Source organism: Bradyrhizobium sp. UFLA05-109 (genome assembly GCF_054185165.1).
Window position 1 is genome coordinate 1 of sequence record NZ_JBBIAR010000080.1, and the last position, 42,251, is coordinate 42,251.

The following is a 42,251-nucleotide window of genomic DNA, read 5'->3' on the forward strand; positions in this document are numbered from 1 at the left end:
TTTCCTGCAAAATCGAATACTAATCAGGACCAATTCTGCTTATTTCTCAGACCGATCCGTATTCTTCACGGATGACTCTGGATAGAAGCCCCGAAGCTGGGCCTATTCTTTGCAGTCCACTCTGCCTGCAATTGAGAAACGAAATTCTGTAACAGTGAGGCTTTCAGCAAATTCTGCTGCGCTTTTACAATTCCCTCGCGCACCGGGGATCTAGTTTTGATGCTTCCGCCGTGCAGTCACATAGCCGTTTTCGTAGTGTTCGATCTCACGCACCTTGCGGGCATATGTCAGGTATTTGTTGATTAGATCATTGTCGTTGGGATTAAATCGGATTTGCTTTTCCATTGCGGCGAGATCTTCGCGCAGAGCGGCAGCGTCCAGCATAGTAGTCCCTCCTTCGCAGCGTACCAACGACGCCAATGGGAGCGGAGTTCCGCGCAGTCCCTCTGTTGAGCCAGCACCGATGCATGGAACCCTCCTGGCTGGTAGCCCGATAGGAGGTACTTCATTGCGATTGACAAGCTCAGTCCTATGTCACCGCACATTTAAGGAAGCCCGCCATTCGCGACGGGCTTAAGGCTAGGGAGGAAACGCGCCCATGAAGACGCGGAAAAAGCCTACGATGAATCGGGCCACTATTGTGTATCGCGATTGACACTGTGGACAACAAAGCGCTGCTGTCATTTACCGACATACGGCGCAGAGACACGCGGCCGTGCACGCGGCCCGCTCAGAGCAGTACGACGAACAGCACGAAGAACAATGGCCAATCCGAGCCTTGAACTGTTTGCATTTAAGAAGGGGTGTCCGGTAGTCCGGGCGGACGCAAGCCGATCCCCAGAGGGGAAGGCCGGTCGCGAAATGTCGCTTCGGAGGACGCGGGTCAAAGGCTCGAAGGCCCCACTCCGTTTGCTGCGATGCGGGCCGCTGATCTGTGTTAGGAAATCCATCCCCGATCGGGGTATTGTCCGCCTGTCGGCTAAGGGCGCATAATTCACACAGTTTGGGGTAGTCCGCGCGCGTTTCAGGCAGGCTACGCGCTCCTCTCAGAGGGAGACCGCAATGCCCCCGTTGGAATTGCCGCACTGGCTCATGATCGCCGGCACCGTACTGGTGATGGCCGGGCTGATAGGTCTTGGCTTTAGCCGAAACAAGCAAGTCGAAAGCGAACCTGCCAGTCTCCCGGGAGACCCCACCTCGTGGAGGGACGAGGGATCCGAGCCACCTGACCTCGATGCACCGGAGTCAAAAAGGCGGCCTCGACGCTAAACGATTCCTCCCCTTCGCGGGGCGCTACGGCTCGTGCATCGCTTCGTTGATCGAGCCCGTCCTTCAACGTCCTCAGCCGGTTTGATTAGGCCAAAATAGTCCATTCTCTGAGACTGGAGTAGTGCGTTAGAAATTGATTGCCGAGACACCGGGCCCCGGCTCGATATCCTGGCAGGACAAATGGATAAGCAGCGCCGACACGAAATTCAGAGCCTGGCTGACCGGCTAGATGCGATCGTTCAGGAAATGAATGATCTAGCCGACGAGGAGGAGTCTGCGTTTAGGTCGCGCCCCGCCGGCTCTCAGTTGAGCGTCTCTGGTCAGGACTCACAGGAGGCTTATGAGGCCCTTCGGCTGATAGCCGCTGCCATCGGCGGCGAGACACCAAGCCTTCGCGAAATCGGCGAGCCACGCCACAAATACCAACGTCGCTAGCGCACGATGCGCTCGCTTTGCGGTTGCGAGATCATCTGCGGCATTATTGAGATCAGAGTGCGGGGACGAACGACATGACGCAGAATATTTGTACAGACATGATCCGAAAGCTGATTGCCGTCTCAGTGATTCTAGGCAGTACCAGCGCCCAAGCGCAAAACTGCATGCAATATCCCCCCGGTCCTTTCCGCCGTCAGTGCGCCGAAGCAAACCATCCGCAGGTCGGTGCGAAGGTAGAACGGTGCAAAGAGGAGGGCCGAGGAATGGGTCTCAGTGGGGGTAAGGGTGATCCCGCCCTTAAGGAGTACGTGCAGGCGTGCATGCATCGTCGATAACTGCGAGCACGTGCCTACGACATTGCGTGATGCCGGCGAGTACATTGCCGTGCTGCCGCACGGCGGCGCCCTCGACTGGGACGGAGGCGAGTTCGCCGCAAGCGGGCGATGACCAAGGAACCGATATGGGCAATTTGTCGCACGCGCTGTCAAGTGACCTAATTAACATTCAGGCCGTTCTGTCATCCCGTAATCTGTTGCTGCGGGTCCTTGATGCGACACCTCCAGCCCTCCAGCCAGAGCCTCGCGCCATCCACCTGCACAGCCCCCGTCGAGCGCATCGGCGGGGGCTTCTCTACAAGGATTTAGGGATCACCTCGCTTGCCGAACTGGAGGCGGCTGCCAAGGAGCAAGACGGTCGAGGCGACGCATCTGCGTGTCGTTGACGGCGTTACAGCTCCGAGGGATCGTTACTTTTCACCTAGTCGTGTGTTGGATCCGCTCCCAGCGTGGGTCTAACCCGAGACCGGGTTGGCTCCCGCGGCGCTCGTGGTGCGAGAGGCCGTCTCGATCAGGTTTGATAGTCTGCTTAGGACCGATAAGCGGCGCCAAAGCGGACCTCCGCCAAGTACCGGGATGGGCAAGGAACGGAAGTCCTGGCTTTCCCTGCTCCATGTGCGGTCTGCCCCTGAGGCAAACGTCTGGGATCGAGGTGTCGTCTGGGATCAAGGTGTTATGTCGGCTGCGGGCCGAATGCTGAAGTCTCATTCGGTTTTTTGGTCAGCTGGGCGAGCGGCGGGGGCGGGATATCGGTTCCAAGCGCCTTTAGATCGGAGATTGAGCAGACTTGCGCGTATTTTATCTGCTACGGGATGCCGCGCGTTCTTGAGTGCCGAAGACCAGCGCAATTCCGCCGAGTATCGCAAGCGAAGATATGGAGAGGCGAAGGGAGATTGCTTCTCCTAGCACCAAGGCGCCTGCCAATGCCGCAATGACTGGAACGCTCAGCTGCACCGAGGCGCCTTGCGCGGGCGTAAGCGCCGGGAGCACCGCGTACCAGACCGTATAGCCAAGCCCGGACGCAACTGCGCCGGATAGGATTGCACAGCCGAGCCCGATGACGGTGATGTGCGTGCCAAACGAAAGGGCGCACAGGAAAAGACAGATGGCGATTGGAAGGGAACGCAGGAAATTGGCACCCGTCGCGCTAATGGGATCTGCAACGCCACGGCCGAGCAAGGAGTAAGCGCCCCACGCAACGCCGGCAGTCAGCATGAGGCAGGCGCCCGTTACAGAAGGCGCCGATGCACCGGGAGCTACGAGTGCCGCCAGTCCGGCGACCGCAATTGTCAGTCCGAACGACTGCAAGGCGGATAGACGTTCACCGCGAACGAGCCCATAGCCGACCATTGTAGTCTGAACCGCGCCAAACAAAAGGAGCGATCCCGTACCGGCTGGTAGGGAGACATATGCAAAGGAGAACGCGGCCGCATAAGCGAATAGCGCAACAGATGCTGGCCACGATCCCGCGGGCTGTTCAGGCTTCCGGCGAAGCGACAAGATGAGGCACAGTACGCACGCGCCTGACGCAAGCCGGACAAGGGTGAAGGTGGCAGGATCGATCGCGGCCTGAGATAGGGCTAACCTGCAAAGCACGGAATTTGCCGCAAACGCGGCCATCGCCAAACCGGTCAAGGCAATTGTCCCGATTGTGATGCGAGGCCGCGGCATTCGTCACTCACCTAAGCGAGACCGCAGGACCGATCGGCGCCGGTGTCATTGCAATCGTTGCATGAGTCCCGCACGACCGACCCGTCACCCGGCTACGGCACGCTTCGCCGGGCGAGCCACGCGCCGGGACAACGGCATCGTGTAGGTTATCGCGGTTCCGACCACGCAATCTTCTCCGCGTGCGTTGCGGACGACGGTCTCCAATTTGCAGATCGGCTTGTCGTCCCGGACGTGCTCGACTTTGATGCTTGCGGTAATCGTCTCTCCGACCCGTACGGCCTTGACGAAACGCCAGTTTGTTTCGAGAAATACCGTGCCCGGCCCCGGGAGATCTTCGGCAACGACGGCGTTCATGAGACCGGTCGTGACCCCGCCCTGTACGATAAGCCCGCCAAAGGGTGACGCAGTCGCCAGTTCCACGTCGTAATGGACAGGGTTCTTGTCACCCGTCATCTCGGTGAACATTTCGACATCGCGCATCGTGGTCGTGCGGCTCCTTTCAGCACGGCGACCTGGCACGGGTCGGCCGGCCAGCGTTCGGGTCCAGGGTGACTCGGTCGACATTTCTCGTGCTCCTATGCTGCGAGGGACGGTTGTTGAGACAAGTTCGCGATGTGATTAGCTTCCGCTTTCATTGCCGCGCTCAGATCGGCATGAAGCTGCTTGACTTCGTCGAAGTCCCACGAGAACGAGGCAATCGCATCGGTGGCGCGAATAAGCGGCAAGGACAGTTCGTCGCGCTCACGCTGGTAGCTCTCAAGGCCACGGATGCCGCCGTCCATGATCCCTCGCGACAGCAATTGCGCATCGCGCAGGGCGTCCGTGATTCCGTGCGCGGTCAGGGGGTCCTTAAAATAGCCGGCATCGCCGACCAGGGCCCACCCTGCACCATGACATTGTCGAAGGTAGCTCGTTGCGCCCGCAAAGCTCCGCAGGCGGCCAACCAGCGTGGCTCTGCCGACGTCGGCGCGCAGCTCGGGAAAGCTCGCTGCCAGCACCTGGAGGAAACCGCGCATCACATCGCCGCGAAACGTCGCGACAAATTGAGAAGCCGGAACCGCCGCGAAGACGCAGTGAGCAGCGTTCGTTGGAATCACTCCTGCCGCGGCATTCCTTGCGAAATGCCAATGCAGGCCGTCGCTGTTCAGGTCTGCAAAGTAGCCAAAAACGATGCCACAGGCATTGAAGCCTTCGACCAGTGTTTCTGAATTGACGAGCTGCGCAACGGTCGACTGGCGGCCGTCCGCACCGATGACGATATCCGAGCGGACGGTCATGCACGCACCGCTGCCATCTCTCAGTGAGGCGCCAATAACCCGGCCGTTCGATGCAAATTGCAACTCGGAAAGAGCGGTGCCATGGCGAACCGCCGCGCCGGCTTCGCGGGCCGCATCGGCGAGAAACGGATCGAGCACGGTGCGTCGCGGCGCCAACAGAAAATCGACGCCGTGATCCGGCTTGATATCCACTCGAACGATCTCGTCGCCATAGTGAAACGTGGTCGATCGAATCGCAGGCGTTCCCGCCGCTGCAAACTTCGGAATCAATCCCCATCGCTCGAGCTGCATAACCGCGGACCGCATCAGGGCGTGCGTCGACATCGTATCGGCGCCATAGGGCTGCCGATCGACCATCAGGACCTTGGCACCCGACCGGGCCAGCAGGAGGCCGGTGGCCGCGCCCGCGCAGCGTGCGCCGATAACTACTGCGTCATAATGTGAGTCGAGACCGTGGAGACCGTTCATGACAATTGCTCTCAGGCAGCAGCGCGATTGAGGTTCCGGCTCAGATGGGCGGCGAGATCCGCAGCATCGGCGCCCGCTCCGTCGATGAAAGACGATTTGCGCCGGCGCATGAATGGCAGGCCCATGACGTACATTCCCGGTGCAGAAACAATCCCGCCGTCGTGACGGATGCGTCCCTTGCGGTCGAGCACGGGGACGTCCAGCCAGGAGTAGTCGGGGCGATAGCCCGTCGCCCAGATCACCGTACCGATACCGGAACGGATTAAGTCCAGGCAGAGACTGGTTTCCGACCCGACATCCGTCGGCTCAAAACGATGAGGCGGGGCAAACAGCTGCGCCGGTCCGCTCGTGTTCACCCAATCATCGATGCTGGTGAGAAGACGGTTCATTTTCAGATCGGCCAGCGCGCAATGATTGGCGAGCGATCCCGAAAACTGCGCCTTGCCGTCACAAAGTCCGACAAGGCGACCCACGAGCTCGACGCCCGCCTTGCGCAGGCTATTGAGATCGACCGTGACGCGTTCAGGCGTTCCGATGAGCTGAAGCGACGGCAGTCGCCGCGCCCTTTCGATATCCTCCACCATGGTGTCGTACCGAACATCCATGGCACCGATGGCGTCCATCCACCACTGGATATCCCGTCCGCGATAGGTCCGCGGCAGCCGGACGTGCTCTCCGACGCAAAGTACGACTCTGCGGCCGGCCGCTCGGATCTCCCGGGCGAGCTGAATGCCGCTTGCTGAGGCGCCGACGATCATCACGCCGCCATTGGGCAGGAGATCGGGATTGGTGTATTGCAGCGGGGTGAGGCTCGTCACGGCGGCAGGCAAACCCGCAGCGAGCGACGGGATCGAGGCAAGGTTGCAGGCGCCGGTTGCGATCACGAGCTTGCGGCAGCGCCATGGACCGAGGTTGGTTTCGATCTCGTAACCTACCTCCTGCTGCCTTACCCGGGTGACGCGCGCTCCCGGCACAATTGGAGCACACGAAAGCCTGGCGTATCCCTGCAGGAAACTGACGACCTCCGACATCGTCATGAATCCGTCGGGATCATCACCGCGGTAGGCGTATCCTGGCAGTCGAGTTTGCCAGTTGGGCGTCAGAAGGCGAAGCGAGTTCCACCGCTCCGTCAGCCATGAGTTGGCTACTTCGCCGCGCTCAAGGACCACATGGTCGATCGAACGCGCGCTCAGATGCCAGCTCATGGCCAATCCGGATTGGCCGGCGCCGATAATGATGGCGGTCGCGAATTCCAAAGCACTCGCTCCTTTTTCTCCAACCGTCGTCCTCAGTTAACGGTCACGAAGACGTTCGTCGGATTGGTTACGATGTCGAATACGGCCGACCGCTTCTGCGATTGAGCTACCAACGCCTTGATGTCGTCTTCGCTCGCATCGGCGCGAATATCGAAGTGGACGCGGATGGCGCCGAAGCCATTGCGCACCTCGTCGTCGATGCCCAGGATTCCCTGAATATCCATGTCGGCCTCGAGCGACGCCCTGACCGAATGGAGCTGTATGCCGCGGCGCTGGGCAATCGCAGCAACACCCGCCGTGAGACAGCTCGCGAGCCCGGAAAGGACAAGCTCGACAGGAGTCGGAGCACTGTCTTCGGCGGCAAAGACCTGCGGGTGATCTGCCTCGACGGTGAACGTCTTGTCGCGGGACTGCTCGGCTCCGAGCCCAAAGAAACCGCCAATAGCAGAGCGGCTGTGCGTGCCATTCACCCATTCGCAGCTCGCTCGCCACTTGAACTGAGCCGCCTCAGGCGCTTGCTCAAGTGCCACACGGGCACCCAACAACGCCTCGACGTTGACGCCGTTATTGATTTTCGCGCTTGCACTCGTCGTCGTCATCTTGTTCTCCTCTGGTGACAAACCCGAAGTAAGATTCGTAAATCTTCCTCTCACTCGGGTCTTGCGGGCTTTGCGCTCGCCAAATATCAGATCGATTTACGCGCCTTTGCCGACGCATGCTTGAAGCCGGCATCCGGAATTTCTTTAGATGCCGTGGATTTTTTGCTGAGGCAGGCAAGGAGCAGCGGGGCGATCACGCAGCGCTCTCAATCGCGTGAAGATACGGGGTGAGAACAACTCGCTTCCAAGCAGCTGCGCTGCTTGCGATTTCGATCGATAGTTCGACTTCGAAACCCCGCGGCTCCTTCAAAAGGGGCCGCCTTCCTGGGACCCCGCCGTCTGCAACGCCCCTGACAATTGGTGTCGCCTTCGGGTCAGTGCCGACCTCCGCGATTCCTCGTCTGCTACGGGTCAAAGCCCAGATCGGCTGGAGTCTGCGCTAGGTCCGCTGAGGGACGTCATCGGACTTAAGCCAAGGCTCGTGATGCAGGCGGGACAGAGCAACACTCGACGTGGCTACGCGAGAGTGCGTCCTAAGCTCGGGGCTGCGAAATACCCGCATTACCTAGACCGCGAATGAAGCGATCGATAAGGTCCGGATCGTTGCAATAAAACAGTTGCTGACGAGCAGTTTCAGTAGTGTAGCCGGGCTTACGCCGAAGCAGCTCAGCAGCAACAGCTTCCGCTTGTGTCTTATCACCGAGAATGCCTAGTGAAGCGGCCAGTGGGGCGAACGCTTGATATGTGGCATTGCTTAGCCGAGTTGCCCGTCGTGCGAACTCGACTGCTATATCGTACTCGCCTAGGGAAAAGTGAGTCCAAGCGCGAACGTGATGGAAACTCCAAAGATGGCTGTCCCGTGGACTGAGCACAGTCGCGCGGTCGAGCAAGGTCTCAGCATCGGTCTCTCGGCCATGCCACAGCAAATTAAAGCCTTGCGCAAAATAGGCCTGGGCAAAACTCGGGTTTAGCTCCAAGGAAAGATCGAGAGCCGCCAGTGCTTCGTCATTGTGACGAGTTAGGCACAGGACCCGACCAAGGACGCACTGGCAAAAGCAATCAAGGTCGTCGAGGGCTACTGCCGTTTGCGCCTGCCGCAAAGCGGTTTCAAGTCGCGCTAAGCGGTCTTTTGGTTCGTCTAGAAAGGCACGTTGTATATTTACGTAGCTGAGAGCGCCGTGCCCGCGAGCAAAGTATGGATCTTCCGCGATGGCACGCTTGAAATACGTTTCAGCAGAATCAAATCCCGGAGTGGTAAAGCGCCACAAATTCCATAGGCCACGCTGGTAGCAGTCCCATGCGTCGAGGCTTTCGGGAGGCTTGCGAGCAGCTAGCTGCTGCTCGACCTTGGATAACTCGGGTTCGATCGTTGCAGCAATCTGCCTCGCCATCTCGTCTTGAATATCAAAAATGTACTCAAGCTGCAGATCATACTTGTCCGACCACACTTGCTGCCCGTCCGCTGCCCGGACTAACTCGGCCGTTATCCTCACCGTGTCGCGATTTTTTCGTACGCTGCCGAGGAGCACATACCTTACGCTCAGCTGTTCGCCTATCTCCCGCGCGTCGACCATCCGCCCTTGGAAGCCGATGGTTGAGTGTCGCGAAATGACCGACAGCCACCTGTTCCGAGCGAGGAGACGAATGATATCTTCCGTTAGACCGTAGCTAAAGTAATCGTTGTCGGGGTCATCAGACATGTTCCCGAACGGCATTACGGCGATCGATAAGCGCGCAATAGCCTCGGCCCTGACTGTTTCCGAGACGATATTGTCGAGGTTGGACACCTCGGTCGCGACGGAAACAGTGGTGGATTTGCTTTCCGAACCGACGCTTCGCTCGCTAGGACGCTGAGCGTTTTCACCATCCGCTTCCGACGCTGAGACTATTTGAACGTGTCCGACGAATCGGAAGCCACGCTTGTGTTGTGTACGAATGAGCGACTGGTCGTTGCCGTTATCACCAAGCGCCCGCCTGGCTGCGTTAACTCGGCTGCTGAGCGCTGCTTCGGAAATGATTCGACCGTGCCAAATGGTTTCAATCAACTCATCCTTACTTACAATCCGATCATGATTACGCACCAGATGAACAATAAGGTCGAAGACCTGAGGTTCGATATGAATGAACTCGCCACGCCTGCGCAACTCCTGCTGGCTGAGGTCGATCTCGAACTCGGCGAACTGGTACTTCAATACTGCCTCCGGCTCTGGCGATGACGCGATCCCAATGGATCGCTCTTTGGCGCAACAGATTGCTGGAAAGCCCATTGGAGGAAACCAAGCAATTCGAGCGTCGCAGAAGAAGACTTTGCCGGCAACGACGTTGTTGCCGCCCTCGAGCCAAGCGGGAAACCCTGCCTTACCAAGGTGGCGTCCGCTAAGAGCCAAAACCAGACCTAGGTGATTGGCGTCAAATAACGTAGTGCATTTACAGCTTGGTTCAAAGCTGCGCATCATCGGGTTTGAGAAAGCGCGTGCTCCAAGACGCCGGATTCGTGGACGGGGGTAACGTCATGCCGGAGCAATCCGATCCCTATGTGTTGGGTGGGACGCAAACCGAGCAGGAGCGGCTGGTCGCACAGGCCGCAGAATTTGAGCCTCAATCGCGCTGGCTTCTCGACCAGATGGACATCCGACCGGGTTGGCGCGCCTTGGATGTTGGCTGCGGCCCAATTGGCATTGTGAATCTCTTATCCGAACGGGTGGGCGCGGAAGGATCAGTCGTTGGGCTGGAGCGCGAGCAGCGGTTCGTCGCGATGGCGCGCTCCGAAATCGCCCGACGCGGCTTGCAGAATGTGGAGGTCGTGCAAGCCGACGCTATGAACACCGGTTTGCAGAGGTCCTCTTTCGATTTCGTGCACGAGCGCCTTGTGACGATTAACGTTCCTGCACGCGAGGCGGTTGGCACAGGGCTTCCAAAAATCCCCGTGCCAGATTTAGATTGCCTGCGCGGTCGTGGTCACGTTCTCTCACGATGCGGCTGCCGCATTACGCATAACGCCGGACACAGTGCTGTAGGCCACCAGCCAGGCGGACTTCGCTGCGGGTGTCCAAGCCTCTTTCAACCCTTGTTCCAGTGTCCATAGCAAGGCTGAGCCAACCGTCTCGTAATGCCGATCCTCTACGCCATACCGAACATGGTTCCGCCCGAGGATCTCTAGCGTTGGTATCAAGGACGGCAAGTCATCGACACTATTGATCACGGCGTTCAATGCTTGGACCAGCTTTCGGCGCTGCTCTTTCATATCTGCATTCTTGAACAATCGCTGCAGCGATGGATCGAGCGTAAACAGTCTCTCATAGAACAGGCCAGCTGCGACATCGCTGATCGGAATGATCTTTGTCCAGGTCGTCTTGAGAAGTTCTTTGGTTTCAGGAGACATGAAGACACCTTCCTATCTGATCAAACAATCTGGTCGGAACGCTGCAATTATGTGCTGGGCTAACGCGCCAAGGTTCGATAACGACACAATGATTTGTTGAGATCAGTACGTTCTCTTATTGAGAACGACCCCAAGAGGAGCAGCAGCGGGTCGCAGTTCATCCGGCGTCATTTGCGTCGATTTTGCACGCGGCGCCAGCCAAGGCATGCAGGCCGTCTTTCCTAGCTGCGGCTCGCTATTCGCACGACATTGAAGATAGCCGAGTCCAAACGTAGGCCGTCTCGATTGCGGCGGACGTGGACGCCAATTGCATGTTTCCGCTTTTCACGGGGCGCTTCGGGTGTCACCATGCTTCTGAACGACGGGAGGGCCGCCATGCGCTGCTGTGTCTCGGTCGGAGCGTTGTTTCTTGCGGGGGCGATAATCGGCGGTGACGCGGCTGGCATTGTCGGGCCGAGCCCGAAACCTCGATTCGCCGATACCAAGCAAAATGTGCCATCCGTCAATGTCGAGCTCGTTATCGCCGTCGACATCTCCTATTCGATGGATATGGACGAACTTGCCATTCAGCGTGAGGGCTATGCGCGAGCCATCGTTTCGAATGAGTTTCTTCAGGCGCTGGGGGCCATTCCGGGCAGCAAGGTGGCCGTAACCTATTTCGAGTGGTCGATGTCGGGCGACGAGAAGATCATCATCCCTTGGCGCGTGATCGATGGCCCAGAATCGGCGGCTGCGGTGGCCGCCGAGATCATGGAAACGCCGGTTCGCCGAGGTTCGAGTACCTCGATTTCCGGAGCGATTAATTTCGCACTGCAGTTGTTCGAAGAAAATCCGTTTCGCGGGTCGCGGCGCGTCATCGATATTTCCGGCGATGGGCCGAACAACGATGGAGCCCCTGTAACCGACGCGCGTGACGCTGCCCTGGAGAAAGGCATTATCATCAACGGCCTGCCGATCATGGTGAAGCAGCCATCCCTTTCGACGATCGATATCGAGAATCTCGATCTCTACTACGAGGACTGCGTGATCGGAGGGCCGGGCGCCTTCATCATGACGATCAAAGATCGCGAAAACTTCCAGGAGGCAATCCGGATCAAGCTTGTTCTCGAAGTCGCGGGCCTCACGCCGGAGAGCGGGATCGTGCCAGCCACCGCGAAAGAGCCCCGGGTGCCCTGTTTGATCGGCGAAAGAAAATCGCAGGAGCGCGGGCGGCGGTGAGTGTCCAGGCGATCGCAGAGGCGCCGGACGAACAAACTGCAGGCAACAATTATAATGGTCGCAGCCAGCGCTCACGAGTCCTGAACGACGTCTTAGCAATGCCTCTTGTTGAAGCGTGAAGGTACTGGTTGAAGGACAAATCCCATGACGACGATCGCGTGGTTTGATGATCTTGCCGTCGGAATGCAGTTCAAGTCGGGTGAAGCCCAGATCACCGCTCCGGAAATCAAACGGTTCGCGGCCGAATTTGACCCGCAGCCGATGCATCTGGATGAAGAAGCCGCCGGCAGGACCTTCTTCAAAGGCCTTGCGGCATCCGGATGGCATACGGCCTCGATTGCGATGAGGTTGCTGGTCGAAACTCGCCCTTTCGGTGATCATCCGATCATCGGGATTGGAGGCGGGGTGCGCTGGCTGGCCCCGGTGCGTCCTGGCGATGTCCTACGTCTGGAAGGCGAGGTCGAAAGCCTCACGCCATCGAAGAGCAAGCCGCATGGCACGGTGAACATGAAATGGACGATGTACAACCAGGATGGCCAGGCCGTTTATTCGTTCACTCCGATGACAATCGTTCCGCGCCGTCCAGATGTTTGAATCGTTGATGGCGCCACATCCTTGGGCTCCTTACCGGCCTTGTAGAATTCTTCCGCAATCCACGGACGTCGACCATAGGCGTGACGAGCCATCTTCAAGACCGTGTCCGATGTAGGGGACACAGGTCACGCCGCCGCAACGAAATACGGTCTGACCCATTGAAATCACTGGAGAATTTTGAGTATTGGGAGCTACCCAATCGATGGTAGCGGGGGAGGGACTCGAACCCCCGACCCCAGGATTATGATTCCCGTGCTCTAACCAGCTGAGCTACCCCGCCACAGGGCTCGCGGGGCCGAAACGGCCGGTCTCGCGAACGCGCGGCATATAAGGAAGGGGGCGGCGGGCTGTCAAGCAAAGTGGGCACCTCGCGGCGCCCTTTCCCGCATCAGACTCGCGGAGCGCCCTTCATCCCGAAATCCGCGCTGCCGCGGATTTCGACCCCGCGCGCGGGAGAGGTGAAAAAGCCTATTTCGGCCTCACATTGGGGTCGCCGCCAGGGCTGCCGGGGGGCGGGATGATCGGCGTCTTGCCGACATCCGGTGCAGGCGCACGCATTTCGGGGTCGACGCCTGTGGGCGGGCAGAGGACGCCGTCGGATTGCGCCAGCTTGTCACCGAGCGGTTCCCGCGCCTGGCCGGTGGTCTGGCCGTCGGGCTTCACGGTGCCGCGGGGCTGATCGCTCTGGGTCGGCGTGCAATCGCTGGCGCGTTGCGGAGGCGGCGGGGCGGTCGCCTGCGGCGGCGTCGCCGGGCTGGGCGGAGCCTGCGCGATTGCGCTCCCTGAGGCGGCGATCAGGAGGCTTGCAAGAATGAATTTTGATGTCGTGCGCATGTGATGCAAACGCACGGCGACATGCGCGTGTTCCAGTTAGCTGCGTTCACGATTTGCGGTAGCGGATCAGCGAAAAATGGCCCATCGGCGGCATCGGGCGCCGTTCGGCAAGCGTGATGCCGCCATGGCGCTTCTGCCAGGTGACGAGGCGGTCCCAAGGAAACTCGGGGCGCCAGCCAAGCCTTCGGGCAAGTGGCGCAAAGGCGAGCTCGAACAGTTTTCGCGGTCCGCTCTCGGCGCCGATGTGGTTGACGAGAATCAGTTCGCCGCCGGGTTTCAGCACACGCACGAACTCATCGAGCGTGCCTTCGGGATCTGGCACCGCGGTGATGACATATTGCGCGACCACCGCGTCAAAGAAGGAATTGGGGAATGCGAGATTCTTCGCATCCATCACGCTGAGCACCTCGACATTGCCGAGCTTTTCCGCGCGCACTCGTGCTTGCGCCTTGCGCAGCATCGGCTCGGAAATATCGACGCCGCAGATTTTCGTCGAGCGCGAATAATCCGACAGCGACAGGCCGGTGCCGACGCCGACGTCGAGGATCCGGCCGCCGATCTTGTCGGCCTCCGCGATGGTCGACTGGCGCCCTGCGTCGAACACCTTGCCGAAGACGAGATCGTAGACCGGCGCCCAGCGGCCATAGGCCTTCTCGACCCCGGCGCGCGAGATATCTGCTGCCATGCCCCCTGCCCTGTAAAGATTTTTAGCCGCGGACCGCTTCCGCGAGCGGCCGCGCCGCATCGCTTGCAACCTTCGCGGCTGCGCTCTGGATAAAACCGCCGCCGAGCACGCGCGCCTGTCCTGATGGCGCATCGTAAAATACGCAGGCCTGTCCCGGCGAGACGCCCTCTTCGCCTGCGACCAGCTCGACCTCGTAGTGGCCGTTGCCGCCGCGCAGCCAAGCCGGCTGCGGCGCGCGGGTCGAGCGCACGCGCACGAACATTTCGAGGCCGCCTCCGATGGCACGATCGATATCACCGTCGCCGATCCAGTTGACGTCGCGCAGCACGATGCGGTGCATCTTCAAGGCCTCGCGCGGGCCGACCACGACGCGGCGCGTCACAGCTTCGAGCCGCACCACGTAGAGCGGCGAACCGGAGGCAATGCCTAAGCCCCGGCGCTGGCCGACAGTGAAATTGGCGATGCCGTGATGCTGGCCGATGACGCGGCCATCGAGATCGACGATGTCGCCGGGCTCCATCGCATTGGGGCGCAACCGCGTGATGATGTCAGTGTAGCGCCCGGTCGGTACGAAGCAGATGTCCTGGCTGTCATGCTTGTCGGCAACGCTGAGACCGAAGCGGCGGGCGAGCTCGCGCGTCTCGGTCTTGGTCATGTCGCCGAGCGGGAAGCGTAAGTAGTCGAGCTGCTCGCGCGTGGTCGCGAACAGGAAATAACTCTGGTCGCGCTCGCCATCTGCCGCGCAGACAAGCGCGCGCGAACCGTCGGCGAGGCCGCGGGAGGCGACATAGTGACCGGTGGCAAGCGCCACGGCACCGAGCTCGCGCGCGGTCTTCAGGAGATCGCGGAACTTGACGGAGCGGTTGCATTCGATGCACGGCACCGGCGTTTCGCCGAGCGCGTAGCTATCGGCGAAATTGTCGATGACGGACTCGCGAAAGCGATCCTCGTAATCGAGCACGTAATGGGGAATGCCGAGCTTGGCGGCGACGTCGCGCGCGTCGTGGATGTCCTGGCCTGCACAGCAGGCGCCCTTGCGATGGGTCGCCGCGCCGTGATCGTAGAGCTGGAGCGTGATGCCAACAACGTCGTAGCCTTCGGCCTTTAGCAGCGCAGCCGTCGTCGAGGAGTCCACGCCGCCCGACATGGCGACGACGACCCTGGTGTCCTGCGGACGGCCTTCGAGATCCAGACTGTTGCGCATGGTTCCGGCTGTTGAATGCGACCTGCTGCGGACGTGTTCCGCTGGCCCCGCGTTGTTCGGCCGGGAAAGGGGCGGTCTCAGGGAACGGAAAGAGTTCCACGAGTCGGCTTGCCCGGTCGAAAGCGGCTGAGAGCTACCCTTTAATATAGGCCGTATTCCCTTGAAGCAATCGCAGGGGAGGCTTTCGCCTGGCGCTTAGGGCAATTCTTGCCGGGAGGCAGAAATGGGATGGGTTTCCGAGGCCTTCCCGGCACCACGCATCACGAAACAAGTATTTGATTGTATTGTAAAAAATGGCTACGAGCCGGACTGGCCCGCTCTTTGCAGACCACTTGTCCCGAGTTCATTTCAAGGGGCGTGTCCGTGGTCAACGTGACGTCAGATGTTGCCGCAAGCGTGTCGGTCCAGACGGCACCGCCAAAGCCTGCCCGCTCGCAGGGATCGACGGCGAACGACCAGTTCGGCGCGCTCGTCGACAGCAACGCCACGGCTGCCAGCAGCACGCCGACCTCGGACCCCGCATCGCGCCGCACCGACAGTGCATCCTCGTCATCCTCCGACAGGAGCACGCGCGACACTTCCTCGACCGATCCGTCGTCGGACAGCAAATCGACTAATACGACCGACAGTTCGACATCTGCAACGACCGACACGCCGGCCGATCCCACGAAGGCAACCGACAAGACCAAAGGCAAGTCGGACGCCTCAGGTACGAAATCGACCGAAAAATCCGACGACAGCAAGGGCGACAAGACCGAGGACGCTGACGGTCTCTCCGCCGCCATTCAGGCCGATCCCACGCAGGCAGCCACCGCGCCGACTGCAACGGCCGATCCGAACGCAGTCGTCGTGGCCCCCGTCGTGCCGGTCGATCCCAACCCGGCCGCCACCCAGGCGGCCAGCACTTCAAACTCGCCGCTGACGATCGCAGCCGCCGGCATCGCCGCGAGCGCCTCGACCGCGGCGCAGATCGCTGCGCCGGCCATCAAGACCGACGCAACCGGCAGCAAGACCGCCGCGACCACCGGTGCCAGCACCGCCGCAAAAGCCGCGCTGACCGACGCGACCGCCACCGCGACGGCCGATGCTTCGCCAACCGATCCGCAAACCCAGGGCGCTCTGACTGCCGTCGCCCAGGCGACGCCCAAGACCTCATTCAAGGCGGCCGCCACGACGCAGCAGAACACCGACGTTTCCGATCTCGGGCAGGACGCGAGCAAGACGAGCACGACCGGCACGACGCCCAACCAGGCGGTGACGGCCACGAACGCGGCCGCGCATCCGCAGGCCGGTAAGCCGCAGGTCGAGGGCAACACGACCGAGGCCAAGGCCGACGTATCAGACAAGAGCGCTGCGGCCGCAGCCGCCACGACATCGACGCACGACCACACGGCCAGCACTCAGTCGCTGACCAGCACGACGGACACCAGCGCCCAGGCCGCGGCCGCAGTGCAGGCTCCGCAGACCACGACGACCTCGGTCGCCGGCGCATCGACGGCGACCCTGACCGCGACTGCGGCCACCGCGACCGCGGTGCCAATCAGCGGCCTGCCGGTCACCATCGCCGCGGCCGCGCGCAGCGGCAAGACCCAGTTCGATGTCAGCCTCGATCCCGTCGAACTCGGCCGCATCGACGTGCGCATCAACGTCGACCGCAACGGCCAGGTCACCTCGCATCTCACCGTAGAGAAGCCGGAGACGCTGTCGATGCTGCGGCAGGACGCACCGCAATTGCAGCGCGCGCTCGACGATGCCGGCCTCAAGACCGGCAGCAATGGCCTGTCATTCAGCCTGCGCGACCAGAACTCTTCCGGGCAGAACTCGAGCAACAACAACGACAATGGCAGCAATGCCCGCCGGCTGATCATCAGTGACGAGGACACGGTTACAGCCGCGCCCGTGGGACGCGGCTATGGCCGTATGCTCGGATCGAGCAGCGGCGTCGACATCAGAGTGTGAGGAGTATTCGACATGACCACCACGAATGCCGCCACCGCCCCTTCCGTCGTCTCTGGCACGACGCAGACATCGTCATCGTCCTCCTCGTCGAGCTCGAGCCTGAGCTCGACCACGGGAACGACGCTCGCCGGCAACTTCCAGACCTTTTTGACGCTGCTGACGACGCAGCTGCAGAACCAGAACCCGCTCGATCCGCTCGACACCAACCAGTTCACCCAGCAACTGGTGCAGTTCGCCGGCGTCGAACAGCAGCTCAAGACCAACGATTCGCTGTCCCAGCTCGTCACCCTGCAACAGACCACGCAGGCAACGCAGGCGCTGGACTTCGTCGGCAAGACCGCCGTGGTCGACGGCACCACAGCGACCATGACGAACTCGTCGGCGACCTGGCACCTCAACGTGCCGTCCAGCGCCACGGTCGATATTTCGATCGCCAATTCCAGCGGCCAAACCGTGTTCACCGGCAAATATACGGCCGGCGCCGGCGCCGACATTCCCTTCACCTGGAACGGCCAAGGCAATGACGGCACGCAGTGGCCGGACGGCAAGTACACGATCTCGGCGACCGGCCAGGACGCTTCGGGCAACACTGTCGGCGTCGCCGCGCAGGTGCAGGGCACGGTGAATTCCGTCGACCTGACCCAGTCGCCGCCGCTGCTCTCGATCGACGGCAACAGCTACACGCTGAGCCAGGTGAAGAGCATCGTCGCGACCAGCACGAGCAACTAAGGCGGCGCTTCGCCTGACGCGCCGTGTTTGCGCGCTTCGTTCGTTAGTAAAGTATTTACGAAGACCCTCGCCCGGCCGGCTGAAACCGTGTTTTCAGCCCGCCGGGCCGATCGTGTTCCAGCCATTTTCAACGAGAATTGTATTGAAGCCTTAGGCTTAGCCAATTTTTAAGCCGACCGGCGTAGGGTTACGGCGTGAGTTCAGTGGTTGAGAGTTTGTGAGTACGCCATGACAGAACCCCATCGCCCGAGGGTGAAATACGTCATCGGGCCGGACGGCAGCCCTTTGACGATCGCGGACCTGCCTGCACCGGGAACCAAACGCTGGGTCATCCGACGCAAGGCCGAAGTCGTTGCCGCGGTCCGAGGAGGCCTCCTTTCCCTCGAGGAAGCCTGCAGCCGTTACACCCTGACGGTAGACGAATTCCTCTCCTGGCAGTTTTCCATTGACCAGCATGGTCTGGCCGGACTGCGCACCACGCGCATCCAGCAGTATCGCCAGTAAGCGATCTGGAAATTCGCCAAGTTTGACGCAAATCGGCCTCGCTCTGCGAGGCCGATTTTTTTCATGTCGCCACTTTTGTCCCATCTCTTAATCTTCGTTAACCATATCGAAACCATCACCTAGGCAATAATTGCCCAGTCGGCTTGCCGGTTGCAGGCCGAATCTGGCGGGGCGATTGCTTGCAAGGTCTGTTGGACTTCCTGAAAGGTATCGGCGCCGCCCGGTTCGGGGCCATGATCGCGGTCACCTTCGCGCTCATCGGCTTCTTTGCCTTCGTCATCATGCGCGTGACCACGCCGCAGATGACGACGCTGTTCACCGATCTCAGCGTCGAGGATTCCTCCAGCATTATCAAGGATCTGGAACGCCAGGGCATCCAGTTCGAGCTGCGTAATGAAGGCAGCATCATCATGGTGCCCAAGGACAAGGTCACGCGGCTGCGCATGAAGCTTGCAGAAGGCGGCCTGCCCAAGGGTGGCGGCGTCGGCTACGAGGTGTTCGACAAGTCGGACGCACTCGGCACCACCAGCTTCGTCCAGAACATCAATCATCTGCGCGCGCTGGAGGGTGAGCTCGCCCGCACCATCCGCGCCATCGACCGTATCCAGGCCGCCCGCGTCCACCTCGTCCTGCCGGAGCGCCCGCTGTTCTCGCGCGAGGCGCCGGAGCCGTCAGCCTCGATCGTGGTGCGGGTCCGTGGCTCGCTGGAAGCGCAGCAGATCCGCGCCATCCGCCATCTTGTCGCCTCCGCCGTCAACGGGCTGAAACCGCAGCGCGTCTCGATCGTCGACGAATCCGGTCAGCTGCTCGCCGATGGTGCGGCGACCGACCCCGACCAGGCGCTCGGCGACGAGCGCCGCACCACGTTCGAGAAGCGGATGCGCAAGCAGGTCGAGGACATCGTCTCCTCGGTGGTCGGCTCGGGCCGTGCCCGGGTGCAGCTCTCCGCCGATTTCGACTTCAACAAGATCACCCAGACCTCCGACAAGTTCGATCCCGAAGGCCGCGTGTTGCGCTCAAGCCAGACCCGGGAAGAGAGCAGTCTCACGGCCGACAATAACGGCCAGGTCACCGTCAACAACGAGCTGCCTGGCAATTCATCGGGCGGCACGGCGGTCGCGGCCCGTGATCAGAGCAAGAAGACCGAAGAAACCAATAACTACGAGATCTCCCGCACCACCAAGACCGAGGTGACCGAGGCCGGCCGCGTCAACCGCATCTCGGTCGCGGTGCTGGTCGACGGCATCTACTCCAAGAACGAGAAGGGCGATCTGGTCTATCAGGACCGCACCAAAGAGCAGCTCGACCGCATCGCCACGCTGGTGCGCTCGGCGATCGGCTTCGACCAGAAGCGCGGCGACCAGGTCGAGGTCGTCAACCTGCGCTTTGCGGATGCGCCGTCGACCGCCCCGATCGCCGAGCCATCGGGCTTCCTCGGCATGCTGCAGTTCACCAAGGACGACGTGATGTACTTCGTCGAGCTCGGCGTGATGATGCTGCTCGGCCTCGTCGTGATGTTCATGGTGATCCGGCCGCTGGTGAAGCGGATCCTCGCCTCCGACGAGGTCGCAGCCTTGACCAGCGCGCTGAGCGCCCCTGCGCTGACCGACGAATCCACTTCCGCCTCGGGCGGCGGCCACGCGCTGGTCCCGAGCGGCAATGCCACGGCGAGCGCGATCGACGTCGCCACCATCCAGGGCCAGGTCCACGCCCAGTCCGTTCATCGCGTCGGCGAGCTCGCCGAGCGCAACCCCAATGAAACCGTCGCCATCATCCGCCAATGGCTGAGCGAACCCGCGAAATGATGAAGTGAACTGACATGGCCCCTTCCCTGCAAAACGCCAACTCGCAAGACATCACCAGCGTCATCTCGACGCTCGGCCAGCGTGCCGGCAACAGGTCCAAGGACGGCAAGTCCGAGCCGTTGGCGGGACCGAAGCGCGCCGCAATCCTGATGCTGGCACTGGGCGAGCAGTATGGCGGCAAGATCTGGTCGCTGCTCGACGACGAAGAGGTGCGCCAGCTCTCGCTGGAGATGTCCACCCTCGGCACGGTCGAGGTCGACACGGTCGAGGACATGCTGCTCGAATTCGTCTCGCGCATGTCGGCATCCGGCGCGCTGATGGGCAATTTCGACGCCACCGAGCGACTGCTGCAGCAATACCTGGCGCCCGAGCGCGTCAACGGCATCATGGACGAGATCCGCGGCCCGGCGGGGCGCAACATGTGGGAGAAGCTCTCCAACGTGCAGGAAGAGGTGCTCGCCAATTACCTGAAGAACGAATACCCGCAGACCATCGCGGTGGTGTTGTCCAAGCTCAAGCCGGAGCACGCCGCACGCGTCCTCGGCATCCTGCCCGAAGAGCTGGCGCTCGATGTCGTCAACCGCATGCTGAAGATGGAGGCGGTGCAGAAGGAGGTCATCGAGAGCGTGGAGAAGACGCTTCGCGTCGAATTCATGTCGAACCTGTCACAGACGCGCCGCCGCGATGCCCACGAGGTGATGGCGGAAATCTTCAACAATTTCGACCGCCAGACCGAAACCCGCTTCATCACCTCGCTGGAAGAGGAGAACCGGGAGTCGGCCGAGCGCATCAAGGCCCTGATGTTCACCTTCGACGACCTCGTCAAGCTGGACTCCGGCTCCGCCCAGACGTTGATGCGCAACGTCGACAAGGACAAGCTCGCCGTCGCGCTGAAGAGCGCCAACGAGGACGTCCGCAACTTCTTCTTCGGTAACATGTCCTCACGCGCCGCCAAGATGCTCCAGGACGACATGGCAGCGATGGGACCGGTCCGCCTGCGCGATGTCGACGAGGCGCAGGCGCTGCTGGTCAACCTCGCCAAGGACCTCGCCGCCAAGGGGGAGATCATGCTGACCAAGAACCGCGCTGACGACGAGTTGGTGTACTGATGGCGGCACCCGCGAAATTCCTGTTCGACAACGACTTCTCCGCGCCCGACCGGACGCGCGAGAAGGCTGCGAGCGCAGCCGAGATCGCGCAGAAGATCGCCGCCGCCGAGGCGCGCGCCTACCAGGCAGGATTCGACGCCGGACAGCGCGAGGCCAAGGCCGAGAGCGACCGCCGCGTCGCGCTCGCCATGGAGGAGATCAACATCTCGGTCAGGGGCATCGCCTCGGGCATCGGCACTATCGAGGCCAGGATGGAGACCGAGGCGGTCGACGTCGCGGTCGCGGTGGCGCGCAAGCTGTGCGCCGACCTGATCGCCGCCGAGCCGCTCGGCGAGATCGTCGCGCTGGTCAAGGACTGCTTCTCACACCTGGTCGCAACGCCGCACCTGGTCGTTCGCATCAACGACGCGCTCTACGAGAGCGCGCGCGAGCGGATCGAGCGGCTCGCCAAGCAGAGCGGCTTCGAGGGCCGGCTGGTGATCCTGGCCGAGCCGGAGATTGCGACCGGCGACTGCCGGATCGAATGGGCCGATGGCGGCGTCGTGCTCGAGCGCGGCGCCATTCTTGGCAAGATCGACGAACTCGTCGGACGCTATATCGCGTCCCGCAAGGGGAACTAGGCCATGAGCAACACCGACGGGCAGGTCCCGCTTCCTGATCTCAACGGCCCGATGGCGCAGACCGGCACCGATGTCGGCTACAACGAGGACGAATACGCCGCCCGCGTTGCCGCCGACCTCGAGGCCGTGTTCGACGTGCCGGTGCAGGTTTCGGCGGTGCTCGGCCGTTCGAAGATGGATGTCGCCGACCTGTTGAAGCTCGGCCCCGGCACCGTGCTCGAACTCGACCGGCGCGTCGGCGAGGCCATCGACATCTACGTCAACAACCGCCTCGTCGCCCGCGGCGAGGTGGTGCTGGTCGAGGACAAGCTCGGCGTGACCATGACGGAAATCATCAAGACCGAACGCAGCTAATGGTTTGAACATGATCTTTCCCGGAAAACCGCTGCGCACTTTTTCCGGATCATGCTGTAGCGCAACGCAGGGAATAGGGCGCGCCAGCGCGAACAGACGGACAGGAGACTGACATGCGGCTTCTCATCGTTGGCACACTGAAGGGCCAGCTCACCACTGCCACCAAGATCGCGATGGAGAACGGCGCCACCGTGACCCACGCCGAGGACCACGAGCAGGCGATGCGTGTGCTGCGCGGCGGCAAGGGCGCCGACCTGCTGCTGGTCGACGTCGCCCTCGACATCCGCGATCTCGTGATGCGACTGGAAGCCGAGCACATCCATGCTCCCATCGTCGCCTGCGGTATCACCAACGACGCCCGCGCCGCGGTCGCTGCGATCCACGCCGGCGCCAAGGAATACATCCCGCTGCCGCCGGAGCCGGAGCTGATCGCCGCCGTGCTCGCCGCGGTCGCCAATGATTCCCGCGAGCTCATCTATCGCGACGACGCCATGGCGCGCGTGGTCAAGCTCGCCCAGCAGATCGCGGGCTCGGACGCCTCGGTAATGGTCACCGGCGAATCCGGCACCGGCAAGGAAGTTCTGGCGCGCTACGTCCATTCACGCTCGGCCCGTGCCAAACGCCCCTTCATCTCCATCAACTGCGCCGCGATCCCCGAGCATCTGCTGGAATCCGAGCTGTTCGGTCATGAGAAGGGCGCCTTCACCGGTGCGGTCGCCCGCCGTATCGGCAAGTTCGAGGAGGCGACCGGCGGCACGCTCCTGCTGGACGAAATCTCCGAGATGGACGTCCGCCTGCAGTCGAAACTGCTCCGCGCTATCCAGGAGCGCGTGATCGACCGCGTCGGCGGCACCAAGCCCGTCCCCGTCGACATCCGCATCATTGCGACCTCGAACCGCAACCTGGCCGAGGCCGTACGCGAAGGTACGTTCCGCGAGGATCTGCTGTTCCGCCTCAACGTCGTGAACCTGAAGATCCCGCCGCTGCGCGAGCGTCCTGCCGACATCCTCGAGCTCGCCCAGCATTTCGTGAAGAAGTATGCCGAGGCCAACGGCGTGCCGCTGCGCCCGATTTCGGCGGAAGCGCGCCGCGTGCTCTCGACCAACCGCTGGCAGGGCAACGTCCGCGAGCTCGAGAACACCATGCATCGCGCGGTGCTGATGGCGCAGGGCGACGAGATCGGCGCTGACGCCATCATCACGCCGGACGGAGACCGCCTCGACGTCGCCAGGACCGCGCCGGCAGTGGCACACGCCACGATGGCCGCCGAGCAGGTGACGCGGGCACTGGTCGGACGCACGGTCGCCGACGTCGAGCGCGACCTGATCCTGGAGACGCTGAAGCATTGCCTCGGCAACCGGACGCACGCCGCCAATATCCTCGGCATCTCGATCCGCACGCTGCGCAACAAGCTCAACGAATATGCCGACGGCGGCATCCCGATCCCGCCCGCCGGCACGCCGGGTGAATATCCCCGCATGCCGGCGATGGGGGCATGAGGCGGCCTCCGCGTTCATTGAGAGAATGCAATGCCCGGGCCTAGTCCCGGGCATTATCTTTGCGGGCGAACACGTTCGCCAAGGCCCCGCGCAAAATAGTCGAAAACAACCCCATGCAAAGTAGCCGGTGGCTCCACGGTCGCCATGCCGAACCTAGGATGCCGAAGCGGCGACTATACAAGCGCGACAAGCGACAGCCGCTACACCGACTATCAATGCGAGGTTGTATGAAACACGAAAATCCCATTCTCTCCTTCGCCCGGGATTTCTCGGGGGACGATGCTGCGATCATGGCTCAAGTGGAGGCCTGGATCGCCGATCCGCCGGTAGGCCCGGAGACGGTCGGCTTTTATGGAGCGGAGGACTACGAGCCAACCACGCGAAGCTTTCTGGCAACGGCCACCCTGCTCGACGGCCAGGGCAAGCTATGTTCGGCCGAGGACAAATACCTCAACGAGATATTCGGCCGCTGGCGTAACCAAGGAGCCATCGATCCCACTGCTCTTCCGCCCGCGGTCAAAGCCGTTTTCGGGCCGTGCATCACGCCGGAAGGAATTGAGAACCTTTCTGACGAGAACTCGGTTTCCGCATATCGCAAGACCGTGTGGTCTCTTTATGCTCAGGCGACCGAGGAGCTCGAACAACACATCGGCTCCCGCGGGCGGGTCCTGCTTTCCATCGATGCGACAGACGGCGATACGATGTTTTTCGCTCTGGTGACGCCAGAGATCGCGCAGCGCTGGCGCGACAAGGCCCTCAGCGAGCAGGATGGCTATCGCGCTGGCGTGCGCTCGCCGATGTGGGACCGGTTCTGGGACCATATGGGCTATGCCTTGGGGCCCTATTGGGCAACGGAGGACCATGAGGGCTACCCGCCGGGAATACGCTTGCGCAACGAGACGATCCCCTTCGCCGAATGAACGTGATGGTGGGGACATCAACGGCGAAACGACCGGATTCGTTGCGCGCACGTCGCCTCGATGAAGCCCGAGTCATCCTGCAATCTTGACGTATCGCTTGAAGGAAATCGTTCATGACCGGGCGAAATTGGTTGTGGGCTCTGCTCGTACTTGCCGCATTGGGGGCGTTGGCTTCGGTTTGGCAAGTCATTTGGGGCAGGTCTGCGCCAGCGACGAAGATAGCGGTTCTTGATGGGCAATCTCGGATCGTGCGCGAGATCACATCGGATCGCGAACTGGCAATGTTCGATGATCTCTGGTCGCGGCGTGTGGATGCTGGAGCTGGGGCTATCATGCGCCATTCCTACAAGCTTCAAATCGTCCGCAACGGACGCAGCACGAGCTGGCTCTATGATCCCGCCGGCCTGACGCAGGTTCTTGCAGTGCATAAGCGCTCCGTTTACCTGCTGCCGTCAGCAGACGAACTCAACACGTTGCTCGATATTGCCGCCCGATGAGCAACAAACGAGATGCTCGCCTCTCGGCCACCTGACGCTCCTTCAGGCCGTCCGTACCGGGGCACGAGAAGGCGCCCGACGGGACACAAGGTGATCATGGCAAGGAAATGGCTGATCGCGACGACGGGGGGAGCTGTCGTCGCGGCGATCGGCTCTGCCGCCTATATCAGCGCTGACGTCGCTTGCACGCACGCCCAGCCATGTCCGACGAAATCAAGCGCCGATGCGGTGAGCGCTGACGGCTCGGTCGTGTTGGGGACCGTTCGCTATCGCCCGTTTCGCTGGACCCGCGCTACCGGCGTGACCGGCTCGACGAGCTGACGTCAGCCAATGCCGTGAATGGCGACGGCTCGGTGATCGTTGGCAGTGGGAACGTCGCGGGAGATCGTGAAGGCTATCAAGCCCTTCGCTGGGCCAGCAGGGGCGGCACGACCGATCTCGGCACGCTGGGGGGACCTTCGTCCAGCGCCTTTGGTGTCAGCACGGACGGTTCGGTCGTGGTCGGGTCCGCCCAGATCCCCGATACCTCCGACGAGGGGTTCTACATCTTCCACGCATTCCGCTGGACCAGCAGCACCGGCATGGTCGATCTCGGCACGCTCGGAGGACACAAATCCAGCGCGCGCGGTGTGAGCGCCGACGGCGCGGTGGTGGTGGGGTCGAGCCACACTCCCGAGCAGGATGAACACGCCTTTCGCTGGACCAGCGATACCGGCATGATCGATCTGGGAACGCTCGGAGGCCCCACTTCCGGCGCCCACGACACAAGCGCAGACGGATCGGTGGTCGTTGGAAGTAGCATGACCTCGCGCTGGGACGGCAATCACGCCTTTCGCTGGACACGCTGCACAGGAATGGTCGATCTTGGCACGCTCGGCGGGAGGGAATCCAATGCGCTTGCGGTGAGCGCGGATGGCTCGGTGGTCGTGGGATATGCCGAGACCGCCGATGGGACAGCGCATGCCTTTCGCTGGACCGCCGAAGCCGGCATGCTCGACCTCGGCTCCCCCGAAGCGGAATCGTACGCCACCGGAATAACCGCTGACGGTGCGACCATTGTGGGAAGAAGCGTGACTGACGATTCAGCGTTTCACGCATTTCGCTGGACCGCGCCCGATCACAGCCGACCTTCGGCACGCGTGGAGCGCCTTGTTCCTCCGTCGATGGAATAACTTCGCGCTATGGTTTGCGGGGCATGGCCGACTTGCAAGGCCGGGCCCCGTTCGGGGACTAGGTCGCGGATGCGATACGCCGTATAAGCGCCGCAGGACAAACTTGCGGGGCCGACATGGGCGAGACTCAAATCACGGATTGGCTGGCGTCGCAGAAGCAGGCGATGATCGACCTGTTGCGCGAGGTCGTGAACATCGATTCCGGATCCTACGACAAGGCCGGCGTGGACGCGGTCGGCGCGCGCTTCGAGCGGCATTTTACCGAGCATGGCATTTCGAGCTGGCGAGAGCCGAACGGCACCTATGGCGATGCGCTCCATGCGACCGTTGCCAAACCCGGCAGCAACGAAAAGCCGATCCTCCTGATGGGGCATCGCGACACGGTGTTCGGCAAAGGCGAGGCCGGACGACGCCCGTTTACCATCAAAGACGGCCGCGCCTATGGCCCGGGGGTCGCGGACATGAAGGCTGGCCTTGTCATGAACGTGTTCGTTGCGGCTGCCTTCCAGACGTTCGGCGGCGGCCCGCACCCGATCAAGGTGCTGATCACCTCGGACGAAGAGATCGCCTCGCCCTCGTCGCGGCCGGTGATCGAGCGCGAGGGACGATCCGCGCGCGCCGTCTACAATTCCGAGCCGGGACGACCGAACGGCAACGTGGTCACGAGCCGCAAGGGCGGCATCTTCATGCACCTTGCCGTCACCGGCAAGGCCGCACATTCCGGCGCGAATTTCGCGGCCGGCGTCAGCGCGATCGGCGAGCTTGCAAACAAGATCGTCCATATCCACGCGCTGACCGATCTGTCCAAGGGAATCACCCTGAACGTCGGGTTGATCTCGGGCGGACAGTCCGTGAATACGACGGCGCCTTATGCCGAGGGCCAGATCGATCTGCGCTATGTCGAGCCGAGAGATCGCGACGCCGTAATGGCCGCGATCGAGCAGATCGTCGCCACCTCTTACGTGCTGGGCACGAGCGCCACGCTGACGATCAAGGGCGAGTTCGTGCCGGCGGTTCAGAGCGAGGCGTCGAAGACGCTGTTCGAGAGTTACCAGGGCGCCGCACGCGACGTCGGGCTGACCACGCTCACCGGCGAGTTCTCCGGCGGCTGCGCCGATTCAGGCTTCACCGCCGCCGTCGGTACTCCGACGATTTGCGGCCTCGGCCCGGTCGGCGGACTTGCGCACACGGCCGAGGAATATCTCGAGCTCGACAGCATCGTCCCGCGCGCACAGGCGCTGGCGCTGGCGATCTTGCGGAGCTAGTAGCTCTCGTAGGGTGGGTTAGCCGAAGGCGTAACCCACCACTTCTCTCTTCGCGCGGAAAGCAAGGTGGTGGGTTACGCTTCGCTAACCCACCCTACGCATGTTCACGAATAGCTCGGCGCGTCGGGATTGCGGAAGATGTGGATGGGGTCGCCGGGCACGATGTGCCGGCCGGTGAGCATCGCATAGGCGTAGAGCGCGAGATAGGCGATCGCGAGCGCGCCGACGGCGTAGAAGGCCCAGGTCGCAACGCGTTTCATGCCGGCTCCATCGCCTCCTCCGGGAGGCTCTGGTGGCGCTTCTAGATCGAGGGAAACGAAAAGACCAGCCCGGAAGGCCGCCGGACGGTCAAATGACGCCCCGGCCCCGTGTGCGAACATTAAAGCGCGATGAGATTGGGATGAATCATCATCGCGCTTTAGGTTGTTGTTTGAGCATGATCTTTTCGGAAAACCGCTTCACACTTTTCCGGATCATGCTCTAACCTCGACGAGCCTCGCTGCGTCCTCATCCTGATCGACCGCGACATATTGTCCGTGCCAATAGGCGAGCGCTGCGTTGCGGCTCGAGCTCCGGACGTCGCGCACGCGGCCGATGACGATGCCATGCGAGTGACGCTCGACGATCTCCTCAACCTCGCAGTCAAGCGCGGCCAGCGCGCCGGCGAGCAGCGGGACGCCGGAGACGGCTGTTACCCAGTCACTGCCGGCGAAGCGATCGGCGCCCTTCAGCCCGCCCTTGCCGGCAAAGCGCTCGGCGAGGTCGAGCTGGTCGGCGTTGAGGATATTCACGCCAAAGGCGCCGTTACGCTTGATCAGCGGGAACGAGGAGGCGTCACGGTTGATGCTGACGAGCAGTGTCGGCGGATCGACCGACAGCGACGTCACCGAAGTGACCGTCATGCCGGTGATGTCCCTGCCGCGGCCAGCCGTGATGACGCTGACGCCACCGGTGAGGTGGCGCATGGCGCCGCGGAAATCGGCGGAGGAGATGGTGGTGTCGGTCATGATATGGCGGGCTATCACGTTCATGGCAAGCTCCCCGAAATCAGGGCTCCTGTTATCTAGGTACGCTCATCCGCCGAAAGAAGATGTCGCAGGATCGAGCCTTCGAGGCCCGCGAGCTCCACCGAGCCGCGCTCGCGCGGCCGCGGCGCATTGACCGTGACGTCATGCGCGATGCGGCCCTCCTCGATCACGAGCACGCGATCGGCCAGCGCAACGGCCTCGGCGACGTCGTGCGTCACGAGGATCGCCGTAAAGCCCTGGTCGCGCCAGACGCGCTCCAGGAGCCGCTGCATCGAGATGCGGGTCAAGGCATCCAGCGCGCCGAGCGGCTCGTCGAAGGCGAGCACGCGGGGCTGGCTGACAAGCGCGCGCGCCAGCGCCACGCGCTGCTTCTGGCCACCCGACAACACCGAGGGCCACTGGTCGCGCTTATCAGCGAGCCCGACCTCGGTCAGCGCGTGCTCGGCGCGCGGATGCGCATCGGAAGAGGCGCGGTCGCGCCCCAACCCGACCTCGACGTTCGACAACACACGTGCCCAGGGCAACAGCCGAGGCTCCTGGAACATCACCCTGATATCCTCGGGCCGCGCCGCCTCGCCGAAGCTGATGGCTCCGGCATCGATCTTGTCGAGTCCGGCTATCAGCCGCAGCAGCGTGCTCTTGCCGCAACCGCTCTTGCCGACGATCGCGACGAACTGGCCGGCGGGGATGTGCAGGTCGATGCCACGCAGCACCTCGTTGTCGCCGAAGGATTTGCGCAAGCCGCGAATGGTGAGCGACAGGCCGGACGTCGGCTGGTCCTGACGTGCAACACGGGCCTGCCGGGCAAAGCTGGTGCGCTCGGCGCGTTCTGTCTCGGGAAGGAGAAGGGCTGTCTGCATGTTTGTCTCAGCGTTTCTGGAAGGCAGGATGCCAGGCGAGCGTCAGGCGCTCGAGCAGGCGCGAGGCGCTGTCGGCGAGCTTGCCGAGCAGGGCGTAGATCAGGATCGACAGCACCACAACGTCGATCAGCATGAATTCGCGCGCCTGCATCGCCATGTAGCCGAGGCCGGAGGACGCCGCGATCGTCTCGGCGACGATCAGCGTCAGCCACATGATGCCGAGCGCGAAGCGGATGCCGACGAAGATCGATGGCAGCGCACCGGGAAAGATCACGCGGCGAAACAACTCGCCGTCGCTCATGCCGTAGATGCGGCCCATCTCGATGAGCTGCGGGTCGACGGTGCGAATGCCATGCAGCGTGTTGAGATAGATCGGGAAGAAGACGCCAAGCGCCACCAGGAACAGCTTTGCACTCTCATCGATGCCGAACCACAGGATGACGAGCGGGATCAGCGCCAGATGCGGCACGTTGCGCACCATCTGAAGCGTCGTGTCGGTCAGCTTTGACGAGAGCTGCGAAAGGCCATTTGCTAGTCCGAAAGCAAAGCCGATGCTGCCGCCGATCAGAAAACCGATCGAGGCGCGCCAGAAGCTGACCCAGATGTTGCGGACGAGCTCGCCGGAGAGCAGCAGCTTCCAGCCCGCGAGCGCGACGTCGCTCGGTGCCGGCAGCACTCGCGTCGAGACGAGGCCGGCGACGCAGGCGATCTGCCAGACGACGATGATGGCGAGCGGCACGATCCACTGGATCAGACCGTCGGCGCGCGGCAGGCGGACGCTGCGCGGAAGGGGAATGCTGTCGATAAGGCTCATGACTGCGACACCTGCTTCTGCGGACGGAAATCGCTGCCGACGGTCTCGCCGAACGGACCGCCATTGAAGTGAAGCTTCGTCACGTTGCTCGGCAGCTCGAGCGAGAGCAGCGGGAACACCAGCTCCGCGAAGCGATAGGCTTCCTCGAGATGCGGATAGCCCGACAGGATGAAGGTATCGATGCCGAGATCCTGATATTCCCTGATGCGAGCCGCGACGGTCTGGGCGTCGCCGACCAGCGCCGTTCCGGCGCCGCCGCGCACGAGGCCGACACCAGCCCAGAGGTTCGGGCTGATCTCGAGCTTGTCGCGCCTGCCGCCATGCAGCTGTGCCATGCGCTGCTGGCCGACCGAATCCATGCGCGCAAAGTTCTTCTGCGCCAGCGCGATGGTCTCGTCGCTGACATGCTTGATCAGCTCGTTGGCAGCCCGCCAGGCCTCTTCGTTGGTCTCGCGCACGATGACATGCAGACGGATGCCGAAGGACAGCTTTCGCCCGCGTAGCGCCGCAACCTCCCTCACCTTGGCGATCTTCTCGGCGACCTGCGCCGGAGGCTCGCCCCAGGTGAGATATTTATCGACGGCGTCGACGGCGACGTCGATGCCGGCATCCGACGAGCCGCCGAAATAGAGCGGCGGACGCGGCGACTGCACCGGGTGGAACAGCAGCTTGCCATCCTCGATGCGGATGTGCTTGCCCTCGACATTCACGGTCTTGCCGGCAAGCAGGTCGCTATAGACGTTGAGGAACTCGCGGGTGACCTCGTAGCGTTCATCATGGGCGAGGAAGATGCCATCGCCCTTGTTCTCGACGGGGTCGCCGCCGGTGACGACGTTGACCAGGAGCCGGCCGTTGGTGACGCGGTCGAGCGTGGCGGTCATGCGCGCGGCAGCGCTTGGCGATTGCAGGCCGGGCCTGACAGCAACGAGATAGCGCAGCCGCTCGGTGAACGGCGCGACCGCGGAGGCAACGATCCAGGAATCCTCGCAGCTCCGTCCCGTCGGTAGTAGCACGCCGTAATAGCCGAGTTGGTCAGCCGCCTGCGCGATCTGGCGCAGGTAGTTGAAATTCACTTCGCGGCCGCCGATGCCGGTGCCGAGATAGCGGCCGTCGCCATGGGTCGGCAGGAACCAGAGTATGTTGGCGTTACCTTGCTTGCTCATGACCTTGCTCATGTTCCCGGCCTCCGCGCCACGTCGGAGATCTTGATTGCTTTGGGGATCAGGTTGAGTGCGAAGAACGCATCAGCAACCTGCTGCTGATCGGCGATCACGGAGTCGGTGATCGGCTTGATGCCGTAGGACTGGCGCTTGAGCGCCACCTCGACCACGGGCACGGACAGTCCGATCGACGGCGCGAGTTGCTCGGCAACCGCATGGATGTCGCCCTTGGCCCAGTCGTCGACCGCGCGGAGCTCGTCGAGCACGGTGTCGACAATCTTTGGATTGGCCTCGATGAACTTCTTCGAGGAGAAATAGAACTGATAGTTCGCCACGATGTTGGTGCCGTCGGCGAGCGTCCGCGCGCCGGTTGCGGCTTCGGCGGCCGACTGGAACGGATCCCAGATCACCCAGGCATCGATCGATCCGCGCTCGAAGGCGGCGCGGGCATCGGCGGGTGCCAGGAACACCGGCTCGATCTCGGAATATTTGACACCGGCCTTCTCCAGCGCCTTGACGAGGAGATAATGAACGTTGGAGCCCTTGTTCAGCGCGACCTTCTTGCCCTTGAGATCGGCGACCGACTTCAGCGGGCTGTCCTTCGGCACCAGGATCGCCTCGCCCTTCGGCGCCGGCGGCTCATAGGCGATATACTGGATCGGCGCACCGGCAGCCTGCGCGAAGATCGGCGGGGCTTCGCCGGTGTTGCCGAAATCGATCGCGCCGACGTTGAGCGCTTCGAGCAGCGGCGGGCCGGAGGGAAATTCCGTCCACACCACCCTGTAGCCTTCCGCCGCGAGCTTCGGCTCCAGCGTGCCCTTGCTCTTCAGGAGCACCAGCTTGCCGTATTTCTGGTAGCCGATGCGGACGACCTTGTCCTGGCCGTAGGATGTGCCGACAGCCGCCGCCACGATGCCCAGCGACAGCACGATGGCCGCGATCACGCGTTGAACGATACGCCTCATGTTCAAACCTTTGGAAATGGGAAGGCTGGTCGGCACGGTCAGGCTGCCGTGTTGCGCCAGACGATGTCGCGGATGGCGATGGGCTTCGGGATCAGGCCGAGCTTGTAGAAGCGATCGGCGACACCCTGCTGGGTCGCGGTGATGTCCTCGGTGACGGGCCCGACGACGAAGGACGAGCGGTTGGCTGCAATGGTCTGGATGTCGAGGGGAATGCCGGTCACTGCGGCGAGTGACTTCGCGACTTCATCGCGATGCTGCTCGGCCCAGCGGCCGGTCGCCGCCGTCACCTCAACGATCTGTTGCAGGACAGAACCGTGGTTCCTCGCGAAATCGCGGTTGGCGATATAGAACGAGTTGGTCTTGGTGACCTCGCGTGCGTTGATCAGGATGCGGCCGTTCTGCTTGGTCTCGCCGATCGCAAAATACGGATCCCAGATCGCCCACGCATCGATGCTGCCATTCGCAAACGCCGGACCGGCATCTGGCGGCGTCAGATAGACCGGCGTGATGTCAGCATAGGTGAGGCCGGCCTTCTCCAGCGCCTGTACCACGACGTTGTGAGCGCTCGACCCCTTGGTGAATCCTATGCGCCTGCCTTTCAGCTCGGCAATCGAGCGGATCGGCGAGTCCTTGGGGACAAGAATGCCTTGGCCGTTGGTGATCGGCTGGCCTGCCGCATAAACGATCGCCGCGCCCGCCGCCTGGGCAAACACCGGCGGGGAATCGCCGACCGCACCATAGTCGATGCTGCCGACATTCATCGCCTCCATCATCGGCGGGCCGGAGGAGAACTCGACCCATTTCACCTCGATGCCTTGCGAAGAGAAATGTTTTTCCAACGCGGCCTGCTGTCGCGTAATGACCAGCACGCCGTTTTTCTGATAGCCGATACGAATCTCATTCACGCCGGTTTGCGCGTCTGCGCGCGACCACAGCGCCGCAAACGCTGCCGTTCCAGCCGTGAGTTTCAGAAAATTCCGACGTTGCATTCCCCGCTCCCGACCGCGAGCGGTCGACATTCATTGCGATGCAGGAATGATGGTGCGCCTTACGGAAGCTGTCGAGACGCCCGGAAAAATAGCGACACGCGCACTGCGGATGCGGCAATGCGCATGATTAATCTTTCAATTGCCGAAGCGAATGCAGAGAGAAATTTTCCGCACGCGAACGTGAAATCGCACCCGGCCGCGCGACCTTTCACGCGCTAGTGACTCCACCACACCGGCAGGTTCAACAGACCTCGGAACGCCCAACCACCGATCCGCACCGGCTCGTCGTCGACGATCTGCAAGTTCTTCGCCTTCGCGAATACGGTCGGCAGGGCAACGTCGGCGATCATGGCGCGCGACGCCCAGGCGCCGGCGCAGAAATGCGGGCCGGCGCCGAAGGCGACGCTCTTTGAGGCATCACGTCTCACGTCGAATTCATCGGCACGCTCAAAATGCTTCTCGTCGCGATTGGCTGAGCCGAACATCAGGAACACGCGCTCGTTGGCCTCGAACGAGACCTCGCGGATGGTCCACGGCTTTGCAATCCGGCGCGGCGACATGCCGATCGGCGAAATCCAGCGGGCATATTCCTCGAACGCCTGGAGCCACGATACTTCGCCGCGCCGGACGAGTTCGAACTGGTCAGGATGGGTGAGGAGCGCCCAGAGGGTTCCGGCGATGGCCTTGCGCGGCTCATTCTGGCCGCCTGAGATCGCCAGCTTGACGTTGGCGCGCACACTCTGCATCGGCATGCCCGATGCCAGCATCACGCCCAACAAGCTCTGGTCCGGATTTTTCTGCATGACCGGCAGCATGTCGTCGATCGCCGCGTCGATGCCGGCGGTCGCCCCATGGCAGCGCGCTTCCACGGCGGGATCGCCAGTATAGTTCGCGATGCCATCGATCATCGCCTGCGACCAGGCGTCCATCTCGGCAAAGCCGATATTGGTGAGGCCGGTGATCGACTTCAGGCATTCGCCCGAGAACGGCAGCGCGAAGTCGCGCATGAAATCGATCCGCGTGTCCGGCTCGATGCCATCGATGATGCGATCGGCATGGGCCTGGAACTGCGCGGTCCAGTGCGCCTTCACCGTCTTGGGCGAGATGGTCGGAAATATCGCACGACGCTCGACCTGGTGCGCCTCGCCATCCTTGCGCATCATGTTGTGGCCCATCAGCTTGTTCATGAGCCCCTCGGGCTGGTGCGAGGAGAACACGTCGATCTTCTTTTCGGAGATCGAGATGTCGTCGCGGCTCACGAGCAGCGTCGAGCCGAGCTGCGGCACGAAGGCGATCGGCGCCTCCTTGCGCATTTTCGCAAGCATCGGATAGGGATCGTTCCAGAACGAGACCGGGTCAATATCGATGCGCGGCGCGGTGCTCAAGCTCGTTTCCTCGGAATTCTTGTTTGCTTCTCTCAAAGGATATCAACATCGGCATCGCGCCGGAAGCCAGCCGTTCCAATGCCTCATGGGTCGCGGCTCTGCGCAGCAGCGCAGCGCGTCCGGGACCCGAGGATGAACGAATTTGCGGACAGTCTCGTGTCCCGGACGCAGGGCAGCGCCACTTCCGCGGTGCGCTGCTGAGCCGGGGCCTATGCCGGACGATGCGGAGCACCCTACCCCGCCGCCGCTTTCGCCGGCGGCACGTTGATCGCGAGCTTGCCGTAGCGATCGGTAAAGGCTTGCGTGTCGATCTCCTCGAGCTCGATCTCGCCGCTCATCACGGCCCTCTTCCAGGCCTCCTGCTCCGGATCGTTCTGGAACTCCGGCATCACCTCGCGCGCGAACAACTCGAGCGACTCGCAGATGTGTTCATGGCTGTTCTTGCCGGCCTGGTTGAGCAGGATCACCTGGTCGATATGGGAGGTGCGGAAGCGCCGGAGCTTTTTGCGGATCGTTTCCGGCGAGCCGATCAGGCCGCCGCGCAGCGCGGCCTCCTGCGCTTCAGGATTGTCGCGCTTCCACTTGTTGTACTCGTCCCACATGTTGACGGTGCCGGGCGCCGGCCGCTGGCGGTTCTGCGAGGCGCCGTAGAAGCGCAGCGCGAACTGGAAGAAGGTTGCGCCATCGGCCCGCGCTCGCGCCTCCTCATCCGTCTTCGCGCACATGAAGAACGACACCAGCGCCATGTTCGGGTTGATCTCGTAGTCTGCCAATTTGTGCAGCCGCTTGGTCATCGCGTTGTAATAGGCGTGCACCCACGCATGCGCGGCGTCCGCGCTGACGAACTGGAAGCCGAGCGCGCCAAAGCCGTGGCGGCCGGCACGCTCGATGGTCGGAAGCTGCGAGCAGGCCATCCATAGGGGCGGGTGCGGCTTCTGCAGCGGTTTCGGCACGACGTTGCGCAGGGGCATGTCGAACCATTTCCCGTGATGCTCGCAGCCGCCATCCCGAAACATCGGGAAGATCGCGCGCACCGCCTCCTCGAAGATCTCCTTCTTGGTCTCCATGTCGCGGCCGAACGGCTCGAGTTCGGTTATCGAAGCGCTCTCGCCCATGCCGAACTCACAGCGGCCATTACTGAGGAGATCGAGCACCGCGACGCGCTCGGCGACGCGCGCGGGATGGTTGGTGGTGAGCTGGAGGATGCCGTGGCCGAGGCGGATCTGTCGCGTGCGCTGGCTCGCGGCGGCCAGGAAGGATTCCGGCGACGGCGAGTGCGAATATTCTTCGAGGAAGTGATGCTCGACCACCCAGGCGTGGTCGTAGCCGAGGCTATCGGCAAGTTCCATCTGAGTCAGGGCATTCTGGTAGAGCCGGAGCTCGTCGCCCGCCACCCACGGACGCGGCAATTGCAGCTCATAGAAGATGCCGAACTTCATGACGCCTCTCCCAAGATTGTTTTTATTGCGGGCATCTTATTGAGCGGGGCCGCACTGTCCATGGCGCCCCAATTCCGCCCGGCGGGACGCCAGCGCAAAACATCGAAAACAACCCCATGCAAAGTAGCCGATAGCTTCCCGCCCCGCTCGTCGCAGCCGTGTGGTGAAGTGCCTGCAGACCGTTGATTCAGATCAAGGAGATCTGCCGTCCGATACCTATGGTGTGGCCAGGTAACGGCCCGGAAGCCGTCCAATTCCTAAATTTCAGAGAGACCGAATATGTCGGCCCCTGACGACACGACTGGGCGCGTGCGCCGCAAGCGCATGGAGATCTTTGCGTTCCTGTTCCTGACCGCGGTTGTGATGCCCGCCCTCGCGGTCGGAACGGTCGGCAGCTACGGGCTCGCCGTGTGGATCTACCAGATGTTCGCAGGCCCTCCCGGCCCGCCTCCCCCACATTGAATTCCCGCAGCGAAAGACCGAGATCATGGCCCAAGCCACACTCAACCGCCGCGCATTGATCACCGGCAGGGTGCTCAGCGCCGACCGCATCATCCCGCCGCCCGGAGGCGAGATCGCCAGCATTCTGGTGCAGGCGCGCCCCGAGCGCCTGGCGGAGGTCGAGGCCGATATCACGGCTCTGCCCGGCTGCGAAATCCACGGCCGCGATGCGCGCGGCAAGCTGGTCGTCGTTGTCGAAGCGCCGGATGCCGGCAGCCTCGGCACCATGCTCAACGACATCCAGTCCATGCCGCACGTCTATTCCGCGGCGCTCGTCTTTCACGCCATCGAAACTGCCTGAGACCGCGTCGCTGACGCCGGGAGAACCGTTATGACCTCACCGAAGATCGACCGCCGCCAGATGCTGAAGCTGGAGGCCGCGGCGATCGCAGCCGCCGCAGCAGGCATGCCGACGCCGGCACTCGCCGCCAACCTCGTCACCGAGCGTGACGGCAGCGAATTGAAATGGGACAAGGCCGCCTGCCGCTTCTGTGGCACCGGGTGCTCCGTCATGGTCGCAACCAAGGACAACCGCGTGGTCGCCACCCACGGCGACATCAAGGCCGAGGTCAATCGCGGCCTCAACTGCGTCAAGGGCTACTTCCTCTCCAAGATCATGTACGGCCATGATCGCCTGACCCAGCCGATGCTGCGCAAGACGAACGGCAAATACGACAAGGACGGCGAGTTCACACCGGTGTCGTGGGACGAAGCCTTCGACATCATGGCCGAGAAGTGGAAGGACGCGCTGAAGAAGCGTGGGCCCAGCGGCGTCGGCATGTTCGGCTCCGGACAGTGGACGATCTGGGAAGGCTACGCGGCCTCAAAACTCTACAAGGCCGGCTTCCGGAGCAACAACATCGACCCCAACGCGCGCCACTGCATGGCCTCGGCGGTTGCCGGCATGATGCGCACCTTCGGCATCGACGAGCCGGCCGGCTGCTATGACGACATCGAGGCCACCGATGCCTTCGTGCTGTGGGGCTCCAACATGGCCGAGATGCACCCGATCCTGTGGACGCGCGTCACCGACCGCCGCCTCTCCGCGCCACATGTCCGCGTCGCCGTGCTTTCGACCTTCGAGCATCGCTCGTTCGACCTCGCCGACATCGGCATGGTGTTCGTGCCGCAGACCGATCTCTACATCCTCAACGCGATCGCCAACCACATCATCAAGACCGGTCGCGTCAACAAGGATTTCGTCACTGCGCATGCCATCTTCAGGCGCGGGCAAACCGACATTGGCTATGGCCTGCGGCCCGATCATCCCCTTCAGAAGAAGGCGACCGGCGCGGCGAAGGCCAACGACTCCACCGATATGAGCTACGACGAGTTCGCAAAATTCGTGTCGGACTACACGCTGGAGAAAGCGGCAAAGATGTCCGGCGTGCCACTCAATCGGCTCGAGGCGCTGGCCGAACTCTACGCCGATCCCAAGACCAAGGTGGTCTCGTTCTGGACCATGGGCTTCAACCAGCACACCCGCGGCGTCTGGGCCAACAATCTGGTCTACAACATCCATCTCTTGACCGGAAAGATCGCCTCGCCCGGCAACAGCCCGTTCTCGCTGACCGGCCAGCCATCGGCCTGCGGCACCGCGCGCGAGGTCGGCACCTTCTCGCACCGCCTGCCGGCAGACATGGTCGTCACCAACAAGGAGCATCGCGACAAGACCGAGCACATCTGGCAACTGCCGGAGGGCACGATTCCCGACAAGCCCGGCTATCATGCCGTGCTGCAGAGCCGGATGCTGAAAGATGGCCTGCTCAACGCCTACTGGGTGCAGGTCAACAACAACCTGCAAGCGGGACCCAACATCAACGAGGAAACCTATCCGGGCTTCCGCAACCCCGACAATTTCATCGTGGTCTCGGATGCCTACCCGACCGTGACGGCGCTCGCGGCCGACCTCATCCTGCCGACGGCGATGTGGGTGGAGAAGGAAGGCGCCTACGGCAATGCCGAACGGCGCACGCAATTCTGGCATCAGCTCGTTACATCTCCGGGCGAATCCAAATCCGACCTCTGGCAACTCATGGAGTTTTCAAAACGCTTCAAGATCGAGGAGGTCTGGCCCGAGGAGCTGATCGCCAAGAAGGCGGAATATCGCGGCAAGACCCTGTTCGACGTGCTGTACAAGAACGGCCAAGTCGACAAATTCCCGACCTCGGAGATCGAGGAGGGCTACGCCAACGACGAGTCCAAGGCGTTCGGCTTCTACGTGCAGAAGGGGTTGTTCGAGGAATATGCCGCCTTCGGCCGCGGCCATGGTCACGACCTTGCGCCGTTCGAAAGCTATCACCGCGAGCGCGGCCTGCGCTGGCCCGTCGTCAACGGCCAGGAGACCAAGTGGCGTTTCCGCGAGGGGAGCGATCCCTATGTGAAGCAGGGCACGGACGTGCAGTTCTACGGCTACCCCGACGGCAAGGCGCGCATCTTTGCACTGCCTTTCGAGCCGGCGGCGGAATCGCCGGACAATGACTATCCGTACTGGCTCTCGACCGGCCGCGTGCTGGAGCATTGGCATTCCGGCACCATGACGCGCCGCGTGCCTGAGCTCTACAAGGCCTTCCCCGAGGCTGTCTGCTTCATGCATCCCGACGACGCGCAGGACGCAAAGCTGCGCCGCGGCGACGAGGTGAAGGTCGTGTCCCGCCGCGGCTACATCCGCGCTCGCGTCGAGACGCGGGGCCGCGACCGGCCGCCGCGCGGGCTGGTGTTCGTGCCGTGGTTCGACGAGTCCAAGCTGATCAACAAGGTGACGCTGGATGCCACCGATCCGATCTCGCTGCAAACCGACTTCAAGAAATGCGCCGTGCGCATCGAGCGGGTGTGACTATGATGAAACGATCCGGAATCCTCCTTCTGGCGCTCGCCATTGCCGCGGGCGCGAGCTCGCTGACCGCGCAGACGGTGACTTCGGGCCTGCGCGGGCCGACCCCGCTCAACGATGAAGGGCCGGCGCCACCGATGCTGCCGAACCGCAACACCTCCGAGAAGGAGTCGCGCAACTATCCGGAGCAGCCGCCGGTGATCCCGCATTCGATCGACGGCTATCAGATCGACCTCAACAGCAACAAGTGCCTGTCCTGCCATGCACGCTCGCGCACGTCGGAATCACAGGCACCAATGGTCTCGATCACGCACTTCATGGACCGTGACGGCCAGTTCCTGGCCTCGATCTCGCCGCGGCGCTTCTTCTGCACGGAATGCCACGTGCCGCAGAACACCGCCACTCCGCCGGTCAGCAACGACTTCACCGACATCGACACGCTGCTCTCGCGTTCAAGCCCCGGTGGCCGCCGATGACGACGACCGCCGACGACCCCAATGTAGACCCCAAAGCCAAGCGCGGCTTTCTCGCCCGAAGCTGGGATTTCGCGCTCGAGCTGTGGGGCGTGCTGACGCGGCCGAGCACGGTGTTCGCATTGGGCACGCTGGTGCTCGCGGGCTTCGTGGCCGGCGTCATCTTCTGGGGCGGCTTCAACACCGCGCTGGAGCTGACCAACACCGAGAAATTCTGCACCAGTTGCCATGAGATGCGGGACAACGTGTTCGCCGAGCTGAAGTCCACGATCCACTTTACTAACCGCTCCGGCGTGCGCGCGACCTGCCCGGACTGCCACGTCCCGCACAACTGGACCGACAAGATCGCGCGCAAGATGCAGGCCTCAAAGGAAGTCTGGGGCAAGATTTTCGGCACCATCGACACCCGCGAGAAATTCACCGATCGCAGGCTCGAGCTGGCAGCGCACGAATGGGCCCGCTTCAAGGCCAATGATTCGTTGGAGTGCCGCAACTGCCATAGCGCCGATTCCATGGACATCACCAAGCAGTCGCCGCGGGCTTCGGTGGCGCACCAGCGCTTCCTGTTCACCGGCGAGAAAACCTGCATCGACTGCCACAAGGGCATCGCCCACCACCTGCCCGACATGCGCGGCGTTCCCGGCTGGCAATAGGGCAAAGCGCGATGTCATCGCGCTTTAGTTGTTGTTTGAGCATGATCTTTTCGGAAAACCGCTGCGCACTTTTCCGGATCATGCGCCGCCGCTTGAACCGACGGGCGGAATGGTTAGTTTTGGGGACGGGCGAATCGATCATTTTCGCCCTCCCTCAAGACGAAAATGCCGACATTTACCCCGCATCAGGATGCCGCCCTCAAGGCCGTCGCCGACTGGCTCAAGGCAAAGCCAGGCCGTAACGGCACGCCGCCGATCTTCCGCCTGTTCGGCTTTGCCGGAACCGGCAAGACCACGCTGGCGCGGCACATCGCGGACGGGGTCGACGGCGAGGTCAAGTTTGCGGCCTTCACCGGCAAGGCGGCACTCGTCATGCGCAACAAGGGCTGCGACAACGCCTCCACCATCCATTCGCTGATCTATCGCGCCCGCGAGTCCGGCGAGGAGCAGCCGAGCTTCGAGCTCTGGGACGACGCGCCGGCCTCCAAGGCCAAGCTGATCGTGATCGACGAATGCTCGATGGTCGATGCGGAGCTCGGCCGCGACCTGATGTCGTTCGACTGTCCGCTGCTCGTGCTCGGCGACCCCGCGCAATTGCCGCCGATCCAGGGCGGCGGCTTCTTCACCAACACCGAGCCCGACGCGATGCTGACCGAGGTGCATCGCCAGGCGCAGGATGATCCGATCGTGCGGATGTCGATGGACATCCGCGAGGGCCGTGAGCTCGAAATCGGCCGCTATGGCGAGAGCGAGGTCGTCTCGCGCAAGGAGCTCGATCCGGACCGCGTCATGAGCGCCGACCAGATCCTGGTCGGCCGCAACAACACCCGCCGCGCCTACAACATGCGCGTGCGCCAGCGCCAGAACATCGAGGACCAGTTTCCGGTCGCCGGCGACAAGCTGGTGTGCCTGCGCAACAATCGCAAGAAGGGCCTGTTCAACGGCGGCCTGTGGCGCGTGAAATCGCGCAACACCTCGCGCTCGAAGTCACGCATCCTCAGCATGCGGCTGTCGCCCGACGAGGACTTCGGTCACAAGGTGACCAAGGTCTCGGTGCGCGCCGATTGCTTCGAGGGCGGGATCGAGCAGATCGCCTGGGAGCAGCGCAAGCCCTATGACGAGTTCGATTACGGCTATGTACTGACCGTGCACAAGTCGCAGGGCTCGCAATGGGACGACGTCGTGCTGTTCGACGAGAGCTTTGCGTTCCAGGACAGCCGCGCCAGGTGGCTGTACACCGGGGTTACCCGCGCGGCGAAGAGGCTGAGCGTGGTGGTGTGATCTACGGGGCCCGGGCACGTCGCAGCGACAACCTCCGCTCGTCATCCCGGACAAGCGAAGCGCAGATCCGGGATCCATAACCACAGGGAGTGGTTTGGCGAAGACTCGGGGTTATCAGCTTCGCGTCACAACCACTCCCTGTGGTTATGGGTCCCTGTGTCTGGAAAGTCTGTCATGATGGTGGTGGGCGGGAAGCCGTTGGGTCCTTGG

43 protein-coding genes and 1 tRNA gene are annotated in these 42,251 nt (G+C 62.5%); 23 read left to right on the top strand and 21 right to left on the bottom strand.

The features are described from left to right. Positions 1 to 210: 210 nt before the first annotated feature. The gene (locus tag Q3C01_RS38120; protein ID WP_458150450.1) at positions 211 to 384 is read right to left on the bottom strand and encodes a hypothetical protein; all 174 of its coding nucleotides are present in this window, start codon (positions 382 to 384) and stop codon (positions 211 to 213) included. 1,065 nt (positions 385 to 1,449) lie between these two features. On the opposite strand from Q3C01_RS38120, the gene Q3C01_RS38125 reads away from it, so the two are divergent. Next, positions 1,450 to 1,704, top strand: coding sequence for a hypothetical protein (locus tag Q3C01_RS38125; protein ID WP_458150451.1), 255 nt, complete (start codon positions 1,450 to 1,452; stop codon positions 1,702 to 1,704). A 1,133-nt stretch (positions 1,705 to 2,837) separates the two neighbouring features. On the opposite strand, the gene Q3C01_RS38130 is transcribed toward Q3C01_RS38125, so the two are convergent. From Q3C01_RS38130 to Q3C01_RS38155, 6 genes are all read right to left on the bottom strand, one after another. Further along, on the bottom strand, positions 2,838 to 3,710 hold the full coding sequence (locus Q3C01_RS38130) for a DMT family transporter (RefSeq protein WP_458150452.1): 873 nt from the start codon (positions 3,708 to 3,710) through the stop codon (positions 2,838 to 2,840). Positions 3,711 to 3,794: 84 nt separating this feature from the next. After that, positions 3,795 to 4,274: a MaoC family dehydratase gene (locus tag Q3C01_RS38135; protein WP_458150453.1), complete on the bottom strand. Its 480-nt coding sequence runs from the start codon at positions 4,272 to 4,274 to the stop codon at positions 3,795 to 3,797. Positions 4,275 to 4,285: 11 nt separating this feature from the next. After that, positions 4,286 to 5,455, bottom strand: coding sequence for an FAD-dependent oxidoreductase (locus tag Q3C01_RS38140; RefSeq protein WP_458150454.1), 1,170 nt, complete (start codon positions 5,453 to 5,455; stop codon positions 4,286 to 4,288). 11 nt (positions 5,456 to 5,466) lie between these two features. Further along, positions 5,467 to 6,711: a flavin-containing monooxygenase gene (locus Q3C01_RS38145; protein WP_458150455.1), complete on the bottom strand. Its 1,245-nt coding sequence runs from the start codon at positions 6,709 to 6,711 to the stop codon at positions 5,467 to 5,469. A 32-nt stretch (positions 6,712 to 6,743) separates the two neighbouring features. Then, positions 6,744 to 7,310 (bottom strand): OsmC family protein, encoded by a 567-nt coding sequence (locus Q3C01_RS38150; RefSeq protein WP_458150456.1) that lies wholly within the window; start codon positions 7,308 to 7,310, stop codon positions 6,744 to 6,746. 533 nt (positions 7,311 to 7,843) lie between these two features. Further along, the gene (locus Q3C01_RS38155; RefSeq protein WP_458150457.1) at positions 7,844 to 9,502 is read right to left on the bottom strand and encodes a winged helix-turn-helix domain-containing tetratricopeptide repeat protein; all 1,659 of its coding nucleotides are present in this window, start codon (positions 9,500 to 9,502) and stop codon (positions 7,844 to 7,846) included. A 320-nt stretch (positions 9,503 to 9,822) separates the two neighbouring features. On the opposite strand from Q3C01_RS38155, the gene Q3C01_RS38160 reads away from it, so the two are divergent. Beyond that, positions 9,823 to 10,395 (top strand): class I SAM-dependent methyltransferase, encoded by a 573-nt coding sequence (locus tag Q3C01_RS38160; protein ID WP_458150458.1) that lies wholly within the window; start codon positions 9,823 to 9,825, stop codon positions 10,393 to 10,395. Here the strand turns inward: Q3C01_RS38160 and Q3C01_RS38165 are convergent. Next, positions 10,279 to 10,692 carry a globin family protein gene (locus Q3C01_RS38165; RefSeq protein WP_458150459.1) on the bottom strand — a complete coding sequence of 138 codons (414 nt, stop codon included), beginning with the start codon at positions 10,690 to 10,692 and terminating at the stop codon, positions 10,279 to 10,281. The two genes, Q3C01_RS38160 and Q3C01_RS38165, sit on opposite strands and share 117 nt — an antisense overlap. Before the next feature lie 375 nt (positions 10,693 to 11,067). Between Q3C01_RS38165 and Q3C01_RS38170 the strand changes: the two genes are divergently transcribed. Then, positions 11,068 to 11,910 carry a DUF1194 domain-containing protein gene (locus tag Q3C01_RS38170; RefSeq protein WP_458150491.1) on the top strand — a complete coding sequence of 281 codons (843 nt, stop codon included), beginning with the start codon at positions 11,068 to 11,070 and terminating at the stop codon, positions 11,908 to 11,910. Positions 11,911 to 12,054: 144 nt separating this feature from the next. Continuing rightward, positions 12,055 to 12,504 carry a MaoC family dehydratase gene (locus Q3C01_RS38175; protein WP_458150460.1) on the top strand — a complete coding sequence of 150 codons (450 nt, stop codon included), beginning with the start codon at positions 12,055 to 12,057 and terminating at the stop codon, positions 12,502 to 12,504. A gap of 203 nt (positions 12,505 to 12,707) precedes the next feature. On the opposite strand, the gene Q3C01_RS38180 is transcribed toward Q3C01_RS38175, so the two are convergent. The 4 genes from Q3C01_RS38180 to mnmA all read right to left on the bottom strand — a co-directional run bounded on the left by Q3C01_RS38180 (position 12,708) and on the right by mnmA (position 15,227). Continuing rightward, positions 12,708 to 12,784, bottom strand: a tRNA-Met gene (locus Q3C01_RS38180). A 188-nt stretch (positions 12,785 to 12,972) separates the two neighbouring features. Beyond that, entirely contained in the window at positions 12,973 to 13,338 is a 366-nt protein-coding gene (locus tag Q3C01_RS38185) for a hypothetical protein (RefSeq protein WP_458150461.1), read from the bottom strand. A gap of 46 nt (positions 13,339 to 13,384) precedes the next feature. Further along, on the bottom strand, positions 13,385 to 14,023 hold the full coding sequence (locus Q3C01_RS38190) for a class I SAM-dependent methyltransferase (RefSeq protein ID WP_458150462.1): 639 nt from the start codon (positions 14,021 to 14,023) through the stop codon (positions 13,385 to 13,387). Between the two features lie 22 nt (positions 14,024 to 14,045). After that, positions 14,046 to 15,227 (bottom strand): tRNA 2-thiouridine(34) synthase MnmA, encoded by a 1,182-nt coding sequence (gene mnmA / locus Q3C01_RS38195; RefSeq protein ID WP_458150463.1) that lies wholly within the window; start codon positions 15,225 to 15,227, stop codon positions 14,046 to 14,048. Positions 15,228 to 15,590: 363 nt separating this feature from the next. On the opposite strand from mnmA, the gene Q3C01_RS38200 reads away from it, so the two are divergent. The 13 genes from Q3C01_RS38200 (at position 15,591) to Q3C01_RS38260 (ending at position 27,660) form a co-directional block, all read left to right on the top strand. Continuing rightward, positions 15,591 to 17,186, top strand: coding sequence for a flagellar hook-length control protein FliK (locus Q3C01_RS38200; protein WP_458150464.1), 1,596 nt, complete (start codon positions 15,591 to 15,593; stop codon positions 17,184 to 17,186). A gap of 12 nt (positions 17,187 to 17,198) precedes the next feature. After that, complete coding sequence (locus Q3C01_RS38205) at positions 17,199 to 17,915, top strand: flagellar hook assembly protein FlgD (RefSeq protein ID WP_458150465.1); 717 nt, start codon at positions 17,199 to 17,201, stop codon at positions 17,913 to 17,915. 228 nt (positions 17,916 to 18,143) lie between these two features. Further along, positions 18,144 to 18,419, top strand: a complete 276-nt coding sequence (gene sciP / locus Q3C01_RS38210) for a CtrA inhibitor SciP (RefSeq protein ID WP_002714638.1) — start codon at positions 18,144 to 18,146, stop codon at positions 18,417 to 18,419. A 179-nt stretch (positions 18,420 to 18,598) separates the two neighbouring features. Next, positions 18,599 to 20,224 carry a flagellar basal-body MS-ring/collar protein FliF gene (gene fliF, locus Q3C01_RS38215; protein WP_458150467.1) on the top strand — a complete coding sequence of 542 codons (1,626 nt, stop codon included), beginning with the start codon at positions 18,599 to 18,601 and terminating at the stop codon, positions 20,222 to 20,224. Between the two features lie 14 nt (positions 20,225 to 20,238). Beyond that, positions 20,239 to 21,333, top strand: a complete 1,095-nt coding sequence (fliG, locus tag Q3C01_RS38220) for a flagellar motor switch protein FliG (RefSeq protein WP_458150468.1) — start codon at positions 20,239 to 20,241, stop codon at positions 21,331 to 21,333. Continuing rightward, positions 21,333 to 21,953, top strand: coding sequence for a FliH/SctL family protein (locus Q3C01_RS38225; RefSeq protein WP_458150469.1), 621 nt, complete (start codon positions 21,333 to 21,335; stop codon positions 21,951 to 21,953). Before fliG ends, Q3C01_RS38225 begins: the two co-directional genes overlap by 1 nt. A gap of 3 nt (positions 21,954 to 21,956) precedes the next feature. After that, positions 21,957 to 22,307: a flagellar motor switch protein FliN gene (fliN, locus tag Q3C01_RS38230; protein ID WP_458150470.1), complete on the top strand. Its 351-nt coding sequence runs from the start codon at positions 21,957 to 21,959 to the stop codon at positions 22,305 to 22,307. Between the two features lie 113 nt (positions 22,308 to 22,420). After that, entirely contained in the window at positions 22,421 to 23,806 is a 1,386-nt protein-coding gene (gene flbD / locus Q3C01_RS38235; protein WP_458150471.1) for a sigma-54-dependent transcriptional regulator FlbD, read from the top strand. A gap of 227 nt (positions 23,807 to 24,033) precedes the next feature. Continuing rightward, entirely contained in the window at positions 24,034 to 24,726 is a 693-nt protein-coding gene (locus Q3C01_RS38240) for a hypothetical protein (protein ID WP_458150472.1), read from the top strand. Between the two features lie 113 nt (positions 24,727 to 24,839). Further along, positions 24,840 to 25,223 carry a hypothetical protein gene (locus tag Q3C01_RS38245; protein ID WP_458150473.1) on the top strand — a complete coding sequence of 128 codons (384 nt, stop codon included), beginning with the start codon at positions 24,840 to 24,842 and terminating at the stop codon, positions 25,221 to 25,223. 96 nt (positions 25,224 to 25,319) lie between these two features. Then, entirely contained in the window at positions 25,320 to 25,544 is a 225-nt protein-coding gene (locus Q3C01_RS38250) for a hypothetical protein (protein ID WP_458150474.1), read from the top strand. 14 nt (positions 25,545 to 25,558) lie between these two features. Then, positions 25,559 to 26,395, top strand: a complete 837-nt coding sequence (locus Q3C01_RS38255) for a hypothetical protein (RefSeq protein ID WP_458150475.1) — start codon at positions 25,559 to 25,561, stop codon at positions 26,393 to 26,395. A gap of 116 nt (positions 26,396 to 26,511) precedes the next feature. Then, positions 26,512 to 27,660: a M20 family metallopeptidase gene (locus tag Q3C01_RS38260; RefSeq protein ID WP_458150476.1), complete on the top strand. Its 1,149-nt coding sequence runs from the start codon at positions 26,512 to 26,514 to the stop codon at positions 27,658 to 27,660. A gap of 104 nt (positions 27,661 to 27,764) precedes the next feature. Here Q3C01_RS38260 and Q3C01_RS38265 read toward each other — a convergent pair whose 3' ends face one another. From Q3C01_RS38265 to Q3C01_RS38305, 9 genes are all read right to left on the bottom strand, one after another. After that, positions 27,765 to 27,920 carry a hypothetical protein gene (locus tag Q3C01_RS38265; RefSeq protein WP_458150477.1) on the bottom strand — a complete coding sequence of 52 codons (156 nt, stop codon included), beginning with the start codon at positions 27,918 to 27,920 and terminating at the stop codon, positions 27,765 to 27,767. 213 nt (positions 27,921 to 28,133) lie between these two features. Next, positions 28,134 to 28,691 (bottom strand): flavin reductase family protein, encoded by a 558-nt coding sequence (locus tag Q3C01_RS38270; RefSeq protein ID WP_458150478.1) that lies wholly within the window; start codon positions 28,689 to 28,691, stop codon positions 28,134 to 28,136. A 32-nt stretch (positions 28,692 to 28,723) separates the two neighbouring features. After that, positions 28,724 to 29,548 (bottom strand): ATP-binding cassette domain-containing protein, encoded by an 825-nt coding sequence (locus tag Q3C01_RS38275; protein WP_458150479.1) that lies wholly within the window; start codon positions 29,546 to 29,548, stop codon positions 28,724 to 28,726. Between the two features lie 7 nt (positions 29,549 to 29,555). After that, a complete protein-coding gene (gene ssuC / locus Q3C01_RS38280) occupies positions 29,556 to 30,362 on the bottom strand; it encodes an aliphatic sulfonate ABC transporter permease SsuC (protein WP_458150480.1) in 807 nt (268 codons plus the stop codon). Further along, positions 30,359 to 31,537: an FMNH2-dependent alkanesulfonate monooxygenase gene (gene ssuD / locus Q3C01_RS38285; protein ID WP_458150481.1), complete on the bottom strand. Its 1,179-nt coding sequence runs from the start codon at positions 31,535 to 31,537 to the stop codon at positions 30,359 to 30,361. Before ssuD ends, ssuC begins: the two co-directional genes overlap by 4 nt. After that, positions 31,534 to 32,487: a sulfonate ABC transporter substrate-binding protein gene (locus tag Q3C01_RS38290; RefSeq protein WP_458150482.1), complete on the bottom strand. Its 954-nt coding sequence runs from the start codon at positions 32,485 to 32,487 to the stop codon at positions 31,534 to 31,536. The genes ssuD and Q3C01_RS38290 overlap by 4 nt, the downstream gene beginning before the upstream one ends. A 38-nt stretch (positions 32,488 to 32,525) precedes the next feature. After that, a complete protein-coding gene (locus Q3C01_RS38295; protein WP_458150483.1) occupies positions 32,526 to 33,476 on the bottom strand; it encodes a sulfonate ABC transporter substrate-binding protein in 951 nt (316 codons plus the stop codon). Positions 33,477 to 33,691: 215 nt separating this feature from the next. Continuing rightward, positions 33,692 to 34,861: a cytochrome P450 gene (locus Q3C01_RS38300; protein WP_458150484.1), complete on the bottom strand. Its 1,170-nt coding sequence runs from the start codon at positions 34,859 to 34,861 to the stop codon at positions 33,692 to 33,694. Positions 34,862 to 35,094: 233 nt separating this feature from the next. Continuing rightward, complete coding sequence (locus tag Q3C01_RS38305) at positions 35,095 to 36,300, bottom strand: LLM class flavin-dependent oxidoreductase (protein ID WP_458150485.1); 1,206 nt, start codon at positions 36,298 to 36,300, stop codon at positions 35,095 to 35,097. A gap of 279 nt (positions 36,301 to 36,579) precedes the next feature. Here Q3C01_RS38305 and napE point away from each other — a divergent pair, with 279 nt between their 5' ends. From napE to Q3C01_RS38335, 6 genes are all read left to right on the top strand, one after another. Beyond that, positions 36,580 to 36,762 (top strand): periplasmic nitrate reductase, NapE protein, encoded by a 183-nt coding sequence (gene napE, locus Q3C01_RS38310; RefSeq protein ID WP_027523184.1) that lies wholly within the window; start codon positions 36,580 to 36,582, stop codon positions 36,760 to 36,762. 25 nt (positions 36,763 to 36,787) lie between these two features. Then, on the top strand, positions 36,788 to 37,102 hold the full coding sequence (locus Q3C01_RS38315; protein ID WP_458150486.1) for a chaperone NapD: 315 nt from the start codon (positions 36,788 to 36,790) through the stop codon (positions 37,100 to 37,102). A gap of 30 nt (positions 37,103 to 37,132) precedes the next feature. Next, the gene (gene napA, locus Q3C01_RS38320) at positions 37,133 to 39,637 is read left to right on the top strand and encodes a nitrate reductase catalytic subunit NapA (protein WP_458150487.1); all 2,505 of its coding nucleotides are present in this window, start codon (positions 37,133 to 37,135) and stop codon (positions 39,635 to 39,637) included. A gap of 2 nt (positions 39,638 to 39,639) precedes the next feature. After that, a complete protein-coding gene (locus tag Q3C01_RS38325; RefSeq protein WP_458150488.1) occupies positions 39,640 to 40,110 on the top strand; it encodes a nitrate reductase cytochrome c-type subunit in 471 nt (156 codons plus the stop codon). Then, on the top strand, positions 40,107 to 40,760 hold the full coding sequence (locus Q3C01_RS38330) for a NapC/NirT family cytochrome c (RefSeq protein ID WP_458150489.1): 654 nt from the start codon (positions 40,107 to 40,109) through the stop codon (positions 40,758 to 40,760). The genes Q3C01_RS38325 and Q3C01_RS38330 overlap by 4 nt, the downstream gene beginning before the upstream one ends. 165 nt (positions 40,761 to 40,925) lie before the next feature. Beyond that, the gene (locus tag Q3C01_RS38335; protein WP_458150490.1) at positions 40,926 to 42,041 is read left to right on the top strand and encodes an ATP-dependent DNA helicase; all 1,116 of its coding nucleotides are present in this window, start codon (positions 40,926 to 40,928) and stop codon (positions 42,039 to 42,041) included. Positions 42,042 to 42,251: the final 210 nt, after the last annotated feature.

Bases quoted from the DNA above. Each gene is read 5' to 3' on its own strand.
- napA (WP_458150487.1), top strand. From the start codon at position 37,133: ATGACCTCACCGAAGATCGACCGCCGCCAGATGCTGAAGCTGGAGGCC.
- Q3C01_RS38315 (WP_458150486.1), top strand. From the start codon at position 36,788: ATGGCCCAAGCCACACTCAACCGCCGCGCATTGATCACCGGCAGGGTG.
- Q3C01_RS38270 (WP_458150478.1), bottom strand. From the start codon at position 28,691: ATGAACGTGATAGCCCGCCATATCATGACCGACACCACCATCTCCTCC.
- Q3C01_RS38265 (WP_458150477.1), bottom strand. From the start codon at position 27,920: ATGAAACGCGTTGCGACCTGGGCCTTCTACGCCGTCGGCGCGCTCGCG.
- Q3C01_RS38135 (WP_458150453.1), bottom strand. From the start codon at position 4,274: ATGTCGACCGAGTCACCCTGGACCCGAACGCTGGCCGGCCGACCCGTG.
- Q3C01_RS38205 (WP_458150465.1), top strand. From the start codon at position 17,199: ATGACCACCACGAATGCCGCCACCGCCCCTTCCGTCGTCTCTGGCACG.
- sciP (WP_002714638.1), top strand. From the start codon at position 18,144: ATGACAGAACCCCATCGCCCGAGGGTGAAATACGTCATCGGGCCGGAC.
- Q3C01_RS38165 (WP_458150459.1), bottom strand. From the start codon at position 10,692: ATGTCTCCTGAAACCAAAGAACTTCTCAAGACGACCTGGACAAAGATC.
- Q3C01_RS38275 (WP_458150479.1), bottom strand. From the start codon at position 29,548: ATGCAGACAGCCCTTCTCCTTCCCGAGACAGAACGCGCCGAGCGCACC.
- napE (WP_027523184.1), top strand. From the start codon at position 36,580: ATGTCGGCCCCTGACGACACGACTGGGCGCGTGCGCCGCAAGCGCATG.
- Q3C01_RS38240 (WP_458150472.1), top strand. From the start codon at position 24,034: ATGAAACACGAAAATCCCATTCTCTCCTTCGCCCGGGATTTCTCGGGG.
- Q3C01_RS38245 (WP_458150473.1), top strand. From the start codon at position 24,840: ATGACCGGGCGAAATTGGTTGTGGGCTCTGCTCGTACTTGCCGCATTG.
- Q3C01_RS38325 (WP_458150488.1), top strand. From the start codon at position 39,640: ATGATGAAACGATCCGGAATCCTCCTTCTGGCGCTCGCCATTGCCGCG.
- Q3C01_RS38190 (WP_458150462.1), bottom strand. From the start codon at position 14,023: ATGGCAGCAGATATCTCGCGCGCCGGGGTCGAGAAGGCCTATGGCCGC.
- Q3C01_RS38335 (WP_458150490.1), top strand. From the start codon at position 40,926: ATGCCGACATTTACCCCGCATCAGGATGCCGCCCTCAAGGCCGTCGCC.
- Q3C01_RS38330 (WP_458150489.1), top strand. From the start codon at position 40,107: ATGACGACGACCGCCGACGACCCCAATGTAGACCCCAAAGCCAAGCGC.
- Q3C01_RS38130 (WP_458150452.1), bottom strand. From the start codon at position 3,710: ATGCCGCGGCCTCGCATCACAATCGGGACAATTGCCTTGACCGGTTTG.
- Q3C01_RS38225 (WP_458150469.1), top strand. From the start codon at position 21,333: ATGGCGGCACCCGCGAAATTCCTGTTCGACAACGACTTCTCCGCGCCC.
- fliG (WP_458150468.1), top strand. From the start codon at position 20,239: ATGGCCCCTTCCCTGCAAAACGCCAACTCGCAAGACATCACCAGCGTC.
- Q3C01_RS38185 (WP_458150461.1), bottom strand. From the start codon at position 13,338: ATGCGCACGACATCAAAATTCATTCTTGCAAGCCTCCTGATCGCCGCC.
- Q3C01_RS38260 (WP_458150476.1), top strand. From the start codon at position 26,512: ATGGGCGAGACTCAAATCACGGATTGGCTGGCGTCGCAGAAGCAGGCG.
- Q3C01_RS38305 (WP_458150485.1), bottom strand. From the start codon at position 36,300: ATGAAGTTCGGCATCTTCTATGAGCTGCAATTGCCGCGTCCGTGGGTG.
- Q3C01_RS38175 (WP_458150460.1), top strand. From the start codon at position 12,055: ATGACGACGATCGCGTGGTTTGATGATCTTGCCGTCGGAATGCAGTTC.
- mnmA (WP_458150463.1), bottom strand. From the start codon at position 15,227: ATGCGCAACAGTCTGGATCTCGAAGGCCGTCCGCAGGACACCAGGGTC.
- ssuD (WP_458150481.1), bottom strand. From the start codon at position 31,537: ATGAGCAAGGTCATGAGCAAGCAAGGTAACGCCAACATACTCTGGTTC.
- Q3C01_RS38290 (WP_458150482.1), bottom strand. From the start codon at position 32,487: ATGAGGCGTATCGTTCAACGCGTGATCGCGGCCATCGTGCTGTCGCTG.
- Q3C01_RS38170 (WP_458150491.1), top strand. From the start codon at position 11,068: ATGCGCTGCTGTGTCTCGGTCGGAGCGTTGTTTCTTGCGGGGGCGATA.
- ssuC (WP_458150480.1), bottom strand. From the start codon at position 30,362: ATGAGCCTTATCGACAGCATTCCCCTTCCGCGCAGCGTCCGCCTGCCG.
- Q3C01_RS38295 (WP_458150483.1), bottom strand. From the start codon at position 33,476: ATGCAACGTCGGAATTTTCTGAAACTCACGGCTGGAACGGCAGCGTTT.
- Q3C01_RS38150 (WP_458150456.1), bottom strand. From the start codon at position 7,310: ATGACGACGACGAGTGCAAGCGCGAAAATCAATAACGGCGTCAACGTC.
- Q3C01_RS38140 (WP_458150454.1), bottom strand. From the start codon at position 5,455: ATGAACGGTCTCCACGGTCTCGACTCACATTATGACGCAGTAGTTATC.
- flbD (WP_458150471.1), top strand. From the start codon at position 22,421: ATGCGGCTTCTCATCGTTGGCACACTGAAGGGCCAGCTCACCACTGCC.
- Q3C01_RS38250 (WP_458150474.1), top strand. From the start codon at position 25,320: ATGGCAAGGAAATGGCTGATCGCGACGACGGGGGGAGCTGTCGTCGCG.
- fliN (WP_458150470.1), top strand. From the start codon at position 21,957: ATGAGCAACACCGACGGGCAGGTCCCGCTTCCTGATCTCAACGGCCCG.
- Q3C01_RS38120 (WP_458150450.1), bottom strand. From the start codon at position 384: ATGCTGGACGCTGCCGCTCTGCGCGAAGATCTCGCCGCAATGGAAAAG.
- Q3C01_RS38160 (WP_458150458.1), top strand. From the start codon at position 9,823: ATGCCGGAGCAATCCGATCCCTATGTGTTGGGTGGGACGCAAACCGAG.
- Q3C01_RS38125 (WP_458150451.1), top strand. From the start codon at position 1,450: ATGGATAAGCAGCGCCGACACGAAATTCAGAGCCTGGCTGACCGGCTA.